Genomic DNA, 57671 nt, shown 5'->3' with positions numbered 1-57671 from the left:
AACTTTCTCGGTAGGAATATGCGCTTCTGCGGCCAAATCAAGAATTTCCTTCTTCAGCTGCTGATCCTGCAATGGCGTAAACTTGTGATAAATCGGATCTAGAACAACGGGCTGAATAAACATAAAAAATAAGGAAAGTGGGATCGAACCCAGCCAACACCAAAGCCACCATCTTTTCGGGCTTTTCCGGATGACCAGGTAGAGAAGCCATACGATCGGAATGGTAAGCACTGCTGATACCCAAAACCCCTTAATATTGTCCGTCATCCAGCTGTTAAATGTTTCATTGCTAATGCCGTACACATGTTTTAAATGAAAAGCATAGTAATCAAGCGGAAACTGCAGCAAAGTGGTGGTAAAAGTAAGAAGAAGAACAAATAAGGCTACTCTCCAGAAGGATCCTTTAATAACGGACTCGACAACATCCCTAAACTTGGCCGATAGCCCCAAACCAAGAATAAGGAGATAAATCGCCCATTCCAATGGACCACCGATGAAAAACAAGATATTTTTAATTCTAGAAAAGGCATAAGCTTGTTCAACCTGTTCTGGAGACATGAATGTTGTTGGGTCGGCCGGACTGCCCTTTAGATCTGGCGGGAGTGAACTTGGTGTCGTAAGCAAATAGATCCCAATAGCTACAGAATAAATGATAAAGAGGGCCGTGAAAATTAGATAAAACTTTCGCAATTAGACTCATCCCCTTTCCCTTTTTATAGTTTAAACCAAATGACTTTAACTTAGTATATTTTTCCAGGGGATAACCATGTCCAATAAAAATATATGAGGGGTTTTTATGATTTTGTAATATTCCGAACTCACAGCACAATAGAATATACCAATTAAAACGCTTACATCTTAGGGAGAGGATATCCATGAAAACGGATCCGTTATGTTTAAAATGCATTAAAACATGTAAACAGGTTCGCCCTGCTATTGTTGAATACTGTGCAAAATACCTGCCGAAGGAAAAAGCAAATAATGCGAAGGTATCATGAAAAAGAGCCCCTAGGGGCTCTTTTTCATTTTGTCTAGCTATCGAATTCGAAAACTCTTTTTGCTCCGTAATAGGGATAATGGTCGAAGTACCAATCCAAGTCACTGACCTCAACCTTTTTCGTTGCTGAGTGGACCATTTTGTTGTTTCCTATGTATATTCCTACGTGTGAAATATCACCTTTTCCAAGCGAGTCAAAGAACACCAGATCTCCTGGCACCAGATCGCCTTTGGAGACTTTCGTTCCAACGGAGAACTGTTCAGCGGAACTTCTAGGTAAATCCACCCCTAACTCTCCCATTACATAGGCAGTTAAGCCGCTGCAATCAAACCCCTTAGGCGTTGTACCGCCATAACGATAAGGGATCCCAATCAGATCACTTGTAATGCTTCTCAAACGTTCAGAAAGCAGATTAGATGAGCGAGACGCCTTCTCCCGATTAAAATTCAAATACTCTGTTGCGACGAAGCCTACTTCTTCTCCTGCCTTTACCTTTGACCATTCTTCGCCCTTGTCCAATACTTCAACACTCGTCCCTCTATGAAGCATGGTAATCACTTTGGAATCAAGGCTACTTGATTCTCTCAAATTGAGGTTTCCAGCCTGGACCACAGCAAGTTTTTTCTCTTTGCTATCCTTCCCACTTCCTGGGATAACGAGTTTCTGTCCAATACTTAAGGATTCTGAGGCTAATTGATTGGCCTCTTTAATTTCTGAAACAGAAGCACTAAACTTCTCAGAAATTTTCCACAATGAATCGCCTGCTTGTACAGTATAGTCCTCTTGAGCAAAAGCTGGAGAAGAAAATAGGATTGATGCAAATAAAAAGCCAGCTATTTTTCTCTTCATTCATTCACCACCGTTACTCTCGAATCTATTACTTTTTTCGCTAGAATACGATATTAGTATACATCAAATTATAGCATTCGAGTAGGTGCTTTTTACATAAAAATACTAAATTTGCCATTAAATTGTGAACATTGCTGGAACATTTAGGTGCAAAAAAAAAACCAGCCAGTGCCGATTTACAAACAAAGAGACGACCTCGCGGCCGCCTATAAATTAAGGGGGTTTATCATCATGCTTTTAGTATAGCCCCGTAATATTACAAGTATGTTACAAAGAGTTTTCATTTAAATAAAAAGATTGCTGCCCGGCTCCATGATAATTCCTTCGATCCCCTTCTTGCTTAACCTTTCAGAGAAAGCCCCAGGATCCTGCTGAATGAGCGGGAAGGTATTGTAGTGGATCGGGACGACTTTCTTGGCCTTTACCCAATCGGCTGCAATGGCCGCATCCTCTGGTCCCATTGTAAAATTATCACCAATCGGCAGGAATGCTAGGTCTACAGGACTTAACTCACCAATAATTTTCATATCTCCGAATAGAGCCGTATCCCCTGAATGGTAAATGGTTTTACCTCCAATAGTCAAGATAAGGCCACAAGGCATGCCTAAATAGGTGATTTTTTGTTCATCATCAAATGTCATCCCTGAGCTGTGGAAGGCCTGAGTGAACTTAACTCGACCAAAATCAAACGAATAAGAGCCCCCTGTATTCATGGCATGGACCTTTGCTCCTTGCCAAGCAAAGTAGGTTGCCAACTCAAATGTGGCAATAATTGTCGCATTATTTTGTTTGGCAATTTCCAGAGCATCGCCAATATGATCGCTATGACCATGGGTCAATAATATGTATTGCACTTGAATATCCTCTACCTTGGCTTTCGCTACGGGATTATGTGTGAGAAATGGATCTATGATGAGTGAAGTCCCTTCATGTGTGATTTGTACGGTTGAATGACCATGATAAATAATTTCCATCAACTATTCCTCCATAACCATAATTTGAGGTAATCACTATTCCATTTTTACCCATTTTTATCATACCAAATTGTTCCTGAACAAGCCACACTACTTTGCAAAGAGCACAATTACCGCTTGGACAGCTCCAATGACGCCTCCCAACAACGCCCCCAAAACGGTAATCATCTTTAATTCCTTACCCGTAATGCTTACAATCATGTCTTCCAATCTATGTACGGGAAAAGCCTCAACCTGTGAGGAGGCAATTTGTGTTAAGTTCAACTTTTGCAATCCTTCCTCCAGATTTGTTTCCACCCATGCCATTAAGTTAGCAACGAACTGTGGAACGGCTTTCCGAATCGTTGGAAGGAGAGGAGTCAACACTGTCTGCAATTTCTGCTGTCCAATCACATCAAAATCAATCATTTTCTCTATAATCATATCAATCAATTGTTCAATATTTTTTTCACCAAGCCAGTGTATCACTTCGTCTACCTGTTTTTCGCCTAATTGCTCTAGCTCTCTGGCCAGAATGGCAGTCAGTCTCTCTTTTAACTCATCGTTCTTTAGACTCGATTCCAATGATCCGCTGACTTTGGCCACAATTTTCTCATCAGCTAATAGAACACCTGCCAACCCACCGAACATCCCAAGACCGCCTGCTAGGTTCGAAAGCATTTGCTTAATCATTCGAGTACCTTCATCTGAAGCCACATATTGGGAAATTCGTTCCAATAAAAAGGGAGCAAGCACCGGTACCTTATCCATGATCATCTGCCTGGAACGCTCCGGTAACACTTCATTTAATTTTAAATGTGCAGTTTGTCCTATCTTTTGTTCTATGTATACCTTGATTGAACCCTTTACGACCTGCTGCCCTTCACGGGAAGGAAACATTCCTAATCTTGACCCAAAGGTAAAGACAGTTTCATCTGAACTCGCTAATTCACCCAATTTGCGTTGTATCCAAGCTTCTACCTCCTGCTCTACTTTTCCTTTTTTCAACATCTTCCGGATCCCCTCAGGAGTGATCAGAAAGTTTTCAACCAACTTTCCCATTTGCCGTGCCAGTTCTTCATGGCGTTTGGGAATCAGCCCCGGGGTGAAGGGAAGCCTCCATTTTCCAAGATAAATAGCTTTATAGGGGCGAAACAACATTCGAATAGCGAGTTCATTTGTCATCCCTCCTATAAAAGCTCCGATAACCACTTGCAGTATAAACAATAACCACCAATTCACGTTTGCTCGTCCTCTCTAATACTAGTGTCAAAAGCCCACTTATTTCACCACTCCACCATAGCCCTCATACTATACATTATTCGAAAGCCTAATGGGAAGGGGAATACCCATGTCAAATGTTTGTGCCGGAATTCAACTAGATGAAAAATCGGACTTCCCGTCTGGAATCCACCTGCTTGTCAGTCAGAAATTACAGCAAGCAATGCAGCTTCCAAACCATTCCCGCGTTTCCCTTCAGCTGGGACAGAAATCAATTCCATGTAGAATACAAACATTTGCAAGCACTTCTTCCATTCTAAGATTTCGCAAGGATGTTGGTGAACTGCTCTCACTTCCAGATGGAATTCAATTAAGTGCACGATATGAACCACATGGAAAAAGATTCATCCTTGGTCCAGTATTCGGTGTCTTGATCACGAAACTTCTTCGGACACCAGAAGGGATTTTCGGCCCCGCCTCTTCTTTTTGCCAAGAAGTTGTGCAAGGTGCCAAAGCAAAAGGTGTGCTTGCATATATCTTTACATTAAACGATATAGATCATCAAAATCAAACAGTAAATGGCTGGGTATGGAAGGATGGGAACTGGAGTCAACAGGTTTTGCCAATGCCCGATGCTGTTTACAATCGGTTAGCCTCCAGAAAGAGTGAGAATTCTTCTGACACACAGGAGATATTCAGGCAGTGGAAAGTAAAAGGGATTTCTATTTTTAATGAACACTTTTTAAACAAGTGGCAAGTTCATCAAGCCTTATCGAATACAGAAGAAGCCAAACCTTACCTTCCTACAACCTACTTATACAAAGGCTATGCAACAATCAAAGAAGTAGCAAGCAGATACTCCCAGGTCTATTTAAAACCTGCAAATGGCAGCTTAGGAATAGGCATTTACCGTATCACCCGCAACGGAAAAAAATTTACCTGTCACTATTCTACGGTGAATGGAAGCATCGAAAAGAATTACAATCGGCTGGTTGATTTGTATCAATCCGTCGGCCCACGCATTTCAAAGGCACCCTATCTGGTCCAGCAGGGTCTCCGTCTGGTAAAAATTAATGGAAACCCATTAGATTTTAGATCCCTTGTGCAGAAGGACATCACAGGAAAATGGGCAGTGACCTCGATCGTGGGGAGGAGTGGTCAGGATCAGAGCATTGTTTCCAACCTTGCGCGCGGTGGGACCATCATGCAAGCAGCGAAGGCATTGCAATCGGCATCCCCATGGACCAGCGGAATCCGCCCTTCTACCGAACATCTGAAAAAGATATCCATCTCTTTGGCCCAGTCGCTGGAGTCTTCCATCGAAGGACATTTTGCCGAATTGGGAATTGATCTTGCTGTTGATACCTCTGGTAAGGTATGGCTTTTAGAAATTAATGCAAAACCGTCTAAAAACGATGATCAGGTTCTTTCTGAAAATAAAACCCGGCCTTCTGTTCGAAGATTGCTTGACTACGCACTCTTCCTGAAAGGAATGAATAGAACAAAATCACGCCTACCTAAACAGCTTCCGTTCAAGAAAAAGAAATTAAAACGAAAGAAAAGGTGATATGGGTTGAAAACAAAACCCATGCTCGGCATTATGACCATTCATGCGCCAGGTATACCCCCTTTTCCGGAAAAAAGCTTTTACAAGCAAATCGTTCAAACAGGTCAAAGCGAAGGAATTCCAGTGATTATCTTTCACCCCAATGCCATCGATGAACAAACACAGACTGTCAAAGGCTATACTTTAAATCAGGCCGGAAACTGGATGTCCGTTACCACTTCGCTCCCTGCTTTTATTTATGACCGCTGCTTTTACATCGGAAAAGGCCTTAACAGACGTTACAAACCTTATGTTTTAAAGTTAAAGGAAAATAAGAACATTCAATTCTTAGGATTGGGATTAAAGGGAAAGTGGCAACTGTACCAAATGGTCTCAGCACACCCTGTGCTTTCCCAGTTTTTGCCACACACAGACATTTTAAACCGCAACAAGCAGCTAAGCGATTGGTTAAACCGATACAAATCCATCATTTTAAAGCCAATTAATGGCTCTTTAGGAATGGGAATTATCAAAATTACTGAAAAAAGCGGCCGCGCTTATGACATCGAGGGAAGAGATCTGCTCAACAAAAGCTTTCAATCCTCTGTCTCCAACCTCTCTAGCCTCTATCAATTTATACAGCCGTTTATTCGGAGATGGAAATATCTGATCCAACCCTACCTAACCCTAACTTCCAAACAGGGGGTTCCTTTCGATATGCGGATATTCATGCAAAAGGATGGAACCGGACAGTGGATCTCCATCGGCAAAGCTGTTCGAATAGGGCAAAAAAACAGCATTACCTCTAATCTTCATGGGGGAGGAAAGGCCTGCTGCTTTAGAGATTTTCTTGATCGCAATTACAATCGGGAACAAATAGAAGGCATCCTCTCTCGCGTTAAAATTCTAGAGGAGTTACTGCCCCCCTATATTGAAAGTCAGCACGGTCAGCTGTTGGAATTAGGGATTGATACTGGAATTGATCAAGATGGCAGGGTATGGCTGCTTGAGGTGAATTCCAAACCCGGCAGACAGATTTTTGAACAGATCAACGACCAGGATGCTCTAAGAAAATCCCAAATCAATCCTGTCTACTATGCAAGGTACCTTATGCAAACCCGCTCAAGGAGGATATAAAAAGATGGAGTCCAAGCGAGTACAAATCAAGTTCTTGCCATCCAATAAATACAATGGCATTATCATTCCCTACGCATTATGCAGGGAATTGGGTATAGATGATAAAAAACAAATGGTTGTTCAATTGGGGCAAAAAAGATTAATGACAAGGATTTTGAAGGTTCAACGTGCAGATCGCGCAATTTGGATACCCCCTGCGATCCGTTTGAACCTTGCCATCCCCTTTGATGGTGATTTACATGTCAAAGTGACAGGCGACACACTTCGCCTAGGTCCTGTTGTCGGAATTTTAACAGTCGGGATCTCCATGACAGATAATCAATTAGTTAGCGCAAGGTCTTCCTTCTTTAAACATTTGCTTTCCGCTCAGCGTGGAGAAAGTATCTATTATTTTCTTTTCACCCCATCTGATGTGGATTGGAGCACCAATACCGTAAGAGGCATGTTTTTGCGCGGGGACGCAAACGGGTTAACTTGGAGAAGATTGACCGTTCCACTGCCAGATGTCGTCTATAACCGAATCCCAGACAGACATTCTGAAAAGCTATTAAGTGTCACTAATTTTATTAAAAGGTTGGAAGAAAACACGGATGCTAAAATGTTTAATCCAACCTTTTTTAACAAATGGTCAATCCATCAACGATTAGTAGACCATCCGCTGGCAAACCGGCACATCCCCGAAACACATGTTGCTCCAACGGTGCAAAAAGTTGACCATATGCTTAAAAAATATGGCATGGTCTATCTCAAACCAGTGACAGGAAGCTTAGGGCTAGGGATTCTGAAATTAACCTATAGACCTGGTATAGGATATTTTTGTCGGTACCACAGCCATTCACAAAACGTTGTGAGACGGTATCGATCATTAGCTACCTTATTACAAAATCATCTCCCGAAGTCTCGTTTCTCTAATTATCTCGTGCAACAGGGAATTAATCTGATTAAATTCAAGGATCGACCGCTGGATTTTCGCGTCCACGCCCATAAAAACCGTGAGAATCAATGGGTTGTAGCGGCTATTGCAGCAAAAATAGCCGGGCTGGGCAGTGTTACTACACACGTCCGTACAGGCGGGACCGTGATTTTGGGGCAAGATTTGTTAAAACAAGTGTTCCCGCAAAACAGCACATATATGGAACAACAGGTCAAAGAAACAGCAATCCTTCTAGCCAAAGCTATCGAATCGAGACTAAACCAGAACATCGGCGAACTTGGCTTTGATATTGGCATCGATCACAAAGGACACATCTGGATGTTTGAAGCCAACTCTCGTCCGGGTAGATCGATCTTCAAAGCAAGCAGCCTGAAGGATGCGGATAGCCAATCGATTCGCCTTATTGTTGATTATAGTAAATTTTTAGCCAACTTTAATTAAGAGGAGCGTGATCCTTATGTCTATTCCTAAAACAGCGATGCTTTCTACCATTCCCGGGCAAGGCTGGACGCTCCATCTACCTGCTGCCGCCCTTAGGCGGACAGGGAAAAGAACAACCACCATTCGAATGGGAGCTCTTAGGGTTCCTCAAAGGGCAATCTTAAATTCCCGTTCCCCTGCTCCTGAGGCATTGGCAACGAGGGTGAAGTTATCTACAAGCCAGGGAAATCTTGCAGTTGGTCCGATCATCGGTATTTTGACTGTAAAGAGAGGAACCGGGTTTAAAGGTAATAAACTTAACTTTGCCGATATTATCCAAACAGCCAAGCAACTTGGAGCTCTCGTCTATGTTTTTACGGTAGAGGATATTGATTGGGATACCAAGTCTACCAGCGCCTATCTCTATCAGGAAAATACCAATCAGTGGGTCCGCTTTGCCAGTTTGCCCCTGCCAGATGTCGTCTATAATCGGATTCCATACCGAGAAGATGAGATGAAAGACTACGTGCAATCCGCCCTCAAAAAACTCAAAGCCATTTCTGGTCTCCATTTATATAACAACCATTTCTTTAACAAATGGAATCTGTATCATTCTCTCGGACAAAACTCTTTTGTTTCCTCCTATGTACCTGAAACAAGGCAGCTGACAACGTCATCTGATTTGACAACAATGATCGAAAAGCATCCGTTACTCTACTTGAAGCCGATCTCAGGCAAGGCCGGGAAAGGAATTATGTCCATACAGACGACAAAAGGCAAATACATTTTACGAAGCCGAAATGGAGAGCAGGTTGTATCCCGGGCTACTACGGATCTGAGGAAGTTATGGAATGCCATCTCTGCAAAAGTGAAAGAGCCTTATGTGATCCAACAGGGGATCGAGCTGGCAACCTATGAGGGACGTCCGTATGATATACGAGTTCTCGTCCAAAAAGATGATTTTGGCAGATGGCAGCTATCCGGTGTGGGAATCCGCGTGGCAGGAAAGGGCAGTATCACTACCCATGTTCCTAGAGGCGGCTCCATCGCATCCCCTGAGGTCGTGCTAAAGCAATCTTTTCAGAGCGTGAACTACACCTCTTTTATGGATAACCTGAATAAGGTCGTATTAGATATTGCTGAAGCCTTAGAAGAAAAATACCCGTCCCTGGGAGAAATGTCTATGGATATTGGTGCAAGCAGTGATGGGGAGCTTTGGTTTTTTGAAGCCAATGCCAAACCAATGAAATTTGATGAACCCCATATTCGCAAAACATCTTTGGAGCGGATTATCCAATATGCACAATTCCTCTCAAATTTTACCGGAAAGGGAGTAAGCCAACATGCAAGTAAGGCAAATTACTCCTGAACAACTGCCAAAGGTAAAAGCCAGAATCGTTCGTTTCTTGAACCTCCACGGAGATAAACGGATTACCAAGCAAGGGATCCGCTGGCTGCAAAGGCTTCCTGCAGAATCACTGAATGTCGAGGGCACCTGTATCTTGGTTTCACTTGAAGAAAAGAGATTAACCGGGATCATGGCTGTTTCAGATTTCGGACGGGAAGAATCCTTTATTGCAGTCCATAAGGAGTTTCGTCAAAAAAGAACGGGTGTCACATTGATTGAAGAATTGATGAAGCGAATGGATAAAGCCTATGGAAGAGTTGCACTAGACAATGTACCGAGCCTTAAAATGTGCTTTGCCATGGGCATGATTGGGTTTAAAGTGATTACCGGGCCTACAGGAAAACCAACCTTATGGTTAGGTCTTGGAAATTGGAAGAAAGAAGATGTTGAGTAATGCCTCCTCGTCTGCGTTTAGGCGTACTTACCTGGTATAAGGGTACCCAAATGGAAGAACGGACCTTTTTCACCCATTTGGTAAAGGAAGCTGAAAAATTGAATACAGAAATTCTACTCTTTTCCCCGCACGATATTCTTCCTAGTGGAATGATTCGTGCGCTCGTCTATCAAAAGGATCGGGGCGGCTGGCAGTCTAAGCTTTCCTCCCCACCCGATCTTGTCTATGATCGTTTTCGCAACATGGAACCAAAAGCTTTTAAAAGCTTTATCCATTTTCGCAGTGGGTCCAAGATGAAATTTATCAACTCCCGTCTGGCGCACAAATGGAACCTTCATTGTTACCTCGATCGTCATCCAACCATTCGCAAATGGCTTCCGGAGACTTTATTTCTGGAAGGGTCGGCGGATATTAAGCGACTTCTTGGTAAATACCATCAAGTCTATCTCAAACCAGTGAATGGAACAGGCGGGAAAGGAATTTTAAGTATTACTCAAAAGTCAGGACATTTGGCCCTTCTGGGAAGGGATTGGCAAAGAAAAAAGATGAAGAGGACCATCCCCCTGTCATCACTTGCAACCTTTGTTAGTGATTGGACCAAGGACAAAAAATACATCGTTCAGCAGGGGCTGAAGCTACAGTGGGAGCCCCACGTCATGGTCGATTTTCGCCTGTTAGTGCAAAAAGATGCAGCCGGTGAATGGAAAGTCACTGGAATGGGTGGGAAAGTCGGGGGAAAAGACAGCGCAACCTCCAATCTCCACGGTGGAGGAAAAGCAGTGGATGCCGAACAAATTCTAGGCAAATATTTCCCTCCTGAAAAATATCAGAAACAAATGGCAGAGTGCCATCAGTTGGGGTTACTTATTGCAGAATATCTAGAGGAAAAGTTCGGCCGATTGGTAGAGCTAGGGATCGACCTAGGAATTGATCAAGACGGTGCAATCTGGATCATTGAGGTGAACCCCAAACCTGGTCGCGATATTTTTCGTTTGATGGGAAATATGAACCTCTACTGGACAGCAGTCCGAAGACCGATCGAGTATGCGTTGTACGTGTTTAGGGAGGAGGGCTGATTCCTTAAGTAACGGAAAAATTTTCCGCTAGTGACCAAAAGTTAGGTGAATAGCGGAAACTTTTTCCGCTATTTTTCTATTTCCGAACGTTTTATCTACGAGTTACCTTTTCCAGGTAATCAACAATCTCCTCCATATGATCGACAAATGTCCAGCCTCGTTGTTTCAATACGGTTTCATGCACATTCAAAAACCCCTCTACTTCCGCTTGAATCTCCTTCACATGATCTTCCAAGAGCTGTTTTTCGCTATCTTCCATCTGCTCCTCTAACGCTGGACAAATAAAGGATCGGCACACCCTATTTTTAAAGTCTGGATTTAAACCACAGCCCTTTCCATCTTCAAAAAATTGACAGACAGAAAAACGCAGCTTGAAGTCCTCTTCTTCGAGCTTTGAAGACAAGCCTATTCCCTTTTTGGCTTCGTAAAATTTGGGATGAACATGGGCATGGACGATAATTTCATAATCCTTCACCGTGCTGTACGGATTGTGATAAATTCGGTCCCAAAAAAACAACTTCTCATTCGCCTGGACCATCTTATAAATCTCAAACAGGGTGAAAACCGGGCTGTAACTGCAGCAACCAACATGCGGCAGGTCTTTTGAATAAGGGGCAAAGAACGGATCCGGGCAATTCCTACAATGGTGTGATAATAATTGTTTATGTTTTTGATCCCAAATAAGCATTGATCGTTTCCCCTTGCTGCCTAAGTAGACGTGATTTATTTTATTTTATCAAATAGATTAGCCGGAGCCCACCTACGATTTTCGAGACTAAACAGACGGAGGTTCCGCCAGCCAATTAGGACAGTGATTGGACCGAATTAAGCTGTTTAGTCCAATTTCGCTTCATTCGGTTCGATCACAAAGTCAAGCGGACCGTAAAGCCGCTAATTCTTACCAAATGCCTAAATTTAAAGAGTATCCGGACCCAAAAGCCCCTATCCCGCAGTTAAGCATCATATATCTAAGGATTTCAATAAAATAAGGTCATCTGTGTCCTCTACACCTTTAGAAAGTAGAGTTTTTACCAAAATAAGGTCTCCTCAGTCCGATCACAAAGTCAAGTGGGCATGGTCCACCAGGATAGCCTAGCATATATGGGTGAGTTCCCCAAAAACCTTTAAAAACAAAAAAACAAGTGAAGTCTACGGACTTCACCTGGTATCAACAAGTTTACAAAAATCTTCGATGTGTCTTTTTCCCATCATGGGTAAACAGCACTTGCCGGTCTTCTATGGTTGTTTCCAAATGAACGGTTTTCTTCCAAAGCTGGTGAACATATGGCAAGGTCCGTTCCAAATATTTAATATCAAGCTCCATTCCTTCAAAATGGTGCTTCAGATACAATTCTCCATTTCTCAGATAATCCCCATTTTCCACTGTCAAATAAGGAAATCCCCCATTAACCCGGGAAACAACCAACTGATCGCGGACGCCTTCCCATAACTTTTCTGTAATCGTCCAATCGTTACCTTGCTTTGCGAATACATACATATCTAATTCATCAACGAGTTCTTTAGTTAGATAGTTGCGCAAGAAAGAGATATCCGAATCGAGTTCACGCACTTCAAAAATTTTCTTGCGTCCTTCCCCTTTCTTTCTTCCGAGCCTATGCTGTTCTTCTTCTGTCGGGTTATCCCATTTACGTTCAATATATTCGAACATTTTCACCCCTAAGTAATAGGGATTGATGCTGGTAGTCGATGGCTGGACGACGCCGGCGTTCAGTTTTGCAAACTCGATGGTTTCCCTTTCGGTCAGCTCCATTTCCCTAAGGATCCGTTGGTGCCAGTAAGAAGCCCATCCTTCATTCATAATCTTCGTTTCCAATTGGGGCCAAAAATAGAGCATCTCACCTCGAACTATCGTCAGAATATCTTGCTGCCAGTCTTGGAGCCCTTGTGCGTACTGCTCAATAAACAATAAGAGATCCTTTTCCGGTCGGGGAGGAAACCGAACGGGCTGGTTCTTCTTTGCTTCCTCCTTCTCCCGACGTTCACGTTCTTCCGGATCAAGTCCCCAGAGATCATCATAAAGACCCTTTCTTTGACCTTTGGTATTCCGTGTGTCAGAATCTTCCTTGACATAGTCAAATTGTGGCTTTACAAGACTAGGATCTATATGCTCCTGAATGCCTAAAGCTGCATCGAGGAAATTCTCTACTTCATGCTTACCATACAAAATTTCATACTGACGGATGCGCTCCGCACTGGCAGCCATGCTCTCGACCATTTCCCGATTGGTTTTAGAAAATCGCACATTGTTCTTGAAAAAATCGCAGTGGGCCAGCACATGTGCCACGATTAATTTATTTTGAATCAGTGTATTTCCATCTAAGAGAAAGGCATAACAGGGGTTGGAATTAATGACAAGCTCATAAATTTTGCTAAGCCCTAAATCATACTGAAGCTTCATCCGATGAAAGGATTTCCCGAAACTCCAATGGGAGAATCGGGTGGGCATCCCATAAGCACCGAACGTATAAATGATATCCGCGGGACATATTTCATATCGCATAGGATAGAAGTCCAAACCAAATCCTTTGGCAATTTCGGTAATCTCATCAATGGCTCTCTCTAATTGTCTTTTATCTTCCGCAGCCATGGCCAACGTTCCTCACCCCCACCCTATGCCTTGGCTTCCTCCGTTTTTTTGAAAAACGTCGTTAAAGCTTTGTATACTTCCCCTTTTTCCCGAATAATACAATGCTTGAATTTAGGGTCATTCACATGTTTGTAGGCTGACATCAGTGTTGAGTGGCGATTATACTGATTAACCTCTCCATATCCAAACATATTTGATCGTTTCATGAGCTCACCGACTAATTTCACGCAACGCTCATTATCAGAAGTCAAATTGTCTCCATCGGAAAAATGGAACGGATAAATGTTGTAAACCGCAGGAGAATACCTGCTGTCGATAATCTCGAGGGCTTTCCTGTAGGCTGAGGAACAGATCGTTCCTCCACTTTCTCCTTTAGAAAAGAAAGCCTCCTCGGTTACTTCCTTCGCCTCTGTGTGATGGGCGATGAAGACAATCTCGACTTTTTCATATTTCGTTCGCAGAAATCGAGTCATCCAAAAGAAGAAGCTTCTGGCGATATATTTCTCAAAAATCCCCATCGAACCACTCGTGTCCATCATGGCGATGACAACCGCATTGGAATGTGGCTTCGTTACCTCATCCCAAGTCTTATAGCGCAGGTCATCGACGGAAATCCCGCCCTTTAGGCTGGGATTTCCTGCTCTTGCATTCCGTTTGAGGGCCTCTAGAATGGTTCGCTTCTTATCGATATTCCCCATGAGCCCTTTCTTGCGAATATCATTAAACTCAATATCGGTGACCGTAATTTGATTCTGGTCTTTTCTTTTCAGATTTGGCAACTCCATCTCAGAGAAGAGCATTTCTTCCAGCTCTTCTACTGAGATTTCTGCTTCATAATAGTCCTGGCCTGGGTCTTCACCTGCTCCGGAGCCTTTTCCAGCCCCTGCAGCGGGATCCCCATCACGGGCAATGACGTCCCCTACTTTTGAATCTCCATTCCCCTGGCCAACCTGCTTGCTTTTATTGTAGTTATACCGAAAACGGTACTCATCTAAAGATCGAATCGGTATTTTTACTACGTCACGTCCATTGGACATAATAATGCTTTCTTCACTAACGAGATCAGGCAAGTTCTGTTTAATCGCTTCTTTTACTTTTTCCTGGTGTCTCAGTTGATCTTGATATCCTTTGCGATGGAGAGACCAGTCTTCCTGAGACACAATAAACATGGGCTCCTTCATTGACTTCACTCCATGGCATGACTTTGGATTCAAAGCTGCTACGCATTCTATCTGTTCAACAAGCTCCCTACATATCTTAGCAATTCATTAGAACAGATAGGACAGTATCCATGCTCTTCAATTAAACGTCTTGTGACTTCGTTGATTTTCTTCAATTGGCTTTCGTCCGGTGTTTTTGAAGAGGTAGTAATCTTCACAACATCTTTAAGATCGGTGAATAATTTCTTTTCAATTGCTTCTTTCAGTCGTTCATGGTTATTATATTCAAAACGCTTTCCTTTGCGCGCGTAGTGGGAGATCCGTATTAAAATTTCTTCGCGGAATGCCTTTTTGGCGTTTTCAGAGATGCCAATCTGCTCCTCGATTGATCTCATCAGCTTTTCATCTGGATCCATCTCTTCTCCAGTTACTGGATCCCGCATCTTATTGCGATGGCAATAGGCCTCCACATTGTCTAGGTAGTTATCAAGTAATGTTTTCGCGGACTCTTCATAGGAATAGACAAATGCCTTCTGAACCTCTTTCTTAGCCAATTCATCGTATTCCTTGCGTGCAACAGAGATGAAATTTAGAAAGCGCTCTCTTTCCTCTTTGGTAATGGAAGCATGCTGATCGAGTCCTTCCTTTAATGCCCGCAAAATATCCAATGCGTTAATACATTCAGTGTCCCGGCGAATCAGGGCGCTTGAAATGCGGTTGATGACATAGCGCGGGTCGATCCCAGACATCCCTTCATCCAGGTATTCATTGCGCAGCTCCGCAACGTCTGCTTCCTTGAATCCTTCCACACTTTCCCCATCATAAAGCTTCATTTTTTTCAATAAATCGGTTCCTTGTTTCTTCGAATCCTTCAACCGGGTGAGGATCGAGAATACAGCAGACGTTCTTAAGGCATGTGGCGCAATATGAACGTGACCCAGGTCACTTTGCTTAATCAATTTAGCGTAGATTTTTTCTTCATCCGAAACTCTGAGATTATATGGAATTCTCATGACAATAATACGCGACTGCAGGGCTTCGTTCTTTTTATTGCTGATAAAATTCCTATACTCCGTTTCATTCGTATGGGCAACGATTAGTTCATCCGCAGAGATTAAAGCAAATCTCCCTGCTTTGAAATTTCCTTCTTGGGTCAGGGAAAGAAGATTCCATAAGAACTTTTCATCACACTTCAACATTTCTTGGAATTCCATCAAACCGCGGTTTGCCTTGTTTAATTCACCATCAAAACGATAGGCCCTTGGGTCAGATTCTGATCCATATTCTGCAATCGTAGAAAAGTCAATACTTCCTGTTAAGTCGGCGATATCCTGGGATTTAGGGTCTGAAGGGCTGAATGTACCAATTCCAATTCGGTCTTTTTCGGAGAAGAAGATCCGTTGGATGACTACATCTTCAATCCTACCGCCGTACTCGTTTTCCACCAGCATGCGAGTATACGGATTTAGTTCACCCTCAATTTTTACCCCGAATTCCTCCTCAAACTCCGCCCTAAGTTCCTGTGGTATCAGTAGTAGAGGCTCCTGATGCATGGGGCACCCTTTAATTGCATAGATCGCACCGCGATCTGTTTTCGCATATCCTTCAAGCCCTCTTTTCAACATCGTTACAATCGTTGATTTCCCTCCGCTCACAGGCCCCATCAACAGCAATACCCTTTTCCTAACATCCAATCTTTTCGCGGAGGAATGGAAATATTCTTCTACCAACTTTTCAATGGAGCGGTCCAACCCGAAAATTTCTCTAGTGAAAAATTTATATTCTTTCGAGCCATCCTCATGCACTTCAATGCCAGAATCAGCGATCATGTTATAGACTCTTGAATGAGCAGTCTGTGTTACCATCGGGGTTTTTTTAATGATTTCTAGGTACTCAGCAAAAGTTCCCTCCCAGGCCAACTTACCTTCATTCTGTCGATGTTCACTTAGACGTTTTAAAAAATCCATGGGAGCCTCCTCTCCTTTTATCAAGCTCAACCTTTTTGGTGAGATACCAGTGACTTTAAAGACAATTTTAATCCATATATATTCGTCTACTCCCGGTGACATGCTTAAAACATCTTTCTTTCATGAGATCTTCTTTCCGCATCAGAAGCAATCAACTTCTACGGGTAAACTGCGATGAAAGCTTTCTATTCCCTTTTTGAAATCATTTGGCTATAATAGATATGAAATTGAAGACTTCGTCCATACTAGGAGAGAAAGGGGGGCGAAAGGATGACTGGTTTTTTAGGAACCTTTATTCCTGTTTTTGTACTTGGGTGCTTTTTATTCTTTACCCTTACCGCAGGGTCTAACGAAGATAAAACTTGGAATCTGTAATTGAGAAAGGTCCAGTGGGAGTCACTGGATCTTTTTTATTTTGGGATTCGGACTGAGATGGGCGGAGTCGGTAGATTTCAGTCCGAATTCGGGTCTGTTTCGGACTGAGATGGGCGGAGTCAGTGGATTTCAGTCCGAATTCGGGTCTGTTTCGGACTGAGATGGGCGGAGTCAGTGGATTTCAGTCCGAATCCGGGTCTGTTTTGGACCGAGATGGGCGGAGTCAGTAGATTTCAGTCCGAATCCGGGCCTAATTCAGACTGAGATGGGCGGAGTCAGTAGATTTCAGTCCGAATCCGGGCCTAATTCGGACTGAGATGGGCGGAGTCAGTGGAGCGAGAAGCGTAAAAGAGAAAAATAAAGGACTAGGCATTTGCCTAGTCCTTTATGCTCAAGAAGCCCGATTAAAACATCGGTACAACAGATCCCTCATACTTTTCTTCAATAAACTTCTTCACTTCTGGAGATTGTAACGCCTCTTCCAGCTTCTTAACTTCCTCCCTGTCTTCCCCTTCTCTAACGGCTAGAATATTTGCATATGTTTTAGCAGCAAGGGAATTTACATCTTCTGCAGCAAGTGCATCCTTCACTTTTAGCCCTGCATCGATCGCGTAGTTTCCGTTAATAATCGCAAAGTCTACTTCTCCAAGCATTCTAGGAATCATCGCGGCGTCGAACTCTTTAATCACTATTTTTTTAGGGTTGTCCTGAATATCCTTTGCTGTGACGTCCAATCCTGCCCCTTCAGGAAGGGTAATCAATTTCTGTTCTTGAAGCAGTTGAAGGGCCCGTGCTTCATTCGTCGGATCATTTGGTACGGCAAACGTTGATCCTTCTTTTACATCATCCAAAGATTTGGATTTACCAGCATAGACCCCAATCGGTTCAAAATGAACGGCGACGGATGGAGCGACCTTTGTTCCGTGTTCCTTGTTGAAGGATTCAAGATAAGGAACGTGTTGGAAGAAGTTTGCATCCAATTGACCATCATTCAAAGCCTGATTAGGCAGTGTATAATCAGTAAACTCCTTAATATCCAGAGTGATTCCTTCCTTTTCAAGCAGCGGTTTTACCTGTTGTAAAATCTCTGCATGTGGGACAGGTGAAGCCCCTACGGTAAGTGTTACCTTTTCACCAGCGGGTGCTGTTTCGTTTCCTTGTGCGTTTCCCTCTTCATTGTTTTGAGCACAACCAGTGAATAATGACACTGAAAGCAGCAAAGCAAAAGCTGAAGAAAAAATCTTTTTCATTGACGATTCCTCCTGTGTAGTTACATTCTTGGTGCTTTGGGGACAAACCCCCGTTTCAACATTTATATACTATAGCTTTCCTTGAAAAAGATTGTCAATACCTAGGGGCAGTGCAAGTTTTCGTTATAGCAATTCAGAAAACCCAATCTGCCGCAGTCCCTCATACAGAACAATGGCAGCCGTGTTGGAAAGGTTCAAAGAACGTTTTCCCTTACTCATGGGGATGCGGATCACCTGATCTGCGTTTTCTTCCAGGATCTCCTTCGGGATCCCGGTTGTTTCTTTGCCAAAAACAAAATAATCGCCATCCTGAAAAGTTGTTTGATGATAAAATCTTGTCCCACTTGTCTCAATAAAAAAAAGTCGCCCAGGCCCTTTCGCCTGCAGAAATTCGCTATAATTGCGATGATGATGAATAGCCACCTCATCCCAATAATCGAGACCCGCGCGCTTTAGATATTTGTCCTCCACGGAAAAACCCAGGGGATGGATTAAATGCAAATGAGCCCCGGTGACAGAACAGGTTCGAACAATGTTTCCTGTGTTTGCTGGGATCTCCGGTTGAAATAGTACGATATGAAAAGCCATTATGCTCACCTCTTGGCAGGAATTCCACTCTTCATCTTAAAGGAATAACCCAGGAATGGCAAACACTCCCGGGTTTAAACAAGAATATGAAGAAATTTGTATTTGGTTTGTTCGGTCCAGGCGTGTGAATCGCGATAATCCCAATAACGATGACGGCTATTCACTGTATGGGCGTTGACTAGTGGCATACCATTCGGATCTTTTGCCACTACAATCGTATTATGCTGGAACCTCCCCGACCCATCCCAATCATAACAGATGACATCGCCAATCATTAATTGATCAGCGGATGTTTTCAACTCTGCTTTTGCTGGTAATTTCGTATTCGCCCCAAGCAAGTAGGTCATAAAACTATGAGCAACAGACCAGCTGAAACTCCAATTTCCCTTACCTTTGACCCACCAACCGATATTTCTCTGTGTTGTCACTTCCTGGGTCACGCCGCCCTCATGGACGCATTGGGAGACAAAATTGGTACAATCCACTTCAAATTTGGGGTAATGGGGATTATGCTGATTCCACCACAATTCTGCATACCGCTTAGCCATGGCCCGATTATAAGCCCCTTTTTTATTGACCACTTCCGCGGATTGCGGCATAATCTCTTCCTGATTATCCCTGAAAGCATCAGGATGTTCCTCCGAATTCTGGGCTTCCTCGCCAACAATATAGTCAGAATCCACATACCAACGTCCATCTTTTTCCCGCATGGTAATCGTCCGGTATTGTTCATCCTCCTGCTCCAGGAAGCAATCCCGAATATGATACAACTGCCAAAGGTGGTTCTGCAGGGCAATATCCACCTTTTCCTGATCCTCTGAAAGGATTTGAATCTGGCGGATTGTTGTTTTGCATTTCACCGGCCTGGCATTTCTTGATTGGAAGGTTTCACGTCGACGCAAGATGCGGCCGGTTTCTTTTTGCAGGCTCTCATCGTTTTTTCGATAGGCTTCTATTTCAAAAACATTTCCTTCAATCTGCAATTGGTTTAACATGGAAAAGTATTGTTTTAATGCGCTCATCCAGCTCTTAGACATCCAAAACGCTCCTCACATGTTCGGCTATTTTCAGCATATGTGAAGGAGCTGGCATTTTTTCCTTTTTTTACTGTGCCTCTTTTATTTGGGATCGATGGGAGGCTTCCATTCCAAGTAGAAATTCCTTAATGGGCAAGCCGCCTCCGTACCCCGTTAAAGATCCATTGGAACCAATCACCCGGTGACAAGGAATCACAATGGATAGAGGGTTTTTATTATTTGCCCCGCCAACCGCCCGAACTGCCTTGCTCGATGAAATCGCAACAGCTATATCCTTATAGGACCTAACTTCACCATAAGGTATCTTTTGAAGTTGATTCCAGACTGATTTTTGAAAGGGCGTCCCATAAATAGCAAGCGGCAGTTCAAACTCTGTACGCTGTCTAAGAAAATACTCCTGCAGTTGGACCACAGCCTGTTGCAACACCCTGTTTCTTTCGATTTGGTGCTGTTCGATCCGCAGCCATTTTTTGCCCCACTGGCGCAATTCATCCCTTGCCGATGGTCCACTATCAAAGGTAATCCAACATAGCGCAGTCTCCGTTGCAGCTAACCCAATCATGCCAATTGGACTTTCCATCTCCGTATAAAATAGGCTTGTACTTTGTACCATTGCCATTCCCCCATCAGTTGACTTTTAGATCCTGCACCCGTTCCAAAGCCTTACGGATTTCCTCTTGCACTTCTGCATCCTTCTCTTCATGTTCAGCTTTCTCAAGTGCCTGCTTTGCATGCGTTCCGCCAATTTTGCCAAGGGCCCAAGCTGCTGTTCCCCGAATCACAGGTCGTTCGTCCTTCTTCATTAACTCGATTAATTCTGGGACAGCACTTTGATCTTTAAAATGTGCCAAGGAGATAATTGCATTTCGCTGGATTGGCTTTTTCCCTCTCCATGCGGCCGCTGTCGGCCCAAATGTATTTTGAAATTCTTTCTTTCCAATCGTAAGCAAGGGCTTTAATAGCGGTTTTGCCAGTTCGGGGTCTGGCCTGCATTCTTCCTGGTGGGTGAAATTGATTTTTCGATTCTTTGGACACACTTGTTGGCAAGTGTCACATCCGTATATCCGATTCCCCAACTTTTCACGATAATGATCAGGAATGGAACCTTTTACCTGTGTGATAAATGCTAAGCATTTATTCGCATTTAATTGTCCGGGCTGTTCGAAGGCCTGTGTCGGGCAATGGTCAAGGCATAGGGTGCAATCTCCACACCCCTCTTCAATGGGTATATCCGGCTCAAAAGGAATATCTGTAATCATTTCCCCAAGGTACACCCATGAACCAAACTCGGGTGTAATCAAATTGGTATTTTTACCAACCCAGCCTAATCCCGCTCTTTCAGCTACAGCTCGATCAGACAGCACTCCAGTGTCCACCATCGATTCACAACGCGCGTGAGGGACTTTCTCTTCGATGAAAGTCTCCAGTTTTTTCAGCTTTTCGCGTAAGACATGGTGATAATCCTTCCCCCAAGCTGCCCGTGAAACCGTTCCCCGATATTCGCCGGGTCCCGACTTAGGTGTATCAGGAATTTTCGTTGGATATGCTATGGCAATCGCAATGATTGAACGGGCCTCAGGCAGGGTCAATTCCGGGTGCGCTCGCTTTTCGATATCCTTCTCTTCAAACCCAGATTCATATCCAGCTTCGCGATGTTTATAAAGACGCTCTTTCAAATCAAGAAAAGGATCTGCGGAAGCAAATCCAATTTTATCAATCCCAACTTGATGAGCATATTGGGTTACCTCTTGCTTTAATTTCTGGATGTCCATCCTCATCACCTTATCTTGGTACGGCTGCTACGGCTAATTCGTCACAACGATTATTCAGCTCGTTGTTCGCGTGGCCTTTTACTTTAACAAATTCGACCTTGTGTTTGTCTACCAATTCCAGGAGTTGCTCCCATTGATCCTTGTTTTCTACAGGCTGCTTTTTACTGTTCTTCCATCCATTTTTGATCCAGCCTTTATACCATCCTTGCTGAAAGCAGTTCACGAGATAAGCGCTATCACTATATAGCTTTACCGAACAGGGCTCTTTCAGAGATTTCAGACTTTCAATTGCTGCCTGCAGCTCCATACGATTATTAGTTGTATTTAATTCTCCACCTGAGATTTCTTTTTTATGTTCACCAAACATCAGAATAGCTGCCCATCCCCCTGGGCCAGGGTTTCCAGAACAGGCGCCATCTGTATAGATGATTATCTCTTTCATATCATGTCCTCCACTCTCGTTCACTCGGATTCATTATAGCAAACATTATTCTTTCTTCACAAAAAAACTGCTTCCAAAAGTATCCCTGTACCTTGGAAGCAGTTTTGTTTATTTAGCGATCTGGACTTTTTCTTGTAAACTGACAGAATCCTTTTTGTTTTCACTAGCAGCGGCTGCTATTTCATTTTTTTCCTGACCCTTATTTCCTTTGCGAAAACGAATCCACCAAATGAGTACGGCAAAGTAACCGATGTACGCAACAATTTCTTCAAAAGAAGGCGAGCTAGAATAGCCGAACATCGCCATCAAAAAGATTCCTATTTGCCCACTAATCAAAGGTTCAATTCCTATTCTACGCAAGTGAGCTTCATCAATTGGATGTTCTGGAAGGATCGTTGAAATATCATACACGTGTTTATTGAGGGAGCCGATAAAACCATAATCCTGCATTGCTCCAATTCCTTGAACCAACAACCCGGCAGCCATCATCATAATGAGAAAACCAGTGACAGTGAAAAAAGTTTTGAGAGGAACACGCACAGTTGTCCGGAAAATCACCCAAGCTAATACACAAGCAGCAATAACACCCAACAAGGCCCCTTTGCTCTGGATCGCTTGAGAAATGTCTCCATGGCTAATTGCCGCAAAAAAGAAAACCGTTTCAACCCCTTCACGCAACACAACCAGATAGGCATGAACGACCATGCCCAGAACACTGCCTGCTGTGACAATTTTATTGATTTTATCCTGGGTCTTTCCGGCAATTTCCTTACTGCTATCAGCCATCCATAATACCATTTGTGTTAGCAACACACTTGAAATTAACATGATGGAAATTCTCATATAGTGTTGAGAGCTCATCGCGGCAAAACCGGTTAGTACGACCTGGAACAAAAGTGCTACGCCAAGACTTGAAATTACGGCTCCGGCAACCCCCGTCCAGACCCATTTATTATATTGTTGTTGGTCCATCTTACGTAAATATGTAGTAATGATCCCAACAATCATTAAGGCCTCTAATACTTCGCGAAAGGTAATTAGGAACGCTTGGAAATCCATTGCAATCCCCCATTTTCATAGTGAATTCCTTATAGAACTTATGCTATTGATAATCATTTTCAATTTTAATGTAAAAAAAAATATCTGTCAATATTAAAAGTCTCCTTGCTAGTAAAAACGCGACCCCTCATTTTTAATAAATGAAAAGCCGCGTTAAACATAAAAATATTATATCCACTTCGCAAAGCTTCGTCAACTTTTTTCGACAAAAAACGACTCAAAAAATACAGTAGGTTTTTTCAAGAAGGCCATTCCGCGAGATTGTCCCTTCCCTGATAATGGATCGCTTCGACATTTTCTCAAGAAGCAGAAGGAGATCGAAATTCCGGTCCGCTATGGAAGGGTGCATAAGGATTTCTTCCACTGTCCACGGTGCCTTGCGGCTCTTTAGTATATCCAGAATAAATTGAACGCAATATTCCATTTTGGAAAGCACCGTAAAATCTAATGCAAGAAGGAGGAGTTCAATCCTTTTATCCAAAGGTTCCTTGGAGGTGACAAGTTCATCATAAAGCTTGTAAACCGTCGGATCTATTGTTTTTAATTGCTCCCATACCGTCGTTTCCGGATGCTCACCTGCTTCCATAATGGCCAGTCTTGCCCAATGGTGTAGGCATTGCAAGGTGCTGTTAAAGGAATCCAGCATATGACCCTCTTTCAAAAACTCCTTGGCCTCAGAATGCTTTCTGACAACCCCCGCAAATTCGATGTATATTCTTTTCTGGTAATAGAATGAATCCCGATTACTAAGATCAGCTCGCAGGCTTGCAACAATCCCCCTTGGATCACTAAGGACCTCACCTAACAGAAGCCACTGCGTCACTTGACGGTGATTATCTTCAAAAACAGACTGGTAGATTTCCTTCTGGTCCATCCTTCGTTTTTCAATGATCTTCCCATTATATTTGTGATGGCTAATCTTCGAATCTCGAAGTTGATTTTGACCGATAATTAGAAAAAATTCATCCGCCCCGTCAAGAATCGAACTCTTCGGATTGGAGGAAACCACCCGAATAACCGATTCGTCCTCTTCAACTGGAAAAATAACGTGATCTAGGCTCATGGAAGACCCCCTTTTTGCCTAAATAATAATTTCTTCTTGCTTAGTAATCTTCTACAGAAATAATCAATTTCCTGCTTTTTTTCCTGTGCAAGCGAATTTCCTTTTAAACAAGCTTTATGCTATACTTGGGCTGTAAGAAAAGCTTCTATCAGAGCCCATTCGAAGAAGAGGTATCCCTCTTTAGAGGAAGCTTTTCATGCCGATAGGGATGTCAATTCGAAGAAGCCTATACTTTCCTATGCGGATAAAAAAGTAAGGGGGCTCATCCCCTAATCAAATTCTTAGTAAAGGGGTCAGACTCCAGTCGAAATTTGTCGAATAGGTTAAGCGATCCTATCCCTACACATTTGTACAGGAATATTGTTTCGACAAATTTCGACTGGGGTCTGACCCCGAAAATTGGGGTGTCTTTCATGCTTTTTTCAGGTAAATTAAATAAACTTCGAAATCTAGCTATGCTCATGTGTTTCTTTGGAATTGGCGTAATGTACATTGGATATGCCGGATTTGCTGGATTTTTGGGTAGTTTCTTCCACCAATCGTATATCTTCATGAGCTGTTTTCTCGTGCTTGGTTTACTGTTTATTTTTGGTAGTGCCATTTTTTATATGTGGATTGGGATGTTGTCCTCCAAAGCACACCAAGTGGTCTGTCCAAAATGCAATAAAGTGACGAAGATGCTCGGTAAGGTGGATGACTGTATGTACTGTAAACAAACCTTATCTGTTGATCCGAAGCATGCTCCGAACCAAGTATAAAGGTAAAACCCGGTCGTTATGACCGGGTTTTACTATTTGGGATGACGGACACTGGGGCCTGAGTTGCTAGGCGGAACGAGCGTCCGTTCATCATTCTAGCCCACCCATTTCACGGCCTCTTCTCCATCGTGTCCACGATCGCGTCCCAAATAACTGGCTGTTCAAATCCCCTTCTCCAAGAAGCCATCCCAGCCAGATCATACTTTTTCACCAACTCTACCCGTTTTTGCATGGATCCTTTTTCTTCCAACCACATTTTATAAGTCACCGCAGGCACTTTCTCATCTTTAAACTCCACATACATTTGTCCTGATGCCTCATCATATTTCGGCTGCAGCCCTCTTTCCTTGATCCAATTCTCTGCCTGCATCATGCTTAGTGCTTTGGAAGTGACCTTCACCTGATCGTTTGCATCTTTCTCTTCCATCCAAAGTCTCGTGTAATAGGGTACACCTAATAACAGCTTGGATGCTGGAACTTCCTCCAAGACCCCCTTCATGCCTTGCTCTACCCAAGGCATAGAAGCCACAGAGCCTGCTTTGGGGCTTGAAGCCCAATGTTCGTCATAGGTCATAACGATCATATAATCGACCACCTCTGCCAATCTGGCCCGATCATAAAATAGCGACCATTGTTCGCTCGTTGATTTGATTGTTATATCCATGGAAACAACCAGATTCTTTTCATGCAGGTAAGGGGTTAGCTCACGAACGAATTGCACCAGATTCTGCTTGTCCTTTAGATAAACATTTTCAAAATCTATATTGATCCCGTCCAAATGGTACATCTCTGCATATTGAAGAAGCTGGGCAATCATTTTTTGGCGTGTTTGCAAATTGGCTAGCGCAGCCGTTGTCCAATCCGGGTTAAAACCATTGCTAAACAGCGCCCATACCTGATACCCCTTTTGATGTGCCCATTTGACATAGGACAAATCGGCCCGAGAAGCAAGATCCCCCGCTTCATTACTCAGTTCAAACCAAGTTGGAGAGATGACGTTTAGTCCAGGCATCGTTTGGATCTTCGCCGTTTCCGGATTTTTACTAACAACATGCTCCCAGGTTAAATTGATTTTTCCGCCAAGCGGACTCCATGGAACACGTTCCTTTCCCTCCACATTATGAATGATCTGTTTAATCTCCCCAAGCTGTACCTGATTTTTGTCAAGGAACCCAATTAAACCGTTTTCTTTTTGCGCATAGTACCATCCATTTTTTTCAGCATAGATTTCAATTGTTTCTCCCGCCTGCAGCATATCTATATAAGGCGCTTTCAACGTGGGACCAGTCCGCAAGAAAAACTCCCCATCCCCAATGACATTCCCTAACTGGACGGCATCCCCGGAACGTTCAATCTTCACAACCCCGGAACCATCATCGTACTTCGCACGAATGGGATAGATATTTTCTAAAGGTTCAATGGGAAGATAACGAATCCCGTCTTCCTCTTTTACTGGTACTTGCACAGAAAATGGCTTGGCATTTACAAAGGCCTCCAGCTGATCCTCCACAAATGTTAACGTCTTATCTTTGGTTGTAATAATTACGGTCTTGCTTTTCTCATCCCACGCCAAGCTCTCATCGACGTTCTCCTTCACAAAATCAAAGGATAAATAGACTTTCCCCTGTTCAACCCATGCGGTTTGGTTAGGAAATACTTTCCCTCGATCTGTCAGTGGATAGGAGATGTCTGGAAAAGCCTCCACCTGCTCCCGATTGGGCATTCCAAAGATATACCAGATGACACTCAAAGATATAACAGCAAGCAAAATAAAAGTAAAAAAAGCAGGCCGGAATAAGGATCTCCCTCTCCTCACCCGCCTGCGCGTCCGATGATTGGTCTGTAGCTCCATCTAATCCCCTCTCCCAATAAAAGAACCCAGGCTAAATACCGTTGACGAACGGGGTCAGAGGTCTGACCCCGAAAGTTTTAGCACTGGGTCTTTGTTGTATTATATCTTTAATTTTTCTCTTGTTGGCACGTTTCACAGGTTCCAAAAAAGTCGAGCCGATGGGAATCGATCAAAAAACCGGTAGTTTTCTGTGCCTCCTGTTCTAGCCCCGTAATTGGCGGGTAGGGAAAATCTACAATCCTTTGGCAGGAAACACAGATACAATGATAATGATCCGTAGTATTTCCATCGAATCGGCTGGAAGCGTCGCCAAAGGTAAGTTCCCGAACCAATCCGGCTTCCTTGAACAATTTTAGATTATTATAAATCGTAGCTACGCTCATATTTGGAAAGTTATCTTCTAATTCCCGATAGATCTCATCGGCTGTTGGGTGGCTTGTTGTTCCCATAAGATATGAAAGGATCGCATAGCGCTGTGGCGTTAAACGAACACCGTTGTTGCGAAGTTTTTCTATGGCCAGATCTACTCGTTCCATTGACATCACAGTGCACTCCCCTTTCGTAGAACATCCTTCTTTTCTCCTATATTAAAGTCTACTTGGCAATCGATAGAATTGTCAACCAAGCAAATATTTTATTTCAAATCTTCTTCTGCGTGCAGTGTGGGCTCTACCACGCCGATTTTGTGATTCACATATCTCGCAACGACAAAAAGAAAGTCAGATAGTCGGTTGAGATACTTAATCACGGTTGGATTCACTTCCTGTTCAAGCTGTAAACTGACCGCTCTTCTTTCCGCTCTGCGGACAACCGTTCTAGCCACATGGAAGGTTGAACCTGCGGGGCTCCCCCCTGGCAGAATAAAATTGGTTAGGGGCGGCAAGGCGGCATCCCACTGATCAATCTTTTGCTCAAGAAGTAGCACATCATCCTCCGTAATCGGCCAGCCGACCTTTTTCCCTGGGGGGGTGGACAATTCTGCTCCAACATGAAAAAGCTTTGTTTGTACGACATGAAAGACCTCTCGCAGGTCCTTCCACTTTTCCTCTGCAGGCAAATAAGCAAGGGCCATCCCAATCAAGGAATTTGCTTCATCACAGGTACCGTACGCCTCGACCTGGGCAGATTGTTTCGAAACTCTCTTTCCATAGACCAGACTCGTTTCCCCTTTATCCCCGGATTTTGTATAAATTTTCATCGGTCCCATCCTTTTCTATCAGTGATTTGGCTTGTACTCACGTCTTCCTATTTAATTTATGCAAAGGATTTGCGAATTCCTCCAGAATCTTGGCAAAATCATTAAGAACCTGCACCACGATAGTTTTTCACACCAAGATTCCACAGCCATACCCCAATTACAAAAAAGACAATTCCCATCACCGGAGTAATCCATACATAAACAAATAAATCCTCTCGACCGAGAAAATAGGCTGAAGGATATACCCCGACAAAGGCAAAGGGCAAAATCCAGGTTAAAACAAAACGAATCACTTTATTGTAAATGTCTACAGGATATCTTCCATAGCTCTGGATGTTATAAATCATCGGCGAAATCCCTGTTTTTGCGTCTATAAAAAATCCTAAGGAAGCTATCGCTATATAAACTCCACCATAGAGGAATACCCCAGAAAGAACTAATAAAACAAAGACAAAGGGATCATACCAAGCAATTTCCAGGTCTAATTGGTATCCCGCATAGCCCATAATAATCAATCCAGTGAATACTCCTGCAAGGGATTCTGGATCCATCGTCTCCAGCACCACTTGGAACAAATGATGTGCCGGTCGGGTTAGGATCCGATCCATTTCCCCTTTAATAATATATTTCTCCTGGAATTCCCAAAAGTTGAAAAAGGTTGAAAAAACAGCAAAGGGGATTAGGAAAAATCCGTAAATAAATATGATCTCCTGTTGGCTCCACCCTTTGATAAAATTCGTATGTTGAAAGACAACCAGGATAAAGACCAGATTGACAATTTGCGAAATAAAATCAGATATAAGCTCATTTAGCAGATCGAGCCGATAGGCTAATTTGGTTTTCAGGTATTGCTTCAAATAATCAAAAAACAATTCACCGTAAAACATCTTATCCCCCTTGCACCACTAGGGCGTTCTTCGCCTTGATCCACATCAAATAAAGCGGCAGCAGAAGCACAACAACCCAGATCAACTGAATTAGAATCGCACCTCCAATTTGTTCATTCCCCATCGCCCCTGCAAAAATCATCCCGGGTAAATAGCTGATGGCCTGGAAGGGCAAAAAGTGAAGAATAGACTGCGCCCACCCCGGATAAAAGCTAATCGGTAAAATGAGACCAGAGAATAGGTCAACAACCACCCTTTTGGCCCGCATAAGCCCCTCATTATTGAGTAGAAAGAATGTGAGCACACCTGTGATCAGGTTAATCTCTGTATTAATTAAAAAGCTCAAAGCAAGGCTCACTGAATACCAACCCCATGTTTCTGGACTGCTTGGAAAGGTGAGCGGGAAAAAGAGGGCGACGATCAACATGCCCGGCACAGAAAAAAAGAGCAGACGGAAAATCCCTTCACCGAGAGCCTGCATCATCTTTACCGCTAAGTAATTGTAGGGCCTGATCATCTCAATAGCGACTTTCCCATCTTTGATCTCCAATGCCATTTCCCGATCGATGTTGTTAAAATAAAAGGCTCTTGCCATCCAGGAAATCGCCACATAGGTTGTCATCTGAGAGGGTGTAAGGCCACCCATTGACCCCTGCCCGGAATAAATCGCATCCCAAAGAAAATAATACGCCCCAATATTGATACTGTAGATGATGATTCCGGAATAATAGTTCACGCGATAAGCCAGCATCATTAGGAAGCGGATCCGAATCATTTCCAAATACATGCTAGGCATAAGTAGTAAACCCCTTTTGATAAATCTTTTGCACGATTTCTTCCGTGCTGACTTCCTCAATCCGAAAATCTTTGACTTCGATGTGGGGGGCAACACATGCCAATAATTCTGATACGGTCATCTCATTGGATTCAAGAATGGCCCTAAATTTTAGCGGATTCTCCTGCTCCCAGCGAATCGGTAAGTGCCCAGTCAAGGCGGTCAACTGCTCGAGCTGAATGCGGTGTGTGAATTCGATAGCAGCGCTTTTTCCACCGCCCCAATTTTCTCTTAACTCTTGCAGTTCACCGTCATAAATAATTTTCCCCTCATCGAGCATCACAACCCGTTGGCAAAGCGCCTCAATATCAGTTAAGTCATGGGTTGTTAGTAGTACTGTTGTACCGTAACGTGCATTTAGCTCCTTGAGAAATTCACGGATCTTTAATTTAACAAGGACATCAAGGCCAATCGTCGGTTCATCCAAGAAAAGCAGCGGCGGATTATGAATAAGGGCTGCTGCCAGCTCACAACGCATTCTTTGCCCCAAGCTTAATTTTCTTACCGGACGATTTAAGAGATCCTCAATTTCTAAAATCTCGATGACCTCATGCATATGTGTCTGGTATTGTTCATCAGAGACCTTATACACCTTTTTTAATAGCCGGAACGATTCCTGAACGGCGATATCCCACCAGAGTTGGCTGCGCTGACCAAATACCACGCCAATCGTCCTTACAAAAGCCTCTCTCTGTTTATGAGGATCCCTCCCATTCACCTGAATGGATCCGGATGTGGGCTTCAGAATCCCGGTAAGCATTTTGATGGTTGTCGATTTTCCAGCCCCATTTTCTCCAATATAGCCAACCATCTCCCCCTTCTTCACGTTGAAAGAGATTCCGTCGACTGCCCTGACTATATTAAATTCCCTTGTAAACAAATCCCTAATCGCCCCACTGAGTCCTTCCCGGCTGCGATAGGATTTGAATTCCTTGGTTAAATCCTTCACTTCGATACTATACATATCATCATTCCTTTTAGTCTTTTGCAAAAAACTAGAAAAACTGCTCACAATTCTTTATGATACAGTAGTATATCATTTTTGGGGAGGGATATGATGAATCGCAACACTTCTGATCAATTATATGAACAAGCCTTGGATTCTATTGTTGGCGGGGTGAACAGTCCATCCCGCTCGTTTAAGGCGGTTGGCGGAGGTTCACCTGTCTTTATGGAACGGGCCAAAGGCGCTTATTTTTGGGATGTAGACGGGAATAAATATATTGACTACCTAGCCGCTTATGGACCAATTATTACCGGTCATGCACACCCGCATATTACAGATGCAATCGTGAAGGCCGCTGAAAATGGGGTACTATATGGAACCCCTACCAAACTTGAAATTACTTTTGCCAATATGCTTCGAGAAGCTATTCCCTCGTTGGAACGGGTTCGTTTTGTCAATTCCGGCACAGAGGCAGTGATGACCACTATTCGTGTAGCACGTGCCTACACCGGAAGAACAAAAATCATCAAATTTGCAGGTTGCTACCACGGACACTCTGACTTGGTGCTTGTGGCTGCTGGCTCAGGACCGTCCACGCTCGGGATCCCTGACAGCGCTGGCATCCCACAAACGATAGCAAGTGAAGTCATTACGGTTCCATTTAATAATATTAGCACGTTCCGCGAGGCGATGGAAAAATGGGGAAATGAGGTAGCGGCTGTATTGGTTGAACCGATCGTCGGAAACTTTGGAATGGTCGCACCCGCAGAAGGATTCCTTGAAGCGGTCAAGGAAATCACGCATCAACATCAGGCTTTGCTCATCTTTGACGAAGTGATTACTGCCTTCCGTTTTATGTATGGAGGAGCGCAAAATCTGTTGGGAATTGAACCGGATATTACGGCAATGGGGAAAATCATCGGCGGCGGTTTACCGATTGGAGCTTATGGTGGACGACAAGAGATTATGGAACAGGTGGCTCCGCTTGGACCAGCATACCAAGCAGGCACGATGGCCGGAAATCCTGCCTCTATCTCTTCCGGGATTGCGTGTCTTGAAGTGTTAAAACAGCCTGATGTTTACGAGCAACTAGATCGGTTGGGTGCAATGCTGCAAGAAGGGTTGTTGTCAGCAGCAGCGAAGCATGGGGTTTCCTTGCAGGTAAACCGGATTAAGGGCGCCTTAAGCACTCATTTCACGGATGAGCCTGTTGTGGATTACGATACCGCCGGAAGATCGGATGGAGAAAAATTTGCCCGCTTCTTCCACCTCATGCTGGAGCAGGGAATAAATCTGGCTCCATCTAAGTATGAAGCGTGGTTTATTACAACGGCACATACTGAGCAGGACATACTGGAAACGATTGAAGCAGCAGAGAATAGTTTTGCGCAGATGGGGTAGAGGGTAAGGCGGATCTCCTGTCCGCCTCCCCCCTACAAATCTTGCACCGTATACAGCTTATAATAAGCCCCTTCGGCCGCCATTAGTTCCTGGTGGGTCCCCATCTCCTGGATTCTCCCATCCGAAATAAGGATGATTCGATCCGCATGGGTAATGGTTGATAATCGATGGGCCACGATAAAGGTGGTGCGATCCTTTGCTAATCGTTCAATGGATTGCTGAATGAGCTGTTCTGATTCAAGATCGAGTGCGGATGTCGCCTCATCCAAAATTAAAATTCGCGGGTTTTTCAAGAATACCCGAGCAATCGCAATTCGCTGTTTTTGTCCTCCGGATAATTTTACCCCACGCTCGCCAATTTCCGTGTCGTAGCCATTTGGCAACTCCATGATAAAATCATGGGCATTGGCCGCCTTCGCTGCTGCCATAATCTCTTCCATACTGGCATCTGGATTCCCCATGAGGATATTCATCATGACCGAATCACTAAACAGAATATTATCCTGCAAGACCAAACCGATTTGATCCCTCAAGCTGTGTAGAGTAACATCCCGAATATCCACGCCATCCATGCAAATCCGTCCCTCTGTCACATCATAAAACCGAGGCAACAGACTGATCATCGAAGATTTTCCGCCTCCACTCATGCCGACCAAGGCAACCGTTTCCCCTTCTTCAACCACGAGGTTAACATTGCGCAGGACCAGATCTCCGGATTCCTCGTAACGAAATGAGACATTGTCATATACCACCCGACCTCTCACTTGGCCCAATTCCAAAGCTTCTGGTTTATCCTGTACATCATACTTTTCGTCCAGCAAATCAAACATCCGATCCATCGAAGCAATAGATTGGGTCAAAGTGGTTGATGAGTTTACAAGCCTGCGGAGTGGGCTATAGAGCCTCTCAAGATAGGCGTAAAAAGCAACAAATGCTCCGATCTTCAACTCGCCCTGAATTACCTGATATCCTGCATAGCTTATAACCAACAGAGGCGCTAAATCCGTCACAGTATTCGTTACGGCAAAGGTCTTTGCATTCCAAACGGTGTGATCAATCGCTTTCTGGAGGAAATTTCGATTCATTTTTTCAAATTGCTTTTGTTCATGCTCCTCTAAGGCAAATCCTTGAATAACCGGCATCCCCTGGATTCGCTCATGCAAATGTCCCTGCACCTCTGCTAAGGCTTGGGATCTGACTTTCGTTAACTTTCGCAAACGTTGGTAAAAATACTTGACGGAAAATCCATAAAGCGGGAAGACGGAGATGGCAACAAGCGTCAATCCCACATCCATAGATAGCATAATCGCAATTGCAATGAGCAAAGTCACTAGATCCAGCCAAACATTCATTAAGCCCGTTACCACAAAGTTTTTTGTCTGTTCCACATCATTGATCACGCGGGAGATAATTTCGCCAGCTTTTGTGTTTTGATAATATCTCAAGGAGAGCTTTTGCAAATGGGCAAACAGACGATCTCTGACATCAAAGAGAATTTGATTGGACGAAAGTTGGGCATAATATTGGCGAAAATATTCAATCGGATAACGAACAATAGTAAATACGAAAAAGGTAACCAGCATAATCCATGCCAGCTCCTCTATTTTTTCCGCCTTTGGCCGATCCGTCAAAAGCAGATCATCAATAACATACTTCATGATTAACGGTAAAATTAAGGGTATGCCAAATTTAATTATTCCAATGAAAATAGTAGAAATAATCATCTTCCAATAAGGTCTGACAAAGATAAAGTATCTTTTGATACTGTCCACTTGATTCCCCCCTCTCTGATGTGTATGCTTGGAAAATCAAAAAACCTCCTTTAGCACAAAGGAGGAGTTTCTACGACCTGTTCTGCAGTGTCAAAAACCGTTCATACCACCGTTCCACAAACCCTGGGTGAAAGGCACCGCGTTTCTCATGGACCCAGGCCACTACTTCCTCCGCCGCGCGGTTCACTTGTTGAACAACATCGGGCGGATAATTCATTAATTGTCCGTGAAGATTAAATTCTTCCTTATCCAGAAGAACAAAAGACATATCTGGATAGACCTTCACATCCAAATCATAATCAATATAAGATAACACCTCATGCTTCATGGTAAATGGAGATCCAATATTACAATAGTAGTAGATCCCATCCTCACGAATCATGGCAATCGTATTAAACCACTGGCCACGGCCAAAAGTACATATTGCTGGCTCCCTAGTCCGCCATTCTCTGCCATCGGATTCTGTTACTTTGACATTATCGTTTGCACCTATGACCACCGAATCGCTAACGTGAAGAACCATGGTCTTATCCCATGATCTGTGAAATGATTTATCATGTTTATAACTTTCTACTCTAATATAAGTTCCTGGGGAAGCCATTGTTCTCTCCTTTCGCGTGGTAAATCAAATCATGATGAAAGGATCTTCGATAAGGTAATAAACTGTTCCACTTGATATCCTAATCTTTGGTAAAAGGGAAGAACGGTCGTATTATCCTGATTTACCATTATAAAAACACGTGTTGCCCCTTTTTTCTTAAATCGTTGTTCCAATGCTTGTACAAGCGCTTTACCAACGCCATGTCCCTGATAGCCAGGATCCACTGCCAAACGATAAAAGTAGCCGCGGGTACCATCCAATGTACCGACAATAACTCCCACTACCTTTTCTTCCATCTCGGCAATAAGCACTAATTCGCTGTCCCAAGCCAACTGCTTGGCGAGGGCGTCTAGTGATTCCGTTTCTGTTTGTTCTAATCCAGTTTCTCTCCAAATCATCGTGATGGCTGCATAATCTCCTAAGCGAAACGACCTAATTCTCACGGTTGCGCCCTCCCTTTGATCTCTTTCTATTGTACACTATTAAAAAATGAATGTCTGCTTTTGCAAAACGGATAGAGCAATTTCAGTTTTAAGATACTTTTCATTATACACTTATTTTATTCCATGCAACCTTAAAATTCTTGATTAATGAACGAAAACTAGCTTAAAAATACAGCCCCATAGACTAAAGAACCGCCAATTACAAGGGCGGGGTGGACTTTGATCCGTTCCATAGCCCAAAAACTACCAAGGGCAAGAATAGCCGTGTGGATCCACCCGCTAGACTCCCATGCAGCAACAAGAAATTGGTAGGCAAGAACAAGAAGTAAAACGGCAACGACAGGTTGAACGGATTTGGTCAGTTCTTTAACATAGGGAGAACTTTTAAATAATGTAACAAATTTGAAGAGGAAAACCATGGCTACTGCAGTAGGCAAAACAGTTGCGATCAAGGCTAGGATACTGCCAAGAGGTCCAGCAACCTGGTATCCGATATAACTTGACATCTTCGTGGCAATTGGACCTGGCAAGGCATTAGCAATTGCTAAAACATCTCCAAATTCCTTTAAGGTCAGCCACTTATAATGTTCCACTACCTCGGCCTGAAACAAGGGGATCGTTGAGGGGCCACCGCCATATCCTAAGATATTGGTAATAAAAAACACCCAAAATACTTGTAGGTAAATCATTAAGAAACACTCCGCTTCGTGTCCGGTTTGTTTGTTGAAAAATAAGTTTTTATGAATGCATAAGCAATAAACACCACGATCATAATCGCTGGATGGATATCCAACAGTTCAAGGGCGAGAAAGGAAATAACCAGCATCACGATATTTGTAGTCATACCGAGGCCGATCCAACCTTTCTTCAAAAATTGATACCCCATCACCGCAAGCATCATTCCAATTACCGGACCAACTGCTGCGATCATGCCTTTAATAATCCTCGATTCACCCATGGCATAAAGAGTACTGAGCAGGGCAATTAATGCCACTACCGTCGGAACTACTTGGGCCAATATCGCAATTAGAGCCCCCATCTTCCCCTTTACCTTATACCCGATATAAGCGGCCATCTTCGTGGCAATCGGCCCCGGAAGCGCATTCCCTAAAGCTAAAACCTCGGCAAACTCATCATCGGTCATCCATTTAAACCTTTCTACAGCTTCATAACGGATTAACGGAATGGCAGATGGCCCCCCACCATATCCAAGCAGTCCCGATCGTGTAAACCCAATAAACAATTCTTTATAAGACAATCTTTTCCACCTCTTTTAACCTTATACTATCCCTTTAGAAAACTTAAAATTATTAGAATCAAAACACACTTATAATCTATCACACCTTCCTTGCCTATGTATAGACAAGAAAAAAAGGAACACCTTGAGGGTTAGAAAAACCTTCTGTGTTCCCTGTTATATTTAACTTAATAAAGAAACGCCTCCGTCGACAATTAAAGTTTGTCCGCGGATCATCTTGGCTTGATCAGAAAGGAGAAACATGACTGCATCCGTTAAATCCGAAGCCTCTACCATTCTTCCTGCAGGAGTTCTGTTTCTAGCGTCGGTCAAAATTTCCTCTCTGTTCGGAAAATGTTTTAATGCTTCTGTATCAACTGCACCACCCGAAACGGCATTAACAATAATGTTTTTGGATGCCAATTCAACAGCTAGATATCTTGTCAGAGCTTCTAACGCTGCCTTTGAGACCCCGACTGTTGTATAATTTGGGATCACCCGAATCGATCCGATACTTGACAGGCTGACGATCGCTCCTCCGCCATTTTTCTCCATCAATTTGGTGGCTTCCTGGGCACAAAAAAGCAACGCTTTCGAATTAATATCCATCGTCCAATTCCAATGCGATTCTTCTAATTCCAATACCGGACGGAGCACTCCAGATGCTGCGTTATTCACTAAATAGTCAAGCCTTCCAAACTCCTGATCGATTTCCTCAAACAACGCTTTTATTTTATCGCGATCACCAACATTCGCCTTTACTAAATGTACCTTGACACCCTTTGCCTCTAATTCAGCAGCCGTATTTGCTGCCGCCGTGCGATTTCGCAAGTAATTAATCACCAAGTTGCAGCCTTGGTCTGCCAATCTATGTGCAATCTCCCTGCCTATTCCGCGGGAACCACCTGTAACTAATGCAACTTTTCCTTTAAACGACATAATAAACTCCTTTACCTTTTATCTTTCTATAAAGTTTACAACTAAACAGCAATAGTAGTACTTGTTCCTAATCGCCACAAATTATACCATACTCCCTTTATAATTGCTCAGCATGAATTTTTTGGATTTACTTAAGTCATCCTATATGAAGGTTCTATTTAGAGGGGGTTTTTAATTAAATGATTAATAAGATATAATAAGTTTATACATTTATTATACATGAATGTTGATTTAGTTAGACGTCTTGATTATAATAAGTATGGAAGAAACTACATATTTTTGAGGAGGAGTTACCATGCCAAAATACGAATTGCCAGCATTACCTTATGCTCCAAATGCACTTGAACCTCATATCGACGAACAAACAATGAACATTCACCATGATCGCCACCATGCGACTTATGTTAACAACCTAAACGCCGCTTTGGAAGGTCATGATGATCTTTCCAGCAAGAGCATTGAAGATCTTGTTTCCAATATGGATGCTATTCCAGAAAATATCCGCACTGCTGTAAGAAACAATGGCGGTGGACATGCTAACCACTCTTTATTCTGGGAAGTAATGAGCCCTAATGGCGGCGGACAGCCAACTGGTGAAGTAGCTGACGCCATCAACAGCGCTTTCGGAAGCTATGACAAATTCAAAGAAGACTTCGCTAAAGCTGCTGCAACCCGTTTTGGTTCTGGTTGGGCTTGGCTAGTAGTTGACAATGGCAATCTTGCTGTAATGAGCACACCAAACCAAGACAGCCCATTGATGGAAGGCAAAACACCAATCCTAGGTTTGGATGTCTGGGAGCACGCTTACTACTTGAAGTATCAAAACAAGCGTCCTGACTACATCGGAGCTTTCTTCAACGTAATCAACTGGGATGCTGTAAACAAGCGTTTGGCAGCTACTCGCTAATACAATGAACGAAAAGGGGTCGACTACTTGTCGACCCCTTTTCTCATTCTGCTGTATGAGAATACAAAAGATACCGCTCCGCCTTTCGCAAGGCATCTTCTGCTTCCTTTCTCGCCGTACTATCCTGGACGATCACCATGAACAAAGGCGGGACCTCCGAATCAGAAATTTGCACCCTTACATCTGCAGGATAAACCGAACCGTCCTTTCGCAGGATAGAGCTTTCAAAAAAGATCATTTGCTCTTCCCCTTCTAGTAAGGGAGTCATCAGTTGTTCTATAGCCTCCACAGTCATTCCCGGCATGAGATCTAGTAAAGTCAATTGAGAGAGTTCCTCTAAGGTATACCCTATATTCCGACAGGCGCTTTGATTCGCGTGGGAGAAACGCATGGCAGCAGCTTCAAAAATATAGATTTCGTTTAATGTATCATCAAGGATTCGACCGAGCCGAATACATAAATCCTCCGTTCGCTTGATTTCTGTCACATCGCTGCAAACCCCTAGAATCCCGATAATATTTCCATATTCATTTCTAATTGGGTATTTACTAACCTTTCGATAACTTGTCTCACCGTTTGAATCAATCGTTTTTTCTTCAAAATACTGCATATCTATGGTTTTCATAACCTTTGCATCATGCTTGCGGATCGCCATTGCCATTTCCTCAGGAAACAAATCAAAATCTGTTGCCCCCAGAATGTCCTCTATATTCCGGTTCATTGCTGCGGCGTATTGTATGTTGGCATACGTATATCTCAATTGTAAATCTTTCACCCAAACCAAATCAGGGAAAGAATCAAGAATAGCTTGTAATTCTAGCAATTTCTCTGGCCATGTCATTTGCCTCTTTTTTCGTTCGGTCACATCTCGGATAATTCCAATAAAACACTTTTCATTTTCATTCAATGGATGTGATTCCGTAATGGTAATCATAAGGGACAGCTCGAAGCCATCCTTGCGCCTCCCTGTAACCTTTCGACCCAACCCGATCACCTTAGACCCTCCATCCTGGTGACTCGGGAATAAATCCGGAATAAGAAACTTAATACTATGTCCGATCAATTCAGTGGATGAAAAGCCAAACATACTGACTGCCGCCGGATTGACAGAAAGAACAATTCCCTTTTCATCCATCATGATGACACCATCTGATACAAGCGTGAGGATGGAATCCGTCGTCGTATTCCCTGTGTGCATTTGAATCCTCCTTTCCTTTGGGACCTCCCCATTTACTCCCCGAAAACTTATGGTTCATATTCCATAAAGAGCCATGAAGTTCCTGCCAGGGCTATTTACATGTCGGATTTGTTTCTGCAAGTATCTTTTGAAAGGCTACAGGGAATGAATACTGATCCAACTCACTGCGCGCAACCCAAACCTCCCCAACGGAGCTGTCCAATTCATCTACTTCGATTTCATATACTTCCATCTTCCATTGCAGGTGAGAAAATGTGTGCTGGTATTCCATTCTTTTTCCTCTTATTTGACCAGAAATGTGATGGGCCGCATGAAGATGATCTAACAATTGATCTACTGTCCCTTCAACATTTGGCAACTCCCAAAGGCCCGCCAACAAGCCCTGCTCCGGCCGTTTGCGAATAAGTATTTTACCCGCCCGATCAAGTAGGGCAACCTTCATTTCTAACGGTTTCGGCGGTTTAGCTTTCCCTTTTACCGGCAGCAGCTCTTGTATACCAAGCTTTTTTGCCCGACAATGGCCCACAACTGGGCAATACTCACATTTCGGAGATTTCGGCGAACAAATCAGTGCCCCCAGTTCCATTAATGCCTGATTAAAAAAAGAGGGGTTTTCAACCGAAATGATTTCACGAATGGCCGCTTCAAAGCGTTTTCTCGTTTTTGCTTTTTGAATATCATCTTCAATATGCAGAATTCTTGAAAGAACCCGCATCACATTGCCATCCACTGCGGGCTCAGGTTTATCATAGGCAATGCTTAAAATAGCCCCTGCCGTATAGGGGCCTATTCCTTTGATTTCAAGAATCTTATCTGGTTCGTCAGGCACCTTTCCAGCATAATTTTCCTGCACTTCCTTTACCCCGGCATGCAGATTTCGTGCACGGGAGTAATATCCTAAGCCCTCCCATTGTTTGATGACGTCATCAAGATCAGCCTCAGCTAACCGATCAATGCTTGGAAATCTTTGCATGAACCGTTCAAAATACGGAATTACCGTGTCGACACGGGTTTGTTGGAGCATGATTTCGGATACCCAGATTTTATAAGGGTCTCGGTCTTTTCTCCACGGTAAATCCCGCAAATTTCGTTCAAACCAATAGAGTAAATCATGTTGAAATTGTTCTGTTTGAAATCCTGTTAACGTCATTTCTTTTCTCCTATTTCTGTGGTTAACCTGATGCAAAGTAGTCTCTGTACTACATTTCCCGATTAGGATTCCTCTTTTGCTGCTTCACCCATTTGGGAAGATGTAAAACGATGTAGGAGATAGTCATTCCAAAAAGGGCACCTCCAATCACATCAGAAACATAATGTACTCCCAGATAAACCCGGGAACCCCCAATCAATAGGGCAAATACGAAGAAAATAACCCCTGCCCGCAAGAAGAAGGCAGAAATCGTAGCAGCCGCAGCGAACGAGATCAAGGTATGTCCGGACGGAAAGGAATACGATGTCGGAATCGGGATCAGCAGCTCCGCTGGATCCAAGACAGGGCGCGGACGCTGAATGAAGTCCTTTAAGACATCCTGGGCAATCGCCCCGAGTGCAATGGTGATCAAAAGATACACCCCGGCCTTGCGCCACGTTTTTTTTAGCAGCATGATAAGGCAAATGAATATCCATATCATCCCATTATTACCTGCCTGACTTAGTCCGATCATGAGGGAATCCATAATGGCGTTCAAAAATAAAACCTCTCCTCTTCAGTCTCAATTAATCTCTCGGGATGACCTTCCCCGGATTCAAAATATTATTTGGATCGAACATTTTCTTTAGATTATTCATCACGTCCAAAGCCTGGCCGTGTTCCTGTCGCTGATACTTCATCTTTCCAACCCCTACACCATGTTCACCCGTACAGGTTCCACCCCGTGAGAGGGCATATTCTACAATCGCGTGATTCACATCCTCCGCGCGCTGAAGATCACTAGAATTGGCGGGATCCATAATAACTAAGGTATGGTAATTTCCGTCGCCAATATGTCCCAAAACGGCACCGTCCAGTCCAGACGCCGTGATCGCCTCTCTGGCGTTTTCAATTGCCCCAGTCAACTCTGACAAAGGGACACATACATCTGTCAGCATGAGTTTTTTCCCAGGATTACCGTGGATGAAGGCATAGGCAAGGTTATGCCTAGCTTCCCATAGCTGGGCCCGTTGCAAAGAATCGGTTTCAAATTTAAAACCTAGACATTCCTCTTCCTTTGCCAGTGCCTGGGCAAATTCCACATCCTGCTGCAAACCAGATTCATTCCCATGGAACTCAAGAAAAAGGGTAGGAGCTTCTGGATAGCTTGTTCCACTATGGTGGTTAACCTGCCCAATCGAGCGCGCGTCGATTAATTCAATCCGCGCAACCGGAATACCAGCAGAAAGAATGGCCACCGCTGCATCTACAGCTTGTTTCACCGAGGGAAAAGCTGCCCTTGCTGCCATAATGACTTCCGGGATGCCGTAAACTTTCAAAGTAAGCTCTGTAAAAACCCCTAAAGTTCCTTCGGAGCCAACAAACAATCCATTCATATGGTAGCCTGAAGATGATTTGGCTGCAAGACCCCCGGTATGAATAATCGTCCCATCTGCCAAAACCACTTCCAAGTCTCGCACTTGATCACGCATCACCCCATAGAGAACGGCGGTAGTCCCGCTTGCGTTCGTTGCAGCCATGCCACCCAATGTGGCATCTGCCCCCGGGTCAACAGTGAAAAACAAACCGTGTTTTTTCAATTCTTTATTAAGTTGTGAGCGTGTCACACCTGGTTGCACCTTTACCAGAAAATCAAAAGGACGGATTTCCAATATCTGATTCATCAGTTGGAAATCCATGGAGATCCCTCCCTGATAAGGGATCACATGCCCCTCCAGCCCCGATCCCACACCAAAAGGTGTGACTGGAATCTGATGTTGGTTGGCAAACTTCAAAATATCACTTACCTGTTTTGTATCGCTAGGATAAACAACGACATCGGGAAGATGTGGATCATGGTGTGACTCATCATGGCTATGTTGGGCCAATACCGTTTCATTGACTGTCACTTGCTCTTCAGGTATTATACGTTTTAATTCTTGTACGATGTTCATCTCTATGTCCCCCTACGGATTATGAGTTTTTCTTACCCTTTAGAAGGTTTTAGTTTATAGTGTTAAAATAGAAGTAAACCTTCCGCGGGCTTGAAATGTCCTACTAATGATTGACTCAACTACATTTTCGGAAAATCTTCAATAGATGCTTTCTTAATGATAGATATTTTCTGACGATGCTTCAATAGAAAAGAGGGAATTTATTATGATACATATTGCTTTAGGTTCAAAAAACACAGTGAAAATTGAGGCAGTCCGTTCCGCCTTTACCCAGATGGGTTATACCTTTGAAATGGAAGAAATTGAAGTTTCCTCCGAGGTTTCTGCACAACCCTTTTCAGATGATGAAACGATTGAAGGGGCCATCAACCGTGCTAAAAACGCCTTGCATACAGCTGGACCAGGCTGTGACTACGGTATTGGTTTGGAAGGAGGCGTGACAGAGACACCCTATGGGGTTTTTCTTTGCAACTGGGGAGCGGTAGTGAGCCGCACGGGAAAAGTGGGAATAGGTGGCGGACACCGCCTTCAACTGCCTGAAGAGATTTCAACACAACTCCGTACTGGCAGGGAACTCGGAGATATCATTGACAAATGGGCTGGAGGACAAAACATTCGCAGTAAAGAAGGAACCATTGGCGTCTTAACGCGAAATCTGATTTCTCGAAAAGACATGTTTTCCGATGTTGTGATATGTGCTTTTGCCCCGTTTTTGTTAGAGGAGGATGAATGATTAGAGTGAAGGGTTCTTTTTAAAGTGGACCGTAGAGACGTTAATTCTTACCTAATGCCCAAATCCGAAGCGTATCCGGACCCAAAAGACGCTATTCCCCTCTTAGGCATCATATATTCAAAGATTTAAAGCAAATAAGGTCTCCTGAGTCCTCCACATCCCTTGAAAAGGGGGATTTTGTCCAAATAAGGTCTCCCGAGACCGATTGTATTTGCGAACTGATCGGCGTGGTTTGGGCTAATCCCCCCCCCTATTCCAACTTATACTTCAAAATAAAAAACGCCTGGCTTCCCAGCCAGACGTTACTTTATTTTAAGTAATGTTCCACTCAAAAAGTTCCAAGCGGCGGACCTTATTGATTACATATGGATCATTTTCTGCCAATTCCTTCGCTTCCTCGTAAGAATTTGCGATGTAGACGACCAATCCGCCCTTTCCTTCACCAAATGGACCTTTGGCAAAGATTTTTCCTTGTTCCTTTAGATTGTTTAGGTAATCCACGTGTTGTGGACGTAATTCCTGATTTTTAACTGGATCGATCATGTATAAAACTGCTGCGTAATGTGCCATTATGATACTCTCTCCTCTTCTAAACTATTTCTTCAACATTCCAAACACTTGCTCGACATCCTTGTCTCCACGGCCAGAGATGTTGACGATGATGATTTGATCCTTTTCCATGGTTGGCGCTAGTTTTAATGTATGGGCTACGGCATGGGCGCTTTCTAATGCTGGGATGATCCCTTCTACACGAGATAGGACCTGGAAGGCTTCTAATACTTCCTCATTGGTTACAGTAACGTACTCCGCTCTTCCTATTTCCTTTAGATAACTATGCTCTGGTCCGATCCCGGGATAATCAAGGCCTGCGGCAATCGAATAGGTAGGCTTCGGGTTCCCTTCCTCATCTAGCAGTACCAAGCATTTGAAACCGTGGATCATAGCTGGAACGCCTTCGGTTAAGGTTGGAGCCTGATCTGGTTCAACGCCAATCAAGCGAACCTCTGGTTCATTAATGTAATGCGCAAAGGACCCAATAGCATTGCTTCCACCACCTGTACAAGCAATGACTGCATCAGGCAAGCGGCCTTCTTTTTCAAGGATTTGCCTTTTGGATTCTTCGCTAATAATCGATTGAAAATGCTTAACCATGGAAGGAAAAGGATGTGGCCCCACTGCGGAACCTAACAAATAGAACGTATTCTGGTAATTCTGCACGAGGTCATTCAAGGCCTCGTCCACCGCATCCTTTAAACGCCCTTGCCCCTTTGCAACGGAAACCACCTTCGCCCCTAAGAGCTCCATGCGGAATACATTTAGTGCTTGGCGTTTGATATCCTCGGCACCCATGTAGATCACGCAATCGATGCCAAACATGGCACAAGCCGTTGCTGTGGCAACCCCATGCTGTCCGGCGCCTGTTTCGGCAATGACCCGCTTCGCTCCCATTCGCTTGGCAAGTAAAATTTGGCCAATCGCGTTGTTAATCTTGTGTGAACCCGTATGATTTAGATCTTCCCGTTTCAGGTAGATCTTCGCGCCGCCAAGTTTTTCGGTAAGCTGTTTAGCATAAGTAAGCGGATTTTCGCGGCCTACATATTCCTTTAAGATATACTTTAATTCTTCATTGAACTCCGGGTCATTCTTGTACTTATCGAATTGCTCGGCAAGATAATCAAGAACCTCCTGCAATTCCGGCGGGACGAAACTTCCACCATACTGTCCAAAATAACCCTTTTCATCTTTTACTACGCTCATCTCTTTTCCTCCTCATCATTGCAACTTTCGACTGATTCGCCGTGATGCACTCTACTAAGCTTCCCCTATTATACCAGAAACCGGTATTGAGTAATACTCCTTGTCCCGGTAATTTTCCCTCAAAATCGACACCTTTTTTGTTGTCTTGTTCACTATATTACTGGTTCTAAACATTTTGTCCCGCGAAATAAACTGTCTAATGTGTATGCACCAAGATCGAGGAGGGAAGAGCATGTATACCGTGCGAAAAAAGTATCGCCCCTATATCAGTCCCTTTGACCCGTGTAAACCAATGGTTATAAAAACCTATGAAACGCCGCCACAGCTTTACCTTGGATTCCAACCCTACAATCTTCCACAGTTTCAACCACACGAGGCCTTGAGGCTTGGCACCTTGTGGCCGGCATTGTACGCCCCCTACACAAATCCTTATGAAGATTGTGATAGAGGAGATGATTGAGTATGAGCGAGCGCAAATGGACAGATGAGCAGAAAAAGCAATATTATGAAATGCTTGGAGAGATTCAGCAGGTTGACTTCGTTCTGGTGGAGTTAAATCTTTATTTGAATACACATCCCCATGACCATAAAGCCATCAATCAATACAATGAATTTGCCCAAAAATCCATGGCCCTGAAAAACAAGTTCCAGTCGATGTTTGGTCCACTCACCAACTTTGGAAACAGCTTCTCAACCTATCCCTGGAGTTGGGATGACGCTCCGTGGCCCTGGCAGGTCTAACTATCAATTAGGAGGGGTTTTCACTTGTGGATCTATGAGAAAAAGCTTCAATATCCCGTTCGCGTGAACAAATGTGATCCAAATATGGCGAAATTCCTTATTGAACAATATGGTGGAGCGGATGGAGAGCTGGCGGCAGCCCTCAGATACATGAATCAACGATACACTGTTCCTGATAAAGTCATTGGGATCCTCAATGATATTGGAACAGAGGAATTTGCTCATTTAGAGATGATCGCTACAATGGTCTATAAGCTTACCAAAGATGCGACTGCAGAACAAATGAAAGAAGCAGGCCTTGGAGGCCATTATGCCAATCATGATAAAGCATTATTCTACCATAACGCAGCTGGAAGCCCTTGGACAGCTACTTATATCCAGGCCAAGGGTGATCCGATTGCCGACCTTTATGAGGACATTGCTGCCGAGGAAAAAGCCCGCGCAACTTATCAATGGCTCATTAACATGACAGATGATGTGGATCTGATCGATAGCCTCTCCTTTCTTCGCGAAAGGGAAATCGTTCATTCCCAGCGGTTCCGTGAAGCGGTAGAAATTCTAAAAGCAGACAGGGAACAAAAAAAGATATTCTAGGCAAAGCAAAGGAGTGGTTCAACTATTTTATATAGTTAAACTATTCCTTTTTCTGTTATTATTAAAGTATCATATTGTTACAGAAAATGACGGAGGTGTCCAATGAGGGTTTTAGTGGTTGGAAAAGGGGCAGTTGGGGGTTATTTCGGAGGAAGGCTTCATGACTCTGGTGCGGATGTCACCTTTCTTGTTCGAAGAAAGACAGATGATCTGCAGGTTCAAAGTGTTCATGGCGATATGACCTTGAAGATTAAATCCATTGTCTCGGGTGAGCAGGTAGAACCTTTTGATTTAATTATCATGTCTACAAAAGCCTATCATTTAAAGCAGGCCATTGAAGATATAGCTCCTTATGTCGGGGAAAACACGACGGTTTTACCTCTTCTTAACGGTTATTATCACCTGGCACAATTACAAGAGCGGTTCCCGCATGTCTTGGGCGGACTTTGCTTTATTGAATCAACCATCGGTCCAAACGGTGAAATCATTCAAACCAGCAAACGCCATGACATTATTTTTGGAGAAATTGACGGTCAGAAATCGGACAAGGCTCAAAAAATTTCCGATCTATTTAGCAAGGCACAATTTAAATCTGTACTTACAGATGATGTAAAAACTGCAATGTGGAACAAATATGTCTTTATTACAGCATTAAGCGGAATTACGACAATTATGTATACGTCCATGGGTAGCATCCAGGAAAGCCCTTATGGAACCGAATTGTTCCGTGACTTGTTAGCAGAGATTAATGCTGTAGCTGAAACGGAAGGGGTTCAAGTATACTCCCCCGAGAAAAATGTGGAGATTGCCACCGCTATGGGTCCAAAGATGAAAGCCTCAATGCTTCGCGATATGGAGAAAGGGTTGCCGACAGAAGCGGATCATCTTCAAGGTGAACTGATGAAGCTTGCTGAAAAACATGGGATATCCGTCCCATTGCTCAAAATGACTTATAATCGCCTACGAATTTATGAGGTGGAAAGATTGGGATAAAGATAAAGAAGAGGCCAACCCTGCTATAAAGGGTCAGCCTCTTTTTGTTTGTTTAATCGAGTGCCGCTTTAATTTGTTCCGGATCAAATCCGATCAGAACTTTCTCCCCAACCTTGAAAGTAGGGGTAGCGTTAGAACCCAACGCGATCAGTTCATCGATATATTCCGGATTTTTCCGGATATCTCTAATTTCGACCTCAATCTTTTGGTCTTCCAGCCAAGCCTTGGCTGTATGGCAAGGTGGTCAGGTAGGTTGTGAGTACATAATTACTTTCTTATCCATTTTCATTCACTCCTATGTATACACGATTTATTATCCAAGTGGGTTCATCTGAGCCAGAAAATCTTTTGCTTTCTTCTGAACAAAGTCAAAAACCTCTCTTTGCTCTTCAGAAATTTTCCCGTGTTCATTTTCAAACTCTTGTTCAAGCGATTTCAAATAAGTTGGCAGTGCTTCACTCACAGTAGACAACAATTGTTGAATCATGTTCATATCCATCATCTATCATCCCCTCTCTTCACTGATTTAATAAAACGCACTTATTTCCATGATAGCCATCTTAAAGTCTGTTTGCAATTCAAATCAATTCCCGCCGGAAAAATGGTAACATGAAATATTCCCTTTCAGGGGATTATGAAAATACCACAAAAACAACGAAAGGAGAAGTTTGAATGATGGATCAGACGCCAACTCATGATTTTCTTGAGCAGGATCATGTTTCAGATGTTCAATGGATTCAAAAAGATTTTATGATGTTTGACGACCCCGAAGAAGCTGAACAATATCTTCGTGATGAATGGTTTGGGACTGATGGCCAAGGTCTAGATCATGAAACAAATCTTTATCAAGGGTAAGGGGCTGGCTAGGACCCGTAACACTAATGAAGACCTTTTCTCTTCATTTTTAAATGAGATTGGGTCTTCATCCACCTAAGTCACCCAAGAACCATTACAAGCTTTTCATCGCCGCAACGGCCAATAAAATCCATCCCACCAGAAAAGCCACTCCACCGATCGGAGTGATCGCCCCTAATACCCGAATCCCTGAGAGACTTAAAGCGTACAAACTCCCCGAAAACAGAATAATCCCGATTAGAAATGCCCAACCAGAGGTATGAACCAGCGACGAAGACGAAAACCTGTCAGCCAACAGGGCTGTAAAAACCAGGGCAATCGCATGGTACATATGGTATTGAACCCCCGTTTGATAAACCTCCAACAAATCAGCAGGAAGTTTCCCTTTTAAACCGTGAGCTCCGAATGCTCCTAATCCAACGGCCAAAAAACCATTGATGCTTCCTAAAATAAGAAATATCTTGAACAACCTTTACACCCCCTATCCTTACGTACCGGGAGTCTGACCCCCCTTTTAGCTCCCATGTTACCACAAAACGAGATGGGTTGCCCCCATATTAATGTGCCGGGAAAAAGATCATTTGCATCAAAAAGATAAAGCCGAAAATATAAAGAATAGGATGAACCGACCGACCTTTACCACTCACCAGCTTCATCAATGGATAAGTGATAAATCCAACCGAAATTCCTGTCGCAATACTTGACGTGAGCGGCATACTTAACATAATCATAAAAGCAGGAAAGGCATCATCGAAAACTTTCCAATCAATCCGTGCAAGTCCCTCCATCATAAAACAGCCAACAATAATCAACACAGGTGATGTGATCGCTGGCAAATTAGAGATGGCTGCAATGGCTGGTGAAAAAAAGATGGAAAGAAAAAATAGCCCAGCTACTACCACTGAGGTAAGCCCAGTTCTCCCCCCTGCGGCAACCCCTGTCGTCGACTCAATATAAGCGCTTGTTGGGCTTGTCCCCAGTGTTGATCCAACCGTTGTCGCAACCGCATCGGCCATTAAGGCTGAATTGGCTCGAGGGAGTTTTCCATCCTTTAATAAATGGGCTTGTTCAGCTACACCAATCATTGTTCCGGTGGTATCAAAAAGTGTGACTAGTAAAAAAGCGAACACCACTGTGTATAGTCCGTGTGAGAAAACCCCAGAGATGTCCATAATAAACAGTTCAGGAACGGGTGGGGCGGAAACAATCCCTTCAAATTTTAAGAAGCCTGTAAAATATCCGATTAATGCGGTCAGTAACATCCCAATAAAGAGGGCGCCCTCCACTTTTCTCGCCATTAAAATCAGTGTCATAAACAACCCGGCAAGCGTGAGCAGTGTAATGGGTTGATGCAAATCGCCAAAGGAAACCATGGTAGCGGGATTTGCGATGACAATTCCGGATGATTTCAATCCAATAAATGCAATGAATAGCCCGATTCCAGAGGTGATCCCATATTTCAGTGAATTAGGGATAACTTCAATAATTAGTTCACGAAGTCTTGTCAGGCTAAGCAAAACAAATAAAATCCCAGCTAGAAAAACTGTGCCAAAAACAACCTGATAAGAAAGATTATGGGATGCTACAACACTTGCAAAGTAAGCGTTCATTCCCATACCCGGTGCAATTGCAATGGGATAATTGGCGAAGATCGCCATATAAAGTGTTCCCACAACAGCCGAAATAATAGTCGCCATAAAGACTTGTTCAAAAGGCACCCCTGCAGATGAAAGAATGGCTGGGTTTACCACAGCGATATAAACCATCGTTAAAAACGTCGTAACCCCTGCCAATAATTCGGTTTTTACAGTGGTGTTGTTTTCTTTCAAGCGAAAAAAGCGATTCATTTTATCCTCCAACTTTCTTTTTACGAACATAAATCAAATACGCCTCGGCGTATTTGCGCCCAGATTTTTTCGAGCTGGCTCGAAAAACTACCATTGAAAATCTGTGGCATCCGCCGGAGGCTTTAACTTTATTCAGTGGGAGTTTGTCCCCCCCACTGAATAAAGTTAAACAAACAGATGTATTATATTCACTTCCCTCCTTGATTTCAACCCTATTGACTGTTTCCTGGTTTCTATTCATAATTATTTTTATCTTTTAAAGCTGGGGAATCGTTTATATGAAAACAAAAAAGTGGCTCAAAATCATCTTTCAAATTATTGCTATCAGTCTTTTTTATGAGGGGATTCGTTGGTTTGTTGGCTTCCTGGAAATCCCATTCCCACCTAATGTTTTAGGAATGGTCATTTTATTTTTCCTTCTGGTTGCTGGAATCATTCCTATATCATGGATTTCTGATGGTGCAGACTTTCTCTTAAAGTACATGCCAATCCTATTTGTACCGTTTGGGGTGGCGATGATGAACTATTGGAACACAATTAAGAGTTCGGGAGTCCCACTATTCCTTGTGCTCACTCTCAGTTCCTTTATGGTCGCCGCAGCCACAGGTTATTCCGCAAGATATTGGCAACAGAGAAAAAACAAAGAGGAGAACAGCGAGGTTTCAGCATATGCCGATCATATTTAGCACACAAATCTTTTTAGGGGCGTTTCTCACCCTTTTCGTATACGGTCTTTACTCTTTAATCCATTTAAAGACAAAGTCCGTCTGGACAAATCCGATGGTACTTAGCATGCTTTCTATCCCCTTCTTTCTTATGGCGCAGGACATTTCGTTTGAGAAGTACCAAATTGGCGCGGGTTTAATCAGTTATTTTATTGGTCCGGCCACCATAGCTCTTGCTGTCCCGATGGCTAGACAGTTTCAGCTATTAAAGCAATATGCCTCAACCATCCTCTTTGGGATTACCGTGGGATCCATTGTTGCTTTTATCGGGAACTTTTTATGTGCCCTAATCTTGGGTCTTCCGAAAGAACTGGTGTTAGCCGTCACGCCAAAATCCGTTACAACACCCATAGCGATCGAAGTCGCCCATGTAATTGGCGGCGACCCTGTTTTGACAACAGGGATGGTTGTTGCCACGGGAATTTTGGGTATGCTGATGGCAAGAAGTTTGCTTACGTGGTTTCATATTGAAGATCCGATTTCACGTGGACTTGCCATGGGCGTGTCCTTCCACGCGATCGGCATCGTCAGGGCGCGGGAAGAAGGGGAGTTTACCGGAGCTATCAGCAGTATCTCCATTGCTCTGGCAGGGGTAATTACAACAATCGCAGCTCCATTGCTCTTCCCCTTTTTAAAATATTGGTTGTAGGAGGGACTCCATTGGATAAAAGAGCAATTATTGAAGCAGCTGAAAACTTTGCAAAAGAAGAATTAGCAACGGATAGCAGCGGTCATGACTGGTGGCATATCTATCGCGTGACGAAAAGTGCCGAAAAGATCGCTCAGATGGAAGGGGCAAATGAATTTATCTGTGCGCTTGCTGCCCTTCTTCACGACCTTGCTGATGAAAAATTGATCGGCACCGGAAACGAAGCCGCTGGAATCGCAAAAATTAAACAATGGCTTTTGCACCATGGCGTGACAGTGGATGACATGGAACATGTGATTGAAATTATCGGGGCGATGTCTTTTAAGGGTGGAAATCGCTCGGCCATGAGGACCCTGGAAGGAAAAGTTGTTCAAGATGCGGACCGACTTGACGCCTTAGGGGCTGTGGGGATTGCTCGGACCTTTGCTTATTCCGGGGCAAAAGGTCAGCTTAGTCATGATCCTACCCTTGCTCCCCGTGAAAATATGACTGCTGAAGAATATCGAATGGGGAAAAGTACAGCGATCAATCATTTCTATGAAAAGCTATTAAAACTAAAGGATTTGATGAATACCGATTATGCGAAGGAACTGGCTGCGGAGCGACATCAATTTATGGTCGGGTTTCTGACGCAATTTTATGCTGAATGGGAGGGGGAAAAGTAGGGTAGCCTACTCCTTCCCTTTATTTCTCGATATGGGCATATAAAGTCGCCTGTAGGTATGGAACATTCACTTTTTATTGGAGAGCAAATTTGATATAGGCTGAAATTAATTCATTTCCATAGAAATAAGAAAGCCAAATCCCGAGTGCCAAAAATGGACCAAATGGAATTGGTTCTTTACGCTTGACTACCTTTATTGCTAAAAGTAAGACTCCAATGATTCCTCCGATAAGAGAAGCCAGGAAAAAGGAAAGCAACGTTAACTTCCATCCGATAGCCAAACCAACAACAGCCATCAGCTTTATATCCCCTCCCCCCATTCCACCACGGCTGATGATTGCAATCAACAATAGCAGCCCGCCTCCTGCGATTACCCCGATAAGGTAGTCAGTAAACGGGAGTGGCCGATAAATGACGTGAATCAAAGCAAATAAAACAAAGAAAAATAGATTCACCTTATTAGGAATGATCTTATAGAGAAGATCACTAATTGTGATTGTAGTTAATAAGGCCATCAACGGAATAGCAATCCATAATTCTTGATTCCACCCGATTTGATAAAAAGCAAATACAAACACACAGGTTGTGAACACTTCTCCCAGCAGATAAACCGGAGAAATCTTCGTTTGACAGTATCGACATCTCCCTTTTAACAGTAGATAACTAAAAACCGGAACAAGATCATGTGGCTTTAACGGATGCTTGCAATGCACACAATGGGATGCAGGAAACACAATCGATTCACCTTTAGGAATGCGGATAGCAACAACATTGAGGAAAGAGGATAAGATTAGGGAAAAGATAATAATGAAAATAGATTGGATAATTTCCATGGAGGCCTCCTTAGAAAAATTATGTAAGAGGTAAAGAGATGACCAAACGGTCGCCTCTCTCCACCATCATATTACCCTTTCACCGAAATCCTCTTTTAATTAGGGTTGCAACTAAGGCTCATTAGATACCTCGTTCCAAGAAAGTGGATTCTTTCTGTTCGCAGGCTCGGTATATGGGATAAATGGCAAATCCTTTACCAAATCTTTTAATAACGGTGCATAAAATGTAGATACCTGTACCTTATAATGAATTTCTGGTTTTTGAACCGTTGGCATCATAACTTCCGGATTGCCTGTAAAGGATAAAGAATCAATATTGGTGATTCGCTGCAATTTCTCAATTTCGGTCAAAAATTGTTCCAGTTGCGTGTAATTAGATGAAATGACCGACAAATTAACCGTCAACCTCTTCATTCCTTGAGGGAGAGGGGTGGATTGATTTCCCTGGGACGCGGACTCAGATTCTTTAGTTTCATCAAATGGATTTTCTATTTCTAGCTTCTTCGGTTTTGGATCCTCTTTTATCGTTTCATCCTGCTCACTAATTCCATAGGAAAGAATCAAACTGTCAGAGAGCTCTTCTGCCTTATGCAGATCAAGTAAAAATTGGTCAACTTGCGAAGCAACCGGAACCTTTTCTTGAAGATTAGTAGTGTTTTCTGTATAGATTTTTTCTGCCTGATCTTTTTTTTGCTGAATAACTGAAATCAGTCTTTCCTCATTTTTGGTTTCCTCGCGGATCTGCTCAATCTTTCCTTTTAACGGTTGATGCCAAAAATAATATCCCGCAAAAATAAGGAGAGTCGGTAAAAGGAGAGAGAGGACGATTGCGGCAACCTGTTTAAAAGAGAAATCCTTAAGCATTATTCCCTCTCCTCCTTTTCCGCCTTGATTGATTCCTTGTCTAGCTTCATTTGAAAAAGAGCCATATATCGAGGCATAAACTGTTCCTGGTCATCCCCGGTTAAAGCACGTTCTTCCGAACCTGGTGTGTTGACGGAAACCGTCTTTACATTTTTTAGTTTCACTTCATTTATAATGGGGTCTTCTTCTAATTCATGCAAGTAGGCTGAAACCTCAAACAGGGTATCAAATTGGACAGAAAGTGTTACAGAACTATCCCCTGCATATTGGTAATTTTGGAAAGCCCCATATTTAGGAAGCGCCGCGGTAAGTTTATGCAAAACAATGACCGTTGAAACTGGCTGCTCTTCAACCCAACTCACAATCCCTTGCAATTGGTTGGCGGAAGAAGTGGATACACTTAGACTAGCTTTCTGCTCCTCGACTTCTCGTAGTTTTTTTATCATCGTTAATTGTTCTTCTGCCGTTGATAGTTCTAACTTAAGTGATTGGCCCTGAAAATAAAGCCAGCATCCCCCAATGATCAAAATGAGGAGACCGATTGCCAATAAAATATAGGGAGAGAGACTCTTTTTTTCTCGTTGCGGCAAGAGGTTAATATTAACTAGCATCATCGCACCTCTTTTAAACCAAGACCTAAAGATAAATAATATTGAGGTAAAACTGGATCTCCCTTTGCTGTAACAAGGCCTACATCTAACGAATCTATCGGAATATCTAAAGATGCCTTAAGGCTTTCTTCAATCTTCTTCAAATTAGGAAAGTCTCCTGTAATCAATAGTCGGGTAACCTGTTCATTTCCCTGATTGAAAGAATAATGGTAAAAGTTCATCACCCGCTCGATTTCCCCAACCATATTTCGAATTTCCTCCCGCAAATAGTCAGGATCACCTGACCATGAAAGGGTTTCAACCCCTCTTTCGTCTCTTTTACGCTTCCACGCTGCCCAGTCAATGTTCATCTTGATATGACGCATAAAGACTAGCTTACACTCTTTGAAAATCCCGATGTTCACCGTATGGACATCGAATTGGATACACAAAAGATGATCCTCCGCCCGTGATAGTCCCAATTGATCATAAAGCCGATAAATGGCCAAAGAAGAAATATCCGCGGCAATCGGTTTGAGCTTCACTTTTTCTAACAAATGGACATACTCCAAAACAATGTTCTCTGGAGCAGCATAAAATAAGACTTCTTTTTTATTGTTTTCGATCCCAAGAATTTCATAATCAAAGACTGGATTATCAAAAGGAAGATGGATGCTTGCCCCAATTTCCATATAAAAGTATCCTTTCACTTCGGAATTAGGCACATCTTCTGGAATTGAAAGCTTTCTTACAACAACGACAGGATCTGGGACAAGAAATAGGACTTCGCATTTTTGGATTCCCCATTCCTGAACACATTGTTCAAGAATAATTTCAAAGGTTTCTATATCCACTATTTTCCCCTCACGGATGACGCCATCTGGCAGGTAGCGTTCACCACATAAGCGAACCGCTTGCTGATCCCGGTTTTTGATATCCATACAACGAATCACATGGTCTTTGATGATTAGGCTTATTCTTTTTTTATGTCGAAGGAAAATGGATAGTGGCATAGGAATCACCTGTTTGGATTTATTTAGAATAGAAAGATATACTAAGCTTCACCCGTATAGATAGTTGTAAAATGGAACAACCCTCAAAGAGGGTTGTTGATTTCTTTATTAGCCTTCATTATTTTCATCAGTGTTGTCTGTTGGTGGAGTTACTGCCTTAACGATCTCACGTTTTAATGCATTTTCAGCAACTGGTGTGTCACCGTCTTCAGCTACTTTTTTAGCACTACCCTTCAGAAGAACCGAATATGAAAATCTAACACCGTCTTTTTTTATTACTACCTTGCTATCACCTACATCATAAGTATTTGAATCATCCCAATCGTTATCTTTAAATTCAGCAACAATACCACTATCAGGATCCTTCATTGGATCTATTAAATTTTTATCGTATAACTGTTGAAGTGTTAGTGTTGCTTCATTATCACTATCAAAGTCATCATTTTCCGCATTCCCCGTCACCCAGATCTTAGCCGAATTAATCATCTGCTGGGCATTCGCCACATGTGCATCTTTCTTCGTATTATCTATTAATCCCCCAATGCTCGGAACCGCAATTGCCGCGATGATTCCCAAGATGACGACAACCGCTAAAAGCTCGATTAATGTCAAGCCTTTCTCATCTTTCCATAAACGTTTGAACATAGATTTCTCTCCTTTAATATCTCTATTATATCTGTATTATGGCATATGATTTTCTGATTGCCTATGATCCAAATCAAGATTTTAGGGACACTTTTTGAACTTTTTACTGGAATTTATGTTAAAAAACCCTTCCCAAAATCTTGGAAGTATAACCTCCTTTCAAGCGGGTAGGGCCGGTTGCGCCATATACTCCATACGACTCAGGCGCCCATCTTAAAGTCGTATTTCTTCGTATCCCTATTAAAATTATTTTTGAATGTAAATGATTATATCAAACTATTGACCTACGTGGTTAAAAATCTCAAACATCGGCACAAGAATAGAAGTTACGATGGTCCCTACAACGCCAGCAAGGATGATAATCATAAACGGCTCGATTAATGACTTGATCCGATCGGTGGCAGCTTCAACCTCTGCTTCATAAAAATCCGCTACTTTGGCAAGCATCAAATCAAGCGTCCCTGTCTGTTCACCAATCGTTATCATTTGCGTTACTAAAGGAGGGAAGATCCAATGCCCTTTCATCGGTTCTGTTAAGGACTCCCCTTTCTCCAATGAACTGCGGGAAACAGTTAAAACTTGGCCAAGCACTTCATTTCCGACAACCTTTTCTACAATAGTGATGGCCTGTAAGATCGGTACCGAACTTGAAAAGAGGCTGCTCAACGTCCTTGCCATTCTGGCCAAGATAGCCTTTTGCACTAATTTGCCAAAGATCGGCAACTTTAAAGTAAAATAATCCAAATAATATTTAGAGTTTTTATTTTTCTTCACTAGAAAAAAGCCAACATATAGCGAGATCCCAAGCAAAATAAAGATCCACCAATTTCCTTGCATCCATTCACTGGCACCAAGAACAAACTTCGTTATGGCAGGCAGCTCGGCTCCAAACCCCTGAAACATATTCGCGAAGGTAGGGACAACACTCGTTAATAAAAACGCCACGACACATATCGCAACAATTCCTACGGTAATCGGATAAGCTAAAGCGGAAACAACTTTTTGTCTGGTTCGATGTTGCCTTTCAAAATAGACCGCAAGACGTTCCAAAGTATCATCAAGATTCCCGCCGATTTCACCAGCTTCCACCATATTAATAAACATTGTGGGAAAGACCTTCGGGTGTTTTGCCGTTGCCTCTGATAACAGTTTCCCGCTACGCAAGTCCTCTTCAATCGTTTCCAAAACTCTTCTAAACGTTTTATTTTCCGTTTGATTAGCCAATACTCTTGTAGCGTCGACCACCGTTACACCAGCTTCAAGCAATGTGGAAAATTGCCGTATAAAAATAACCAATTCTTGAAACTTGACAGGATTTCCAATGGTAATTTCTTTATAAAGAAGATTATCCTCCAGTTCCCAGATTTGATTGACAGCAATCCCCTTTTCCCTTAATTTTAAAATCACCTCGCGTCGTGAGGCCCCATTCTGATTCCCTTTTCGCACACGACCTGTCCTGTCACGCCCTTCAAAACGAAATACAGCCATTAAGTGTTAACCCCTTTCCATTAGAAAAGGTTCTGCCGCTTCCCTAGTGATAATTTTCTTATCTAACAGCTCTTTGATCGACATATCAAGCGTATGCATGCCAAAAGCCCTACCTGTTTGCATGATGCTCGGAATCTGATGTATCTTCTCATTACGAATGAGGTTTGCCACTGCTGAATTATTAATTAATACCTCGGTTGCCACCCGTCTTCCTTGCCGATCAATCGTTTGAAAAAGCCGTTGTGATAAAACAGCGACCAATACCGAAGCCAGTTGAAACCTAATCTGTGGCTGTTGGGCTGCGGGAAAAACATCAATAATCCGGTCAATAGTTGACGGGGCATCGCTAGTATGCAATGTAGCA

The 57671-nt window shown here is 43.1% G+C and carries 63 protein-coding genes, 1 pseudogene and 1 riboswitch (2 of these 65 cut by a window edge); of the genes and pseudogenes, 19 read left to right on the top strand and 45 right to left on the bottom strand.

Features of this window, described 5'->3' with window-relative positions; all coding sequences use genetic code 11:
- Positions 1-690: the 5' portion of a M48 family metallopeptidase gene (locus J2Z37_RS01345; RefSeq protein WP_209808174.1), read on the bottom strand. Its footprint begins 561 nt before the window's first position; 690 of the gene's 1251 nt are visible here — the first part of the coding sequence; the start codon lies at positions 688-690; its stop codon lies off the left edge, out of view.
- 185 nt (positions 691-875) lie between these two features.
- On the opposite strand from J2Z37_RS01345, the gene J2Z37_RS25700 reads away from it, so the two are divergent.
- Positions 876-998, top strand: coding sequence for a hypothetical protein (locus J2Z37_RS25700; protein WP_280922138.1), 123 nt, complete (start codon positions 876-878; stop codon positions 996-998).
- Between the two features lie 33 nt (positions 999-1031).
- Here the strand turns inward: J2Z37_RS25700 and J2Z37_RS01340 are convergent, their stop codons facing one another.
- The 3 genes from J2Z37_RS01340 to J2Z37_RS01330 form a co-directional block, all read right to left on the bottom strand.
- The gene (locus tag J2Z37_RS01340) at positions 1032-1847 is read right to left on the bottom strand and encodes a C40 family peptidase (RefSeq protein WP_209808173.1); all 816 of its coding nucleotides are present in this window, start codon (positions 1845-1847) and stop codon (positions 1032-1034) included.
- A gap of 284 nt (positions 1848-2131) precedes the next feature.
- Positions 2132-2821, bottom strand: coding sequence for a metal-dependent hydrolase (locus J2Z37_RS01335; RefSeq protein ID WP_209808170.1), 690 nt, complete (start codon positions 2819-2821; stop codon positions 2132-2134).
- 90 nt (positions 2822-2911) lie between these two features.
- Positions 2912-4042 (bottom strand): DUF445 domain-containing protein, encoded by a 1131-nt coding sequence (locus J2Z37_RS01330; RefSeq protein ID WP_209808169.1) that lies wholly within the window; start codon positions 4040-4042, stop codon positions 2912-2914.
- 109 nt (positions 4043-4151) lie between these two features.
- Here J2Z37_RS01330 and J2Z37_RS01325 point away from each other — a divergent pair, with 109 nt between their 5' ends.
- The 6 genes from J2Z37_RS01325 to J2Z37_RS01300 are packed head-to-tail and all read left to right on the top strand — an operon-like array spanning position 4152 to position 10936.
- Positions 4152-5588 (top strand): YheC/YheD family endospore coat-associated protein, encoded by a 1437-nt coding sequence (locus J2Z37_RS01325; protein ID WP_209808167.1) that lies wholly within the window; start codon positions 4152-4154, stop codon positions 5586-5588.
- Between the two features lie 6 nt (positions 5589-5594).
- A complete protein-coding gene (locus J2Z37_RS01320) occupies positions 5595-6704 on the top strand; it encodes a YheC/YheD family endospore coat-associated protein (protein WP_209808165.1) in 1110 nt (369 codons plus the stop codon).
- A 4-nt stretch (positions 6705-6708) separates the two neighbouring features.
- On the top strand, positions 6709-8079 hold the full coding sequence (locus J2Z37_RS01315) for a YheC/YheD family endospore coat-associated protein (RefSeq protein ID WP_209808162.1): 1371 nt from the start codon (positions 6709-6711) through the stop codon (positions 8077-8079).
- Between the two features lie 16 nt (positions 8080-8095).
- Positions 8096-9427, top strand: coding sequence for a YheC/YheD family endospore coat-associated protein (locus J2Z37_RS01310; protein WP_209808160.1), 1332 nt, complete (start codon positions 8096-8098; stop codon positions 9425-9427).
- Complete coding sequence (locus tag J2Z37_RS01305; protein ID WP_209808158.1) at positions 9402-9860, top strand: GNAT family N-acetyltransferase; 459 nt, start codon at positions 9402-9404, stop codon at positions 9858-9860. The genes J2Z37_RS01310 and J2Z37_RS01305 overlap by 26 nt, the downstream gene beginning before the upstream one ends.
- Positions 9860-10936, top strand: coding sequence for a YheC/YheD family endospore coat-associated protein (locus tag J2Z37_RS01300; RefSeq protein WP_209808156.1), 1077 nt, complete (start codon positions 9860-9862; stop codon positions 10934-10936). Before J2Z37_RS01305 ends, J2Z37_RS01300 begins: the two co-directional genes overlap by 1 nt.
- Positions 10937-11027: 91 nt before the next feature.
- Here J2Z37_RS01300 and J2Z37_RS01295 read toward each other — a convergent pair whose 3' ends face one another.
- From J2Z37_RS01295 to J2Z37_RS01240, 12 genes are all read right to left on the bottom strand, one after another.
- Positions 11028-11624 (bottom strand): hypothetical protein, encoded by a 597-nt coding sequence (locus J2Z37_RS01295; protein WP_209808154.1) that lies wholly within the window; start codon positions 11622-11624, stop codon positions 11028-11030.
- Between the two features lie 489 nt (positions 11625-12113).
- Positions 12114-13544, bottom strand: coding sequence for a SpoVR family protein (locus tag J2Z37_RS01290; RefSeq protein WP_209808885.1), 1431 nt, complete (start codon positions 13542-13544; stop codon positions 12114-12116).
- A gap of 23 nt (positions 13545-13567) precedes the next feature.
- Positions 13568-14725, bottom strand: coding sequence for a sporulation protein YhbH (gene yhbH, locus J2Z37_RS01285; RefSeq protein WP_209808151.1), 1158 nt, complete (start codon positions 14723-14725; stop codon positions 13568-13570).
- A 47-nt stretch (positions 14726-14772) separates the two neighbouring features.
- Complete coding sequence (locus tag J2Z37_RS01280) at positions 14773-16671, bottom strand: PrkA family serine protein kinase (protein ID WP_209808149.1); 1899 nt, start codon at positions 16669-16671, stop codon at positions 14773-14775.
- Between the two features lie 779 nt (positions 16672-17450).
- Positions 17451-18296 (bottom strand): MetQ/NlpA family ABC transporter substrate-binding protein, encoded by an 846-nt coding sequence (locus tag J2Z37_RS01275; protein WP_209808147.1) that lies wholly within the window; start codon positions 18294-18296, stop codon positions 17451-17453.
- Between the two features lie 123 nt (positions 18297-18419).
- Positions 18420-18884, bottom strand: a complete 465-nt coding sequence (gene trmL, locus J2Z37_RS01270) for a tRNA (uridine(34)/cytosine(34)/5-carboxymethylaminomethyluridine(34)-2'-O)-methyltransferase TrmL (protein ID WP_209808144.1) — start codon at positions 18882-18884, stop codon at positions 18420-18422.
- Positions 18885-18958: 74 nt separating this feature from the next.
- Entirely contained in the window at positions 18959-19921 is a 963-nt protein-coding gene (locus J2Z37_RS01265; RefSeq protein ID WP_209808142.1) for an amidase domain-containing protein, read from the bottom strand.
- Positions 19922-19988: 67 nt separating this feature from the next.
- Entirely contained in the window at positions 19989-20534 is a 546-nt protein-coding gene (locus tag J2Z37_RS01260) for a methylated-DNA--[protein]-cysteine S-methyltransferase (protein WP_245203472.1), read from the bottom strand.
- A gap of 13 nt (positions 20535-20547) precedes the next feature.
- A complete protein-coding gene (queG, locus tag J2Z37_RS01255; protein ID WP_209808138.1) occupies positions 20548-21693 on the bottom strand; it encodes a tRNA epoxyqueuosine(34) reductase QueG in 1146 nt (381 codons plus the stop codon).
- 10 nt (positions 21694-21703) lie between these two features.
- A complete protein-coding gene (rnhA, locus tag J2Z37_RS01250; RefSeq protein ID WP_209808136.1) occupies positions 21704-22135 on the bottom strand; it encodes a ribonuclease HI in 432 nt (143 codons plus the stop codon).
- A gap of 108 nt (positions 22136-22243) precedes the next feature.
- Positions 22244-23194: an FTR1 family iron permease gene (locus tag J2Z37_RS01245; RefSeq protein WP_209808134.1), complete on the bottom strand. Its 951-nt coding sequence runs from the start codon at positions 23192-23194 to the stop codon at positions 22244-22246.
- Between the two features lie 217 nt (positions 23195-23411).
- Positions 23412-24257: a nucleotidyltransferase-like protein gene (locus J2Z37_RS01240; protein WP_209808132.1), complete on the bottom strand. Its 846-nt coding sequence runs from the start codon at positions 24255-24257 to the stop codon at positions 23412-23414.
- Between the two features lie 413 nt (positions 24258-24670).
- On the opposite strand from J2Z37_RS01240, the gene J2Z37_RS01235 reads away from it, so the two are divergent.
- Complete coding sequence (locus J2Z37_RS01235; RefSeq protein WP_209808129.1) at positions 24671-25015, top strand: DUF2614 family zinc ribbon-containing protein; 345 nt, start codon at positions 24671-24673, stop codon at positions 25013-25015.
- A gap of 109 nt (positions 25016-25124) precedes the next feature.
- Here the strand turns inward: J2Z37_RS01235 and J2Z37_RS01230 are convergent, their stop codons facing one another.
- From J2Z37_RS01230 to J2Z37_RS01205, 6 genes are all read right to left on the bottom strand, one after another.
- Entirely contained in the window at positions 25125-26867 is a 1743-nt protein-coding gene (locus J2Z37_RS01230; protein WP_209808128.1) for a glycosyl hydrolase family 18 protein, read from the bottom strand.
- A 107-nt stretch (positions 26868-26974) separates the two neighbouring features.
- On the bottom strand, positions 26975-27409 hold the full coding sequence (locus J2Z37_RS01225; protein ID WP_209808127.1) for a Fur family transcriptional regulator: 435 nt from the start codon (positions 27407-27409) through the stop codon (positions 26975-26977).
- A 92-nt stretch (positions 27410-27501) separates the two neighbouring features.
- Positions 27502-28065, bottom strand: coding sequence for a cob(I)yrinic acid a,c-diamide adenosyltransferase (locus J2Z37_RS01220; RefSeq protein WP_209808126.1), 564 nt, complete (start codon positions 28063-28065; stop codon positions 27502-27504).
- Positions 28066-28166: 101 nt separating this feature from the next.
- The gene (locus tag J2Z37_RS01215; RefSeq protein WP_209808125.1) at positions 28167-28952 is read right to left on the bottom strand and encodes an ABC transporter permease; all 786 of its coding nucleotides are present in this window, start codon (positions 28950-28952) and stop codon (positions 28167-28169) included.
- Position 28953: 1 nt separating this feature from the next.
- Complete coding sequence (locus tag J2Z37_RS01210; RefSeq protein ID WP_209808124.1) at positions 28954-29748, bottom strand: ABC transporter permease; 795 nt, start codon at positions 29746-29748, stop codon at positions 28954-28956.
- Positions 29741-30751 carry an ABC transporter ATP-binding protein gene (locus J2Z37_RS01205; RefSeq protein ID WP_209808122.1) on the bottom strand — a complete coding sequence of 337 codons (1011 nt, stop codon included), beginning with the start codon at positions 30749-30751 and terminating at the stop codon, positions 29741-29743. The genes J2Z37_RS01210 and J2Z37_RS01205 overlap by 8 nt, the downstream gene beginning before the upstream one ends.
- A gap of 93 nt (positions 30752-30844) precedes the next feature.
- On the opposite strand from J2Z37_RS01205, the gene J2Z37_RS01200 reads away from it, so the two are divergent.
- Positions 30845-32134, top strand: coding sequence for a glutamate-1-semialdehyde 2,1-aminomutase (locus J2Z37_RS01200; protein ID WP_280922137.1), 1290 nt, complete (start codon positions 30845-30847; stop codon positions 32132-32134).
- A gap of 32 nt (positions 32135-32166) precedes the next feature.
- On the opposite strand, the gene J2Z37_RS01195 is transcribed toward J2Z37_RS01200, so the two are convergent.
- The 6 genes from J2Z37_RS01195 to fabL all read right to left on the bottom strand — a co-directional run bounded on the left by J2Z37_RS01195 (position 32167) and on the right by fabL (position 37126).
- Positions 32167-33906 carry an ABC transporter ATP-binding protein gene (locus J2Z37_RS01195; RefSeq protein ID WP_342453759.1) on the bottom strand — a complete coding sequence of 580 codons (1740 nt, stop codon included), beginning with the start codon at positions 33904-33906 and terminating at the stop codon, positions 32167-32169.
- Positions 33907-33976: 70 nt separating this feature from the next.
- Positions 33977-34507 carry a DUF402 domain-containing protein gene (locus tag J2Z37_RS01190; RefSeq protein ID WP_209808118.1) on the bottom strand — a complete coding sequence of 177 codons (531 nt, stop codon included), beginning with the start codon at positions 34505-34507 and terminating at the stop codon, positions 33977-33979.
- 29 nt (positions 34508-34536) lie between these two features.
- The gene (locus J2Z37_RS01185) at positions 34537-34950 is read right to left on the bottom strand and encodes a GNAT family N-acetyltransferase (RefSeq protein WP_209808116.1); all 414 of its coding nucleotides are present in this window, start codon (positions 34948-34950) and stop codon (positions 34537-34539) included.
- 158 nt (positions 34951-35108) lie between these two features.
- On the bottom strand, positions 35109-35639 hold the full coding sequence (locus J2Z37_RS01180; protein WP_209808114.1) for a chromate transporter: 531 nt from the start codon (positions 35637-35639) through the stop codon (positions 35109-35111).
- Positions 35639-36208, bottom strand: coding sequence for a chromate transporter (locus J2Z37_RS01175; RefSeq protein ID WP_209808112.1), 570 nt, complete (start codon positions 36206-36208; stop codon positions 35639-35641). The genes J2Z37_RS01180 and J2Z37_RS01175 overlap by 1 nt, the downstream gene beginning before the upstream one ends.
- Positions 36209-36370: 162 nt before the next feature.
- A complete protein-coding gene (fabL, locus tag J2Z37_RS01170) occupies positions 36371-37126 on the bottom strand; it encodes an enoyl-[acyl-carrier-protein] reductase FabL (RefSeq protein ID WP_209808110.1) in 756 nt (251 codons plus the stop codon).
- 295 nt (positions 37127-37421) lie between these two features.
- Here fabL and J2Z37_RS01165 point away from each other — a divergent pair, with 295 nt between their 5' ends.
- On the top strand, positions 37422-38033 hold the full coding sequence (locus J2Z37_RS01165; RefSeq protein WP_209808107.1) for a superoxide dismutase: 612 nt from the start codon (positions 37422-37424) through the stop codon (positions 38031-38033).
- 43 nt (positions 38034-38076) lie between these two features.
- Here the strand turns inward: J2Z37_RS01165 and J2Z37_RS01160 are convergent, their stop codons facing one another.
- The 4 genes from J2Z37_RS01160 to J2Z37_RS01145 all read right to left on the bottom strand — a co-directional run bounded on the left by J2Z37_RS01160 (position 38077) and on the right by J2Z37_RS01145 (position 42315).
- A complete protein-coding gene (locus J2Z37_RS01160) occupies positions 38077-39231 on the bottom strand; it encodes a PAS domain S-box protein (RefSeq protein ID WP_209808105.1) in 1155 nt (384 codons plus the stop codon).
- Between the two features lie 91 nt (positions 39232-39322).
- On the bottom strand, positions 39323-40381 hold the full coding sequence (gene mutY / locus J2Z37_RS01155; protein ID WP_209808103.1) for an A/G-specific adenine glycosylase: 1059 nt from the start codon (positions 40379-40381) through the stop codon (positions 39323-39325).
- Positions 40382-40430: 49 nt separating this feature from the next.
- Complete coding sequence (locus J2Z37_RS01150) at positions 40431-40919, bottom strand: phosphatase PAP2 family protein (protein WP_209808100.1); 489 nt, start codon at positions 40917-40919, stop codon at positions 40431-40433.
- Positions 40920-40947: 28 nt separating this feature from the next.
- Positions 40948-42315 (bottom strand): FAD-binding oxidoreductase, encoded by a 1368-nt coding sequence (locus J2Z37_RS01145; RefSeq protein WP_209808097.1) that lies wholly within the window; start codon positions 42313-42315, stop codon positions 40948-40950.
- Between the two features lie 205 nt (positions 42316-42520).
- Here J2Z37_RS01145 and yjjX point away from each other — a divergent pair, with 205 nt between their 5' ends.
- Positions 42521-43048: an inosine/xanthosine triphosphatase gene (gene yjjX / locus J2Z37_RS01140; RefSeq protein WP_209808095.1), complete on the top strand. Its 528-nt coding sequence runs from the start codon at positions 42521-42523 to the stop codon at positions 43046-43048.
- A 312-nt stretch (positions 43049-43360) separates the two neighbouring features.
- On the opposite strand, the gene J2Z37_RS01135 is transcribed toward yjjX, so the two are convergent.
- Positions 43361-43618, bottom strand: coding sequence for a YciI family protein (locus J2Z37_RS01135; RefSeq protein WP_209808093.1), 258 nt, complete (start codon positions 43616-43618; stop codon positions 43361-43363).
- Between the two features lie 24 nt (positions 43619-43642).
- Positions 43643-44806, bottom strand: a complete 1164-nt coding sequence (gene trpB, locus J2Z37_RS01130) for a tryptophan synthase subunit beta (RefSeq protein WP_209808091.1) — start codon at positions 44804-44806, stop codon at positions 43643-43645.
- 232 nt (positions 44807-45038) lie between these two features.
- On the opposite strand from trpB, the gene J2Z37_RS01125 reads away from it, so the two are divergent.
- From J2Z37_RS01125 to J2Z37_RS01110, 4 genes are all read left to right on the top strand, one after another.
- Positions 45039-45266 (top strand): spore coat associated protein CotJA, encoded by a 228-nt coding sequence (locus J2Z37_RS01125; RefSeq protein ID WP_209808089.1) that lies wholly within the window; start codon positions 45039-45041, stop codon positions 45264-45266.
- A gap of 2 nt (positions 45267-45268) precedes the next feature.
- Positions 45269-45547, top strand: a complete 279-nt coding sequence (locus tag J2Z37_RS01120; RefSeq protein ID WP_209808087.1) for a spore coat protein CotJB — start codon at positions 45269-45271, stop codon at positions 45545-45547.
- A gap of 24 nt (positions 45548-45571) precedes the next feature.
- Positions 45572-46141 (top strand): manganese catalase family protein, encoded by a 570-nt coding sequence (locus J2Z37_RS01115; protein WP_209808085.1) that lies wholly within the window; start codon positions 45572-45574, stop codon positions 46139-46141.
- Between the two features lie 102 nt (positions 46142-46243).
- A complete protein-coding gene (locus J2Z37_RS01110) occupies positions 46244-47134 on the top strand; it encodes a ketopantoate reductase family protein (RefSeq protein WP_209808083.1) in 891 nt (296 codons plus the stop codon).
- A 52-nt stretch (positions 47135-47186) separates the two neighbouring features.
- Here the strand turns inward: J2Z37_RS01110 and J2Z37_RS01105 are convergent.
- Positions 47187-47366 (bottom strand): annotated as a pseudogene (locus tag J2Z37_RS01105) (glutaredoxin family protein); the annotation flags it as partial.
- 81 nt (positions 47367-47447) lie between these two features.
- Positions 47448-47633, bottom strand: coding sequence for a hypothetical protein (locus tag J2Z37_RS01100; protein ID WP_209808079.1), 186 nt, complete (start codon positions 47631-47633; stop codon positions 47448-47450).
- Between the two features lie 173 nt (positions 47634-47806).
- Between J2Z37_RS01100 and J2Z37_RS01095 the strand changes: the two genes are divergently transcribed.
- Positions 47807-47989, top strand: a complete 183-nt coding sequence (locus J2Z37_RS01095) for a hypothetical protein (RefSeq protein WP_209808077.1) — start codon at positions 47807-47809, stop codon at positions 47987-47989.
- Positions 47990-48083: 94 nt separating this feature from the next.
- On the opposite strand, the gene J2Z37_RS01090 is transcribed toward J2Z37_RS01095, so the two are convergent.
- Together J2Z37_RS01090 and J2Z37_RS01085 are read right to left on the bottom strand one after the other, a co-directional pair.
- Positions 48084-48458, bottom strand: coding sequence for a DUF423 domain-containing protein (locus J2Z37_RS01090; protein ID WP_209808075.1), 375 nt, complete (start codon positions 48456-48458; stop codon positions 48084-48086).
- Positions 48459-48546: 88 nt separating this feature from the next.
- The gene (locus J2Z37_RS01085) at positions 48547-49836 is read right to left on the bottom strand and encodes an NCS2 family permease (protein WP_209808073.1); all 1290 of its coding nucleotides are present in this window, start codon (positions 49834-49836) and stop codon (positions 48547-48549) included.
- Positions 49837-50114: 278 nt separating this feature from the next.
- Here J2Z37_RS01085 and J2Z37_RS01080 point away from each other — a divergent pair, with 278 nt between their 5' ends.
- The 3 genes from J2Z37_RS01080 to J2Z37_RS01070 are packed head-to-tail and all read left to right on the top strand — an operon-like array spanning position 50115 to position 51875.
- Positions 50115-50522, top strand: coding sequence for a CidA/LrgA family protein (locus J2Z37_RS01080; protein ID WP_209808071.1), 408 nt, complete (start codon positions 50115-50117; stop codon positions 50520-50522).
- Complete coding sequence (locus J2Z37_RS01075; RefSeq protein WP_209808069.1) at positions 50506-51210, top strand: LrgB family protein; 705 nt, start codon at positions 50506-50508, stop codon at positions 51208-51210. Before J2Z37_RS01080 ends, J2Z37_RS01075 begins: the two co-directional genes overlap by 17 nt.
- 11 nt (positions 51211-51221) lie before the next feature.
- Positions 51222-51875, top strand: coding sequence for an HD domain-containing protein (locus J2Z37_RS01070; protein WP_209808067.1), 654 nt, complete (start codon positions 51222-51224; stop codon positions 51873-51875).
- A gap of 73 nt (positions 51876-51948) precedes the next feature.
- Here J2Z37_RS01070 and J2Z37_RS01065 read toward each other — a convergent pair whose 3' ends face one another.
- The 7 genes from J2Z37_RS01065 to J2Z37_RS01035 form a co-directional block, all read right to left on the bottom strand.
- Positions 51949-52707, bottom strand: coding sequence for a prepilin peptidase (locus J2Z37_RS01065; protein WP_209808066.1), 759 nt, complete (start codon positions 52705-52707; stop codon positions 51949-51951).
- 111 nt (positions 52708-52818) lie between these two features.
- Entirely contained in the window at positions 52819-53571 is a 753-nt protein-coding gene (gene pilO / locus J2Z37_RS01060) for a type 4a pilus biogenesis protein PilO (RefSeq protein ID WP_209808057.1), read from the bottom strand.
- Positions 53571-54182: a hypothetical protein gene (locus tag J2Z37_RS01055; protein ID WP_209808055.1), complete on the bottom strand. Its 612-nt coding sequence runs from the start codon at positions 54180-54182 to the stop codon at positions 53571-53573. Before J2Z37_RS01055 ends, pilO begins: the two co-directional genes overlap by 1 nt.
- Complete coding sequence (gene pilM / locus J2Z37_RS01050) at positions 54182-55174, bottom strand: type IV pilus biogenesis protein PilM (RefSeq protein WP_209808054.1); 993 nt, start codon at positions 55172-55174, stop codon at positions 54182-54184. Before pilM ends, J2Z37_RS01055 begins: the two co-directional genes overlap by 1 nt.
- A gap of 108 nt (positions 55175-55282) precedes the next feature.
- Positions 55283-55819, bottom strand: coding sequence for a type IV pilin protein (locus J2Z37_RS01045; protein ID WP_209808052.1), 537 nt, complete (start codon positions 55817-55819; stop codon positions 55283-55285).
- Positions 55820-55981: 162 nt separating this feature from the next.
- Positions 55982-56065: riboswitch (cyclic di-GMP riboswitch) on the bottom strand.
- Between the two features lie 30 nt (positions 56066-56095).
- The gene (locus J2Z37_RS01040) at positions 56096-57307 is read right to left on the bottom strand and encodes a type II secretion system F family protein (protein ID WP_209808051.1); all 1212 of its coding nucleotides are present in this window, start codon (positions 57305-57307) and stop codon (positions 56096-56098) included.
- A gap of 6 nt (positions 57308-57313) precedes the next feature.
- On the bottom strand, positions 57314-57671 hold the 3' end of the coding sequence (locus tag J2Z37_RS01035; RefSeq protein ID WP_209808048.1) for a type IV pilus twitching motility protein PilT. 674 nt of this gene lie beyond the right edge of the window; only the last 358 of its 1032 coding nucleotides appear in the window; its start codon lies beyond the right edge, outside the window; its stop codon occupies positions 57314-57316.

The organism is Ammoniphilus resinae (assembly GCF_017873965.1).
GTDB lineage: Bacteria > Bacillota > Bacilli > Aneurinibacillales > RAOX-1 > Ammoniphilus_A > Ammoniphilus_A resinae.
Note: the sequence above shows the minus strand (reverse complement) of the source record. Positions and strands in the feature narration are given on the sequence as shown.

Coding starts and splice junctions, on each gene's coding strand:
- J2Z37_RS25700 (WP_280922138.1), top strand. CDS start 876: ATGAAAACGGATCCGTTATGTTTAAAATGCATTAAAACATGTAAACAG.
- J2Z37_RS01340 (WP_209808173.1), bottom strand. CDS start 1,847: ATGAAGAGAAAAATAGCTGGCTTTTTATTTGCATCAATCCTATTTTCT.
- J2Z37_RS01335 (WP_209808170.1), bottom strand. CDS start 2,821: ATGGAAATTATTTATCATGGTCATTCAACCGTACAAATCACACATGAA.
- J2Z37_RS01325 (WP_209808167.1), top strand. CDS start 4,152: ATGTCAAATGTTTGTGCCGGAATTCAACTAGATGAAAAATCGGACTTC.
- J2Z37_RS01315 (WP_209808162.1), top strand. CDS start 6,709: ATGGAGTCCAAGCGAGTACAAATCAAGTTCTTGCCATCCAATAAATAC.
- J2Z37_RS01310 (WP_209808160.1), top strand. CDS start 8,096: ATGTCTATTCCTAAAACAGCGATGCTTTCTACCATTCCCGGGCAAGGC.
- J2Z37_RS01305 (WP_209808158.1), top strand. CDS start 9,402: ATGCAAGTAAGGCAAATTACTCCTGAACAACTGCCAAAGGTAAAAGCC.
- J2Z37_RS01300 (WP_209808156.1), top strand. CDS start 9,860: ATGCCTCCTCGTCTGCGTTTAGGCGTACTTACCTGGTATAAGGGTACC.
- J2Z37_RS01295 (WP_209808154.1), bottom strand. CDS start 11,624: ATGCTTATTTGGGATCAAAAACATAAACAATTATTATCACACCATTGT.
- J2Z37_RS01290 (WP_209808885.1), bottom strand. CDS start 13,544: ATGGCTGCGGAAGATAAAAGACAATTAGAGAGAGCCATTGATGAGATT.
- yhbH (WP_209808151.1), bottom strand. CDS start 14,725: ATGAAGGAGCCCATGTTTATTGTGTCTCAGGAAGACTGGTCTCTCCAT.
- J2Z37_RS01280 (WP_209808149.1), bottom strand. CDS start 16,671: ATGGATTTTTTAAAACGTCTAAGTGAACATCGACAGAATGAAGGTAAG.
- J2Z37_RS01275 (WP_209808147.1), bottom strand. CDS start 18,296: ATGAAAAAGATTTTTTCTTCAGCTTTTGCTTTGCTGCTTTCAGTGTCA.
- trmL (WP_209808144.1), bottom strand. CDS start 18,884: ATGGCTTTTCATATCGTACTATTTCAACCGGAGATCCCAGCAAACACA.
- J2Z37_RS01265 (WP_209808142.1), bottom strand. CDS start 19,921: ATGTCTAAGAGCTGGATGAGCGCATTAAAACAATACTTTTCCATGTTA.
- J2Z37_RS01260 (WP_245203472.1), bottom strand. CDS start 20,534: ATGGTACAAAGTACAAGCCTATTTTATACGGAGATGGAAAGTCCAATT.
- queG (WP_209808138.1), bottom strand. CDS start 21,693: ATGGACATCCAGAAATTAAAGCAAGAGGTAACCCAATATGCTCATCAA.
- rnhA (WP_209808136.1), bottom strand. CDS start 22,135: ATGAAAGAGATAATCATCTATACAGATGGCGCCTGTTCTGGAAACCCT.
- J2Z37_RS01245 (WP_209808134.1), bottom strand. CDS start 23,194: ATGGATTTCCAAGCGTTCCTAATTACCTTTCGCGAAGTATTAGAGGCC.
- J2Z37_RS01240 (WP_209808132.1), bottom strand. CDS start 24,257: ATGAGCCTAGATCACGTTATTTTTCCAGTTGAAGAGGACGAATCGGTT.
- J2Z37_RS01235 (WP_209808129.1), top strand. CDS start 24,671: ATGCTTTTTTCAGGTAAATTAAATAAACTTCGAAATCTAGCTATGCTC.
- J2Z37_RS01230 (WP_209808128.1), bottom strand. CDS start 26,867: ATGGAGCTACAGACCAATCATCGGACGCGCAGGCGGGTGAGGAGAGGG.
- J2Z37_RS01225 (WP_209808127.1), bottom strand. CDS start 27,409: ATGTCAATGGAACGAGTAGATCTGGCCATAGAAAAACTTCGCAACAAC.
- J2Z37_RS01220 (WP_209808126.1), bottom strand. CDS start 28,065: ATGAAAATTTATACAAAATCCGGGGATAAAGGGGAAACGAGTCTGGTC.
- J2Z37_RS01215 (WP_209808125.1), bottom strand. CDS start 28,952: ATGTTTTACGGTGAATTGTTTTTTGATTATTTGAAGCAATACCTGAAA.
- J2Z37_RS01210 (WP_209808124.1), bottom strand. CDS start 29,748: ATGCCTAGCATGTATTTGGAAATGATTCGGATCCGCTTCCTAATGATG.
- J2Z37_RS01205 (WP_209808122.1), bottom strand. CDS start 30,751: ATGTATAGTATCGAAGTGAAGGATTTAACCAAGGAATTCAAATCCTAT.
- J2Z37_RS01200 (WP_280922137.1), top strand. CDS start 30,845: ATGAATCGCAACACTTCTGATCAATTATATGAACAAGCCTTGGATTCT.
- J2Z37_RS01190 (WP_209808118.1), bottom strand. CDS start 34,507: ATGGCTTCCCCAGGAACTTATATTAGAGTAGAAAGTTATAAACATGAT.
- J2Z37_RS01180 (WP_209808114.1), bottom strand. CDS start 35,639: ATGATTTACCTACAAGTATTTTGGGTGTTTTTTATTACCAATATCTTA.
- fabL (WP_209808110.1), bottom strand. CDS start 37,126: ATGTCGTTTAAAGGAAAAGTTGCATTAGTTACAGGTGGTTCCCGCGGA.
- J2Z37_RS01165 (WP_209808107.1), top strand. CDS start 37,422: ATGCCAAAATACGAATTGCCAGCATTACCTTATGCTCCAAATGCACTT.
- J2Z37_RS01160 (WP_209808105.1), bottom strand. CDS start 39,231: ATGCACACAGGGAATACGACGACGGATTCCATCCTCACGCTTGTATCA.
- mutY (WP_209808103.1), bottom strand. CDS start 40,381: ATGACGTTAACAGGATTTCAAACAGAACAATTTCAACATGATTTACTC.
- J2Z37_RS01145 (WP_209808097.1), bottom strand. CDS start 42,315: ATGAACATCGTACAAGAATTAAAACGTATAATACCTGAAGAGCAAGTG.
- yjjX (WP_209808095.1), top strand. CDS start 42,521: ATGATACATATTGCTTTAGGTTCAAAAAACACAGTGAAAATTGAGGCA.
- J2Z37_RS01135 (WP_209808093.1), bottom strand. CDS start 43,618: ATGGCACATTACGCAGCAGTTTTATACATGATCGATCCAGTTAAAAAT.
- trpB (WP_209808091.1), bottom strand. CDS start 44,806: ATGAGCGTAGTAAAAGATGAAAAGGGTTATTTTGGACAGTATGGTGGA.
- J2Z37_RS01125 (WP_209808089.1), top strand. CDS start 45,039: ATGTATACCGTGCGAAAAAAGTATCGCCCCTATATCAGTCCCTTTGAC.
- J2Z37_RS01120 (WP_209808087.1), top strand. CDS start 45,269: ATGAGCGAGCGCAAATGGACAGATGAGCAGAAAAAGCAATATTATGAA.
- J2Z37_RS01110 (WP_209808083.1), top strand. CDS start 46,244: ATGAGGGTTTTAGTGGTTGGAAAAGGGGCAGTTGGGGGTTATTTCGGA.
- J2Z37_RS01100 (WP_209808079.1), bottom strand. CDS start 47,633: ATGGATATGAACATGATTCAACAATTGTTGTCTACTGTGAGTGAAGCA.
- J2Z37_RS01095 (WP_209808077.1), top strand. CDS start 47,807: ATGATGGATCAGACGCCAACTCATGATTTTCTTGAGCAGGATCATGTT.
- J2Z37_RS01085 (WP_209808073.1), bottom strand. CDS start 49,836: ATGAATCGCTTTTTTCGCTTGAAAGAAAACAACACCACTGTAAAAACC.
- J2Z37_RS01080 (WP_209808071.1), top strand. CDS start 50,115: ATGAAAACAAAAAAGTGGCTCAAAATCATCTTTCAAATTATTGCTATC.
- J2Z37_RS01075 (WP_209808069.1), top strand. CDS start 50,506: ATGCCGATCATATTTAGCACACAAATCTTTTTAGGGGCGTTTCTCACC.
- J2Z37_RS01065 (WP_209808066.1), bottom strand. CDS start 52,707: ATGGAAATTATCCAATCTATTTTCATTATTATCTTTTCCCTAATCTTA.
- pilO (WP_209808057.1), bottom strand. CDS start 53,571: ATGCTTAAGGATTTCTCTTTTAAACAGGTTGCCGCAATCGTCCTCTCT.
- J2Z37_RS01055 (WP_209808055.1), bottom strand. CDS start 54,182: ATGCTAGTTAATATTAACCTCTTGCCGCAACGAGAAAAAAAGAGTCTC.
- pilM (WP_209808054.1), bottom strand. CDS start 55,174: ATGCCACTATCCATTTTCCTTCGACATAAAAAAAGAATAAGCCTAATC.
- J2Z37_RS01045 (WP_209808052.1), bottom strand. CDS start 55,819: ATGTTCAAACGTTTATGGAAAGATGAGAAAGGCTTGACATTAATCGAG.
- J2Z37_RS01040 (WP_209808051.1), bottom strand. CDS start 57,307: ATGGCTGTATTTCGTTTTGAAGGGCGTGACAGGACAGGTCGTGTGCGA.